At 54.6% G+C, this 57,671-nt stretch carries 57 protein-coding genes and 1 rRNA gene (1 of these 58 running past the window's edge); 40 read left to right on the forward strand and 18 right to left on the reverse strand.

All coding sequences use genetic code 11. From position 1 onward, the window contains the following. The 11 genes from ETC00_RS00005 to dnaA all read right to left on the reverse strand — a co-directional run. Positions 1 to 329 (reverse strand): 16S ribosomal RNA (locus ETC00_RS00005); the annotation flags it as partial. Positions 330 to 1,040: 711 nt separating this feature from the next. Continuing rightward, the gene (locus tag ETC00_RS00010; RefSeq protein WP_171563883.1) at positions 1,041 to 2,138 is read right to left on the reverse strand and encodes an HD-GYP domain-containing protein; all 1,098 of its coding nucleotides are present in this window, start codon (positions 2,136 to 2,138) and stop codon (positions 1,041 to 1,043) included. Between the two features lie 174 nt (positions 2,139 to 2,312). Then, positions 2,313 to 4,811: a DNA gyrase subunit A gene (gene gyrA, locus ETC00_RS00015; RefSeq protein WP_171563884.1), complete on the reverse strand. Its 2,499-nt coding sequence runs from the start codon at positions 4,809 to 4,811 to the stop codon at positions 2,313 to 2,315. Between the two features lie 105 nt (positions 4,812 to 4,916). Next, entirely contained in the window at positions 4,917 to 5,459 is a 543-nt protein-coding gene (locus ETC00_RS00020) for a YdbC family protein (RefSeq protein ID WP_171563885.1), read from the reverse strand. Between the two features lie 101 nt (positions 5,460 to 5,560). Next, positions 5,561 to 6,748, reverse strand: coding sequence for an MFS transporter (locus tag ETC00_RS00025; RefSeq protein ID WP_171563886.1), 1,188 nt, complete (start codon positions 6,746 to 6,748; stop codon positions 5,561 to 5,563). 215 nt (positions 6,749 to 6,963) lie between these two features. Next, positions 6,964 to 8,889: a DNA topoisomerase (ATP-hydrolyzing) subunit B gene (gene gyrB, locus ETC00_RS00030; RefSeq protein ID WP_171563887.1), complete on the reverse strand. Its 1,926-nt coding sequence runs from the start codon at positions 8,887 to 8,889 to the stop codon at positions 6,964 to 6,966. After that, on the reverse strand, positions 8,889 to 9,173 hold the full coding sequence (gene remB / locus ETC00_RS00035; protein WP_171563888.1) for an extracellular matrix regulator RemB: 285 nt from the start codon (positions 9,171 to 9,173) through the stop codon (positions 8,889 to 8,891). Before remB ends, gyrB begins: the two co-directional genes overlap by 1 nt. A 12-nt stretch (positions 9,174 to 9,185) precedes the next feature. Beyond that, the gene (gene recF, locus ETC00_RS00040) at positions 9,186 to 10,304 is read right to left on the reverse strand and encodes a DNA replication/repair protein RecF (protein ID WP_171563889.1); all 1,119 of its coding nucleotides are present in this window, start codon (positions 10,302 to 10,304) and stop codon (positions 9,186 to 9,188) included. 16 nt (positions 10,305 to 10,320) lie between these two features. Further along, a complete protein-coding gene (yaaA, locus tag ETC00_RS00045; RefSeq protein WP_029100576.1) occupies positions 10,321 to 10,536 on the reverse strand; it encodes a S4 domain-containing protein YaaA in 216 nt (71 codons plus the stop codon). A gap of 31 nt (positions 10,537 to 10,567) precedes the next feature. Beyond that, positions 10,568 to 11,707 (reverse strand): DNA polymerase III subunit beta, encoded by a 1,140-nt coding sequence (gene dnaN / locus ETC00_RS00050; protein ID WP_171563890.1) that lies wholly within the window; start codon positions 11,705 to 11,707, stop codon positions 10,568 to 10,570. A gap of 214 nt (positions 11,708 to 11,921) precedes the next feature. Then, positions 11,922 to 13,283 carry a chromosomal replication initiator protein DnaA gene (dnaA, locus tag ETC00_RS00055; protein ID WP_171563891.1) on the reverse strand — a complete coding sequence of 454 codons (1,362 nt, stop codon included), beginning with the start codon at positions 13,281 to 13,283 and terminating at the stop codon, positions 11,922 to 11,924. Between the two features lie 568 nt (positions 13,284 to 13,851). Here dnaA and rpmH point away from each other — a divergent pair. The 16 genes from rpmH (at position 13,852) to ETC00_RS00135 (ending at position 28,790) form a co-directional block, all read left to right on the forward strand. After that, positions 13,852 to 13,986 carry a 50S ribosomal protein L34 gene (gene rpmH, locus ETC00_RS00060; RefSeq protein ID WP_081656608.1) on the forward strand — a complete coding sequence of 45 codons (135 nt, stop codon included), beginning with the start codon at positions 13,852 to 13,854 and terminating at the stop codon, positions 13,984 to 13,986. 399 nt (positions 13,987 to 14,385) lie between these two features. After that, entirely contained in the window at positions 14,386 to 14,754 is a 369-nt protein-coding gene (gene rnpA / locus ETC00_RS00065; protein ID WP_171563892.1) for a ribonuclease P protein component, read from the forward strand. A 7-nt stretch (positions 14,755 to 14,761) separates the two neighbouring features. Then, positions 14,762 to 14,986, forward strand: a complete 225-nt coding sequence (gene yidD, locus ETC00_RS00070; protein ID WP_171563893.1) for a membrane protein insertion efficiency factor YidD — start codon at positions 14,762 to 14,764, stop codon at positions 14,984 to 14,986. 40 nt (positions 14,987 to 15,026) lie between these two features. Continuing rightward, complete coding sequence (gene yidC / locus ETC00_RS00075) at positions 15,027 to 15,794, forward strand: membrane protein insertase YidC (protein WP_171563894.1); 768 nt, start codon at positions 15,027 to 15,029, stop codon at positions 15,792 to 15,794. Next, the gene (jag, locus tag ETC00_RS00080; RefSeq protein ID WP_171563895.1) at positions 15,791 to 16,420 is read left to right on the forward strand and encodes an RNA-binding cell elongation regulator Jag/EloR; all 630 of its coding nucleotides are present in this window, start codon (positions 15,791 to 15,793) and stop codon (positions 16,418 to 16,420) included. Before yidC ends, jag begins: the two co-directional genes overlap by 4 nt. A 235-nt stretch (positions 16,421 to 16,655) precedes the next feature. Next, the gene (locus ETC00_RS00085) at positions 16,656 to 18,002 is read left to right on the forward strand and encodes a helix-turn-helix domain-containing protein (protein WP_171563896.1); all 1,347 of its coding nucleotides are present in this window, start codon (positions 16,656 to 16,658) and stop codon (positions 18,000 to 18,002) included. Between the two features lie 291 nt (positions 18,003 to 18,293). After that, positions 18,294 to 19,670, forward strand: coding sequence for a tRNA uridine-5-carboxymethylaminomethyl(34) synthesis GTPase MnmE (gene mnmE, locus ETC00_RS00090; RefSeq protein ID WP_171563897.1), 1,377 nt, complete (start codon positions 18,294 to 18,296; stop codon positions 19,668 to 19,670). Between the two features lie 45 nt (positions 19,671 to 19,715). Next, on the forward strand, positions 19,716 to 21,611 hold the full coding sequence (gene mnmG, locus ETC00_RS00095) for a tRNA uridine-5-carboxymethylaminomethyl(34) synthesis enzyme MnmG (RefSeq protein WP_171563898.1): 1,896 nt from the start codon (positions 19,716 to 19,718) through the stop codon (positions 21,609 to 21,611). A 12-nt stretch (positions 21,612 to 21,623) separates the two neighbouring features. Then, entirely contained in the window at positions 21,624 to 22,340 is a 717-nt protein-coding gene (gene rsmG / locus ETC00_RS00100; protein ID WP_171563899.1) for a 16S rRNA (guanine(527)-N(7))-methyltransferase RsmG, read from the forward strand. Between the two features lie 58 nt (positions 22,341 to 22,398). Further along, complete coding sequence (locus ETC00_RS00105) at positions 22,399 to 22,629, forward strand: hypothetical protein (protein ID WP_171563900.1); 231 nt, start codon at positions 22,399 to 22,401, stop codon at positions 22,627 to 22,629. 71 nt (positions 22,630 to 22,700) lie between these two features. Further along, a complete protein-coding gene (locus ETC00_RS00110; protein ID WP_230077580.1) occupies positions 22,701 to 23,246 on the forward strand; it encodes an MgtC/SapB family protein in 546 nt (181 codons plus the stop codon). Positions 23,247 to 23,838: 592 nt separating this feature from the next. Then, the gene (noc, locus tag ETC00_RS00115; RefSeq protein ID WP_171563901.1) at positions 23,839 to 24,690 is read left to right on the forward strand and encodes a nucleoid occlusion protein; all 852 of its coding nucleotides are present in this window, start codon (positions 23,839 to 23,841) and stop codon (positions 24,688 to 24,690) included. A 255-nt stretch (positions 24,691 to 24,945) separates the two neighbouring features. Further along, positions 24,946 to 25,704 carry a ParA family protein gene (locus ETC00_RS00120; protein ID WP_171563902.1) on the forward strand — a complete coding sequence of 253 codons (759 nt, stop codon included), beginning with the start codon at positions 24,946 to 24,948 and terminating at the stop codon, positions 25,702 to 25,704. Further along, positions 25,701 to 26,543 carry a ParB/RepB/Spo0J family partition protein gene (locus ETC00_RS00125; RefSeq protein ID WP_171563903.1) on the forward strand — a complete coding sequence of 281 codons (843 nt, stop codon included), beginning with the start codon at positions 25,701 to 25,703 and terminating at the stop codon, positions 26,541 to 26,543. Before ETC00_RS00120 ends, ETC00_RS00125 begins: the two co-directional genes overlap by 4 nt. A gap of 18 nt (positions 26,544 to 26,561) precedes the next feature. Next, positions 26,562 to 27,722, forward strand: coding sequence for an aminotransferase class V-fold PLP-dependent enzyme (locus ETC00_RS00130; protein ID WP_171563904.1), 1,161 nt, complete (start codon positions 26,562 to 26,564; stop codon positions 27,720 to 27,722). Positions 27,723 to 28,073: 351 nt separating this feature from the next. Beyond that, positions 28,074 to 28,790, forward strand: a complete 717-nt coding sequence (locus tag ETC00_RS00135; RefSeq protein WP_171563905.1) for a DUF554 domain-containing protein — start codon at positions 28,074 to 28,076, stop codon at positions 28,788 to 28,790. A 164-nt stretch (positions 28,791 to 28,954) separates the two neighbouring features. Here the strand turns inward: ETC00_RS00135 and ETC00_RS00140 are convergent, their stop codons facing one another. The 3 genes from ETC00_RS00140 to ETC00_RS00150 are packed head-to-tail and all read right to left on the reverse strand — an operon-like array spanning position 28,955 to position 31,391. Beyond that, entirely contained in the window at positions 28,955 to 29,818 is an 864-nt protein-coding gene (locus ETC00_RS00140; protein WP_171563906.1) for an arylamine N-acetyltransferase family protein, read from the reverse strand. After that, on the reverse strand, positions 29,815 to 30,381 hold the full coding sequence (locus tag ETC00_RS00145) for an NADPH-dependent FMN reductase (protein WP_171563907.1): 567 nt from the start codon (positions 30,379 to 30,381) through the stop codon (positions 29,815 to 29,817). The genes ETC00_RS00140 and ETC00_RS00145 overlap by 4 nt, the downstream gene beginning before the upstream one ends. A 2-nt stretch (positions 30,382 to 30,383) precedes the next feature. Further along, positions 30,384 to 31,391, reverse strand: coding sequence for a DMT family transporter (locus ETC00_RS00150; RefSeq protein WP_230077577.1), 1,008 nt, complete (start codon positions 31,389 to 31,391; stop codon positions 30,384 to 30,386). Between the two features lie 100 nt (positions 31,392 to 31,491). Here ETC00_RS00150 and ETC00_RS00155 point away from each other — a divergent pair, with 100 nt between their 5' ends. Together ETC00_RS00155 and ETC00_RS00160 are read left to right on the forward strand one after the other, a co-directional pair. Beyond that, positions 31,492 to 32,253, forward strand: coding sequence for an ArsR/SmtB family transcription factor (locus ETC00_RS00155; protein WP_171563908.1), 762 nt, complete (start codon positions 31,492 to 31,494; stop codon positions 32,251 to 32,253). Between the two features lie 132 nt (positions 32,254 to 32,385). After that, a complete protein-coding gene (locus ETC00_RS00160) occupies positions 32,386 to 33,285 on the forward strand; it encodes a diacylglycerol/lipid kinase family protein (protein ID WP_171563909.1) in 900 nt (299 codons plus the stop codon). Positions 33,286 to 33,352: 67 nt separating this feature from the next. On the opposite strand, the gene yyaC is transcribed toward ETC00_RS00160, so the two are convergent. Then, positions 33,353 to 33,964, reverse strand: a complete 612-nt coding sequence (gene yyaC / locus ETC00_RS00165) for a spore protease YyaC (RefSeq protein WP_171563910.1) — start codon at positions 33,962 to 33,964, stop codon at positions 33,353 to 33,355. Between the two features lie 294 nt (positions 33,965 to 34,258). Here yyaC and ETC00_RS20575 point away from each other — a divergent pair, with 294 nt between their 5' ends. The 3 genes from ETC00_RS20575 to ETC00_RS00180 are packed head-to-tail and all read left to right on the forward strand — an operon-like array spanning position 34,259 to position 35,664. Then, complete coding sequence (locus tag ETC00_RS20575) at positions 34,259 to 34,534, forward strand: putative Se/S carrier protein (protein WP_171563911.1); 276 nt, start codon at positions 34,259 to 34,261, stop codon at positions 34,532 to 34,534. A gap of 2 nt (positions 34,535 to 34,536) precedes the next feature. Beyond that, positions 34,537 to 35,424 (forward strand): mechanosensitive ion channel family protein, encoded by an 888-nt coding sequence (locus ETC00_RS00175; protein ID WP_171563912.1) that lies wholly within the window; start codon positions 34,537 to 34,539, stop codon positions 35,422 to 35,424. 30 nt (positions 35,425 to 35,454) lie between these two features. Further along, positions 35,455 to 35,664: a DUF951 domain-containing protein gene (locus ETC00_RS00180; RefSeq protein ID WP_171563913.1), complete on the forward strand. Its 210-nt coding sequence runs from the start codon at positions 35,455 to 35,457 to the stop codon at positions 35,662 to 35,664. Between the two features lie 290 nt (positions 35,665 to 35,954). Here the strand turns inward: ETC00_RS00180 and ETC00_RS20910 are convergent, their stop codons facing one another. After that, positions 35,955 to 36,044 (reverse strand): YjcZ family sporulation protein, encoded by a 90-nt coding sequence (locus tag ETC00_RS20910; RefSeq protein ID WP_171563914.1) that lies wholly within the window; start codon positions 36,042 to 36,044, stop codon positions 35,955 to 35,957. A 340-nt stretch (positions 36,045 to 36,384) separates the two neighbouring features. On the opposite strand from ETC00_RS20910, the gene pepF reads away from it, so the two are divergent. The 12 genes from pepF to ETC00_RS00245 all read left to right on the forward strand — a co-directional run bounded on the left by pepF (position 36,385) and on the right by ETC00_RS00245 (position 48,468). Next, positions 36,385 to 38,298, forward strand: a complete 1,914-nt coding sequence (pepF, locus tag ETC00_RS00190; RefSeq protein ID WP_171563915.1) for an oligoendopeptidase F — start codon at positions 36,385 to 36,387, stop codon at positions 38,296 to 38,298. 504 nt (positions 38,299 to 38,802) lie between these two features. After that, positions 38,803 to 38,997 carry a hypothetical protein gene (locus tag ETC00_RS00195; protein ID WP_171563916.1) on the forward strand — a complete coding sequence of 65 codons (195 nt, stop codon included), beginning with the start codon at positions 38,803 to 38,805 and terminating at the stop codon, positions 38,995 to 38,997. A 281-nt stretch (positions 38,998 to 39,278) separates the two neighbouring features. After that, positions 39,279 to 40,379 (forward strand): redox-regulated ATPase YchF, encoded by a 1,101-nt coding sequence (ychF, locus tag ETC00_RS00200; protein WP_171563917.1) that lies wholly within the window; start codon positions 39,279 to 39,281, stop codon positions 40,377 to 40,379. Between the two features lie 139 nt (positions 40,380 to 40,518). Next, positions 40,519 to 40,806, forward strand: coding sequence for a 30S ribosomal protein S6 (gene rpsF, locus ETC00_RS00205; protein ID WP_171563918.1), 288 nt, complete (start codon positions 40,519 to 40,521; stop codon positions 40,804 to 40,806). A gap of 29 nt (positions 40,807 to 40,835) precedes the next feature. Beyond that, positions 40,836 to 41,294: a single-stranded DNA-binding protein gene (locus ETC00_RS00210; protein WP_171563919.1), complete on the forward strand. Its 459-nt coding sequence runs from the start codon at positions 40,836 to 40,838 to the stop codon at positions 41,292 to 41,294. 57 nt (positions 41,295 to 41,351) lie between these two features. Further along, positions 41,352 to 41,582, forward strand: coding sequence for a 30S ribosomal protein S18 (gene rpsR / locus ETC00_RS00215; RefSeq protein WP_171563920.1), 231 nt, complete (start codon positions 41,352 to 41,354; stop codon positions 41,580 to 41,582). A gap of 88 nt (positions 41,583 to 41,670) precedes the next feature. Then, positions 41,671 to 42,579 (forward strand): DUF2232 domain-containing protein, encoded by a 909-nt coding sequence (locus ETC00_RS00220; RefSeq protein ID WP_171563921.1) that lies wholly within the window; start codon positions 41,671 to 41,673, stop codon positions 42,577 to 42,579. Positions 42,580 to 42,583: 4 nt separating this feature from the next. Continuing rightward, positions 42,584 to 44,521, forward strand: a complete 1,938-nt coding sequence (locus ETC00_RS00225; RefSeq protein WP_171563922.1) for a DHH family phosphoesterase — start codon at positions 42,584 to 42,586, stop codon at positions 44,519 to 44,521. Positions 44,522 to 44,588: 67 nt separating this feature from the next. Beyond that, on the forward strand, positions 44,589 to 45,032 hold the full coding sequence (gene rplI / locus ETC00_RS00230; RefSeq protein ID WP_171563923.1) for a 50S ribosomal protein L9: 444 nt from the start codon (positions 44,589 to 44,591) through the stop codon (positions 45,030 to 45,032). Positions 45,033 to 45,056: 24 nt separating this feature from the next. Next, positions 45,057 to 46,406, forward strand: a complete 1,350-nt coding sequence (gene dnaB / locus ETC00_RS00235; RefSeq protein WP_171563924.1) for a replicative DNA helicase — start codon at positions 45,057 to 45,059, stop codon at positions 46,404 to 46,406. A gap of 258 nt (positions 46,407 to 46,664) precedes the next feature. Beyond that, a complete protein-coding gene (locus tag ETC00_RS00240; RefSeq protein ID WP_171563925.1) occupies positions 46,665 to 47,951 on the forward strand; it encodes an adenylosuccinate synthase in 1,287 nt (428 codons plus the stop codon). A gap of 313 nt (positions 47,952 to 48,264) precedes the next feature. Further along, positions 48,265 to 48,468 carry a hypothetical protein gene (locus ETC00_RS00245; RefSeq protein ID WP_371808859.1) on the forward strand — a complete coding sequence of 68 codons (204 nt, stop codon included), beginning with the start codon at positions 48,265 to 48,267 and terminating at the stop codon, positions 48,466 to 48,468. A 71-nt stretch (positions 48,469 to 48,539) separates the two neighbouring features. On the opposite strand, the gene ETC00_RS00250 is transcribed toward ETC00_RS00245, so the two are convergent. Then, positions 48,540 to 48,911, reverse strand: a complete 372-nt coding sequence (locus tag ETC00_RS00250; protein WP_171563927.1) for a hypothetical protein — start codon at positions 48,909 to 48,911, stop codon at positions 48,540 to 48,542. 268 nt (positions 48,912 to 49,179) lie between these two features. Here ETC00_RS00250 and ETC00_RS00255 point away from each other — a divergent pair, with 268 nt between their 5' ends. The 6 genes from ETC00_RS00255 to ETC00_RS00280 all read left to right on the forward strand — a co-directional run bounded on the left by ETC00_RS00255 (position 49,180) and on the right by ETC00_RS00280 (position 56,354). Beyond that, positions 49,180 to 50,676, forward strand: a complete 1,497-nt coding sequence (locus tag ETC00_RS00255) for a peptidoglycan DD-metalloendopeptidase family protein (RefSeq protein ID WP_171563928.1) — start codon at positions 49,180 to 49,182, stop codon at positions 50,674 to 50,676. A 160-nt stretch (positions 50,677 to 50,836) separates the two neighbouring features. Then, positions 50,837 to 51,544 carry a response regulator YycF gene (gene yycF / locus ETC00_RS00260; protein ID WP_171563929.1) on the forward strand — a complete coding sequence of 236 codons (708 nt, stop codon included), beginning with the start codon at positions 50,837 to 50,839 and terminating at the stop codon, positions 51,542 to 51,544. Then, the gene (walK, locus tag ETC00_RS00265; RefSeq protein ID WP_171563930.1) at positions 51,541 to 53,370 is read left to right on the forward strand and encodes a cell wall metabolism sensor histidine kinase WalK; all 1,830 of its coding nucleotides are present in this window, start codon (positions 51,541 to 51,543) and stop codon (positions 53,368 to 53,370) included. Before yycF ends, walK begins: the two co-directional genes overlap by 4 nt. Next, positions 53,367 to 54,749: a YycH family regulatory protein gene (locus ETC00_RS00270; protein ID WP_171563931.1), complete on the forward strand. Its 1,383-nt coding sequence runs from the start codon at positions 53,367 to 53,369 to the stop codon at positions 54,747 to 54,749. Before walK ends, ETC00_RS00270 begins: the two co-directional genes overlap by 4 nt. Next, a complete protein-coding gene (locus tag ETC00_RS00275; protein ID WP_171563932.1) occupies positions 54,736 to 55,512 on the forward strand; it encodes a two-component system regulatory protein YycI in 777 nt (258 codons plus the stop codon). Before ETC00_RS00270 ends, ETC00_RS00275 begins: the two co-directional genes overlap by 14 nt. A 53-nt stretch (positions 55,513 to 55,565) precedes the next feature. Next, entirely contained in the window at positions 55,566 to 56,354 is a 789-nt protein-coding gene (locus tag ETC00_RS00280) for an MBL fold metallo-hydrolase (protein ID WP_171563933.1), read from the forward strand. 37 nt (positions 56,355 to 56,391) lie between these two features. Here the strand turns inward: ETC00_RS00280 and ETC00_RS00285 are convergent, their stop codons facing one another. After that, positions 56,392 to 56,604 (reverse strand): hypothetical protein, encoded by a 213-nt coding sequence (locus ETC00_RS00285; RefSeq protein WP_171563934.1) that lies wholly within the window; start codon positions 56,602 to 56,604, stop codon positions 56,392 to 56,394. Between the two features lie 231 nt (positions 56,605 to 56,835). Here ETC00_RS00285 and ETC00_RS00290 point away from each other — a divergent pair, with 231 nt between their 5' ends. Further along, a protein-coding gene (locus tag ETC00_RS00290; protein WP_171563935.1) for a S1C family serine protease crosses the window boundary here: on the forward strand, positions 56,836 to 57,671 show its 5' portion. Its footprint extends 385 nt past the window's final position; only the first 836 of its 1,221 coding nucleotides appear in the window; its start codon is at positions 56,836 to 56,838; the stop codon falls past the right edge of the window.

A 57,671-nucleotide genomic window follows, 5' to 3' on the forward strand; every position in this document is an offset into this window, starting at 1 on the left:
TCCCAGTGTGGCCGGTCACCCTCTCAGGTCGGCTACGCATCGTCGCCTTGGTAGGCCGTTACCCCACCAACTAGCTAATGCGCCGCAGGCCCATCCGCAAGTGGTAGCTTGCGCCACCTTTCCGCACTCTCTCATGCGAGAGAGTGCCCTATCCGGTATTAGCGTAAGTTTCCCTACGTTATCCCGGTCTTGCGGGCAGGTTGCCTACGTGTTACTCACCCGTCCGCCGCTAACCTGTCTGGAGCAAGCTCCAGACAGGCCCGCTCGACTTGCATGTATTAGGCACGCCGCCAGCGTTCGTCCTGAGCCAGGATCAAACTCTCCAATAAAGTTGAGTTGAATCGTTAGCATTCTTTAAAGAGAAAGGAATTGCTAGGCTCGTTCGACGCATTCGCTGTTCAGTTTTCAAGGAACATTTCCAGTTGGTCAGCCGCCCAATCATCAGCGGCGACAATTCAACATTGTATCAGTCATTCAACACGAAGTCAAGAGTTTTTTTATCAATCGATGTTCTTGCTTTCTTGCTGTTCGCCTCTCGTTTGAAGCGACAAGAAGTATACTAACACGTTTGCTGGATAAACGCAATAGAAAAATTTATAAATACATCACTTTTTTCGCCCTTAATAAAAACGTCTGTCATACACGCTATACAAAACAGAGGAACGGATCTCTCCGTTCCTCCTTGACTGAAGACAAACGGTTCATTGTATAAGTGTCCATAAGAAAATGATTTCCAGGCCGAAAGGCCTGCCCATTCATCATCCGAAGCGGAAGACAATGTGCATCGCATGGCGGGATGGGCCAAGCGAGCTCCTTTGACGACCGACTCAGCGGAAAAACGAAGACACGGGAATCAACAGGGGACACAAGTCTCACTTCATCGAAACACCCAGATGTTTGTCCCCTGCCCGCGTCTCGTTTTGGAGCGGACTTCATCCGCTTCTTTGCTGGGCGTCAAGCGAGCGAGCGGGCCCGATCTCCCATGCGCCGCGGACTTTGTCTACACGCTGAGAGGAACGGATCTCTCCGTTCCTCCGTGACTAACACTTGATTACCTTAACGATGGACAAGTGACGCGATTCTGCCAGGTTGATGATCCGCCCGCCCGTCTCCACCATGGGACGTGTCGGTTGGCTGCGGTCGGTAAAGACCACCTTGCCGATGCTGCCGTCGCTCAATTCCACAATCGTTCCAACAGCTAGACGGGTAATGCCGTTTACAAATGTAAGTACGATATACGGATCCAGTTTGCCGAAGCTTTCCCGCAGGAGTTGTTCCGTCACCAGATAGGAAGGGATCGCCCTTTGGTAAACGCGATCAGAACACATCGCATGATAAACATCGGCGACGGCCACAATTTTGCTGTACAGATGCAGCCTATTGCCCGTCAACCCCAGCGGATACCCCGAGCCGTCCTCCCGCTCGTGATGCTGCAGCGCTGCCAGGGCCACGCCTTCGTTCAAGCCTGGAGAGGCCTTGATAATCTGGTACCCATACACCGTATGCTTCTTCATCTCCTCAAACTCGTCCCGGGTCAGTTTGTCCGGTTTTTGCAAGATCCGGCGGTCAATCCTGGTTTTCCCCACGTCCAAAAGCGTTCCGGCCAGCGCGATTTGCATCCATTCCCTTTCTGGAATCTTCATCCATTTGGCAATCATGTACGAAATCAGACCGACCGCGATCGAATGTTCGTACGCATAGCTGTCAACACGGGACATGCTGTTCAGGGTAAACAGGATTTCCGGCTGATCCTGAACCTGCCGGAGCAGCGGCGCAATCACTTCCCGCACTTCCATGACGGGAATGTTCTGCCCCCCTTCCACCCCTACCAGCAAATTTTTCAAAGCGGCGACCGCCTTGTTGAACGACTGTCGAAACGATTGCTTCTCGCTGCTCGTCTCTTCGCTGACCGGCTGTGCTTCAGCCGGCTGATCATCTGACCATTGAATGCCCGCCGCATGGTCGTCCTCCACATGCACCTGCTCAATCATGAACGCTTCGAGAATCTCCCATTCTCTCTCGTACAAAACAGTCCCTTTGGGAAAAAGCAAGCCACCCAACGCCGTGGTTACATCCTCTGCCAGCTTTACGCCAACTGTTGCATTCTTGCCATGATTCTTCACATGAATGATGGGCAATGTTCCACCCTCCGCATCGGTTTATTGTTACTGTTATAGTACTCTTTTCCCATTTTCATGGCAATGAAAATTCATTTTATAGGAAAATGCGATCAAATTTCCACGAAATAAGAAAAAAGGAAGGCGTTCCAGCATAGTGGAACAACCTTCCCATCTATCCAATCTGCAAAACGATTATTCTTGCTCCTCAGGCTCGCCGGCAGACTGGTCTGCTTCCGGCTGCTGCCCTTCATGACTGCCGTCATCCTCGTCGTCGCTTGGCGGCACTTTGGCCACGGAGACGACCTGCTCGTTTTCAGCAAGGCGTATCAGTTTGACGCCCTGAGTGTAGCGGCCCATTACCGAAATGCCTTTGATCTCGGTGCGAATAATGATGCCGGACGTGGTAATGATCATCAGGTCTTCTTCCGGTTCGACCACTTTCAACCCGACAACGTGTCCGCTACGTTCCGTGACGTTGTGCGTCTTGATGCCTTTGCCGCCGCGGGACTGCAGGCGGTACTCGTCAATCGGGGTGCGCTTGCCGTAGCCGTTCGCCGTAACAATCAGCACTTCCGCCCCCGGCTTCACGACATCCATGTCGATCACGTCATCGTCCTCGTCCAGCGTAATGCCCTTGACACCGGTCGCGCTTCGGCCCATCGTCCGCACATCGCTTTCCTTGAAGCGAACAGACATGCCGTTGCGGGTCCCCATGATGATCTCCTGGTGGCCGTCGGTGAGGCGAACGCCGATCAGTTCGTCGTCTTCCCGCAGGTTGACGGCAAACAGGCCGCCTTTGCGAATATGCTCAAACGCCGACAGCTCGGTCCGTTTGATAATTCCCTTTTTCGTAGCGAAGAACAGGTAGGCGTCTCCGCCCAGTTCCTTGACGGGGATGACCGCGTTGACCCGCTCGCCTTTTTCGATCTGGATCAGGTTGATCACCGGAGTGCCCTTGGCTGTGCGGCTCAGGTCCGGAATCTCGTACCCCATCAGGCGGTATACCTTGCCCTTGTTGGTAAAGAACAAGATGTGGTCGTGCGAATTGGTGATGTACAGGTGTTCGACAAAGTCGTCGTCCTTGGTGCCGATGCCCTGTACACCACGGCCGCCCCGTTTCTGCGCACGATAGGTGGAGACGGGCAGGCGCTTGATGTAGCCGTCATGGGTCAGCGTGATGACCACGTCTTCTTCTGGAATCAGATCGGCATCCTCAATGTGCTCTTCGTCATATGTGATGACGGTCCTGCGCTCGTCGCCAAACTTCTCCTTGATCTCCAGAAGCTCTCCACGGACGATCGCGTAAATCTTGCCTTCATCGGCCAGAATGGAGCGCAGTTCGGCGATTTTCGCCAGCAATTCCTGGTACTCGTTTTCGATCTTTTCCCGCTCCAAACCGGTCAGGCGCTGCAGGCGCATGTCGAGAATCGCCTGAGCCTGTTCCAAGCTCAATCCGTAACGGGACATCAGTCCGTCGCGGGCCTCTTCTGCCGTTTGCGATCCACGGATCAGGCTGATGATCTCGTCGATGTGGTCCAGCGCAATTCGCAGCCCTTCCAAGATGTGAGCGCGGGCTTCCGCCTGCTTCAACTCGTACTCGGTCCGTCTGCGGACGATCTCCCGTTGATGCTGGAGGTAGTAGTACAACATGTCCCGCAGATTCAACACGCGTGGACGGTTGTCCACCAGCGCGAGCATGTTGACCCCGAAAGTGCTCTGCATCTGGGTATGCTTGAACAGGTTGTTCAAAACGACTTTGGGGACCACGTCCCGGCGCAGCTCGATGACGATCCGCATCCCTTTGCGGTCCGACTCGTCGCGCAGGTCGGTGATGCCGTCGATTTTCTTTTCCCGTACCAGCTCGGCAATTTTTTCGATCAGTTTGGCCTTGTTGACCTGGAAAGGTATTTCCGTCACGATGATGCGCGGTTTCCCTTTGTCTTCTTCGATCGTCGTTTTGGCTCGCATGATGATCGAGCCACGGCCCGTTTCGTACGCCCGGCGAATGCCGCTGTAGCCGAGGATTTCCCCGGCAGTCGGAAAATCGGGCCCCTTGATGATCTTCATCAGTTCCTGAACCGTTATGTTCGGATTGTCGATCATGGCCACGACGCCGTCAATCACTTCGCTCAGGTTGTGCGGAGGAATGTTGGTCGCCATGCCCACGGCAATCCCCGCCGAACCGTTTACCAGCAGATTGGGAAAACGGGACGGCAGTACGACCGGCTCCTCTTTTCGGCCGTCGTAGTTGGGTGTAAAGTTGACAGTCTCTTTATCGATATCGCGCAGCAGTTCGAGAGCAATCTTGGACAGGCGGGATTCGGTGTACCGCATCGCCGCTGCCGGGTCACCGTCCACGGAACCAAAGTTGCCCTGTCCCTCGACCAGCATGTAGCGCATGTTGAAGTCCTGCGCCATCCGAACCATCGTTTCGTAGATGGCAGAATCCCCGTGCGGATGGTAGTTGGCCATTACTTCACCAACGACGTTGGCCGACTTCCGGAACGCTTTGTCCGGCGTCAATCCCATGTCGTGCATGGCATACAAAATACGCCGGTGAACCGGCTTCAGCCCGTCGCGGACGTCTGGCAACGCCCGGCTGACAATTACGCTCATCGCATAGCTGATGAACGACTCTTTCATTTCCTGGCTAATATCAACTTTGGGAAACCGAGCTGTTTCTTCTGCCATAAAGGGTAAACCTCCAACTGGTTATCGCAATACGTAATTATACCATACAGAAAGAGGTCACGTCCAAAATCTCTCGCAAACGCATTGCGTCACCAGTCTCCTGTCTTACGGCAGCACCAGCCAGGCATCCTCCAACGGGGCGATGATCGCCCCGGATGTCCCCTCCCGGTCCGGTTGGGCAGCATCCCACACCGTCGCGATGAGAAAACGCCCCCCATCCTTCACGGCTTTTCCCGCCACACCGGCGGCAGCCCCCGGCCAACCCGCCAGGCAGTCCGCTTCTGGCAAAACAGGCCGCTGTTCCAGCCGCAGCCATTTCCCAACCGCCAACGCGTCGAGCACGTTTTCCATCGTCCCCGGCATGTCGAGAACGCGTTCATAGAGCTCCACGCGGATGCGCTCATACGTCTGCTGCTGCCTGGTTTTGGCAAAAATCGGGTCGTGGTGGTTCGCCATAAACGCCCGGTAAGCTGCTTCATCCCGCCAACAAGCGAGAATGACAGCCTCGGCCGGGTCGCTGACATTCCACCCGCCGGCCTGGCCGAGAAAGCCGTCAACCTCCCTGACGGCTCTCCACTGCTCCTGCCCCCGGGAAAAGAACTGCTGTTGGCCCTCCCTCACCTGACACGCAATCCATTTGATGAGCATGACACACCCCCCGCTTCTTTTGTGTCCTGTCACACAGGCCAATCACCTACAGACGGCCGTCTGTTCATAATACCGGTGCTTGCAAAAAAACCCGGACCATCTCAGGACGAACCGGGTTGCAGATGGGAATGTCGACGCCGCTCCTTGATCACGTACGCCAGATAGATGATCAGATAGAGTAAAATTACGATGACGGAGCAGCGATACATCAGGGCAAAACCGATTGCTTTGGCGACTGCGCCCAAAAGCATCGCCCCCGCTCCGATCCCCAGGTCAAACGCGGAAAAAAAGGTGCCATTTGCCGCCCCTCGCCGTTCAGGCGAAACGCGGTGGATGGTCCAGGCCTGCAGCGACGGCTGAACCGCGCCAAACCCGCTGCCAAACAGGATGGCCGCTGCAATCAGCCCAAAGGACGTCGTGCTGTACGACAAAATCAACAGACCCGCAGCCATCACAATACCGCCGGGCAGCAGCACCCAGAGGTGCCCTTTTCGGTCAAACAGTTTCCCGGCAACCGGCCGAATCAGCATCAGCGACAGCGCGTTGAACAGGAAGAACAGACCGACATTGCCGATCCCCGCTTCCTGGCGGAACAAGGTGATAAAACTGACAATGCCGCCGTACGTGACGCCCAGAAACAGCACCAGCAGCGACGGAAACAGCGCTTTTTGCTCCACCAGTCCACTTCGTTTTGTCTCAGGCTGCCGCCGACCGGCGCCGGCCGGTGCTGCCATTTTCACCGGTTTGGACAGGAGCATGGCCAATGCGGTCAAAACCGACGAGATCAAAAACAGCCAGCCAAATCCGAACGATTGCGCCAGCCACAGCCCCACCAACGGTCCAAGCGCCATCGCCAGGCTGCTGAACATCCCGAAATACCCCATTCCTTCTCCTCGCCGCGCAGCCGGAATCAGATCGGAAGCGATTGTGCCGAACGTGGTCGTGGCAATTCCCCAGCCTATGCCATGCACAAACCGAAGCCCCAACACGAGAGCGACCGTCGCCATCCAGTAATAACCGGCCACGCACAGCAGAAACAAGGCAAGCCCCACCAGCAAGACCGGCCGCCGTCCGACCGAATCCAGCGCTTTCCCGGCAAACGGACGAACGATCAGGGCGGACACCGTAAACAGGCTGACGACCAGACCTACAGCCAACTGGTCCCCGCCCCGTTCGGTCACAAACAGCGGAAGCGTCGGAATCAGCATCTGAAACCCGACGAAAAGAAAAAAATTGGAGAACGCCAACAGCACAAAATCTTTCGTCCAAAGCGGTTCCGTTTGGTTCATGGTTTCCCCTCCAGCGAGTAGGATATATCACTTACAATACATTATTATTTTGTAAGTTTAAAAATGTCAACGTACGAAGTGCAGCGTCATCGCTGTCGTCTCTGCCCAACAAAAAAAGCCTGCCCCATTTGGGACAAGCTTTTTCGGTTTGCTAAACATACGCATGCCGGCCTTACAAAACAGGTTCCATCTATCCGGCATGGTAAATCGTCTCCTTAAATGTCCAGATCCCGCACCGTGGCAGCATACTGCTCGATAAACTCGCGCCGCGGCTCCACATCGTCGCCCATCAGGGTTTCGAAGACCATGTCGGCTTCCATCGCATCTTCCAGACTGACCTGCAGCAGAGTGCGCACCTCGGGGTCCATTGTCGTCTCCCAGAGCTGGTCCGCATTCATCTCGCCCAATCCCTTGTAGCGCTGAATGCTTGGTTTGGGGGTGCTCTTCAACGTGGCCAGAATTTCGTCCCGCTGCTTGTCGTTGTACGCGTAGTAAATCTGCTTGCCCTGCTTGATGCTGTACAGCGGCGGTTGAGCGATGTAGATGTAGCCCGCCTCGATCAGCGGCCGCATATAGCGGTAAAACAGCGTCAAGAGCAGCGTCCGGATGTGCGAACCGTCGACGTCTGCGTCCGTCATGATCACGACTTTGTGGTAGCGGGCCTTGGAGATGTCAAAATCTTCGCCGACACCCGTGCCGAGCGCCGTGATGATCGCGCGAATCTCGTTGTTGGCGAGAATCTTGTCAAGACGGGATTTCTCCACGTTCAACACCTTGCCGCGCAGCGGCAGAATCGCCTGGAAGTGGCGATCCCGCCCCGCTTTGGCCGAACCGCCCGCGGAGTCCCCCTCCACGATAAACAATTCGGACTCGGACGCGTCCTTGGACGAACAATCGGCCAATTTGCCCGGCAACGCGCTTACCTCCAGTGCGCTTTTCCGCCTGGTCAGCTCGCGCGCCTTGCGCGCCGCTTCCCGCGCCCGCGCCGCCATCAGCGCTTTTTCCACAATCCGCTTGGCTACCGCCGGATTTTCCTCCATAAAGGTGGCAAAACGGTCGCCGAATACGGACTCGGTCACACTGCGCGCCTCGGAATTGCCCAGCTTCGTCTTGGTCTGCCCCTCAAACTGCGGCTCCGGGATCTTCACGGAAATGATCGCCGTAATCCCTTCGCGCACGTCATCACCAGACAGGTTGGGGTCCTTTTCCTTCAGGAAGTTGAACTTGCGGCAGTAGTCGTTGATGACGCGGGTAAGCGCCGTCTTGAAGCCGGACTCGTGCGTCCCGCCCTCGTGCGTGTTGATGTTGTTGGCAAAGGAGTAGATGTTGCTTATATAGCTGTCGTTGTACTGGATGGCTACTTCTACGTGCAGCCCGTCTTTTTCCCCTTCACAGTAAATGACTTCTTCGTGCAGCGGTTCGCGGTTCTTGTTCAAGTACTCGACAAACTGCACGATCCCGCCCTCGTAGTGGAACGACTCTTCCCGCTCCTGGCCGGGCCGCTCGTCTTTCAACGTGATGCGCAGCCCTTTGTTCAAAAAGGCCAGCTCGCGGATGCGCTTCTGCAGCACCTCGTAATCAAAAACGGTCGTTTCGGTAAAAATAGTCGGGTCAGGTTTGAAGGTGACCTTGGTACCGGTTTCTGTGGTTTCTCCGACAACCGCCAGATCTGCCTCCGGGACCCCGACGTTAAAGCGCATGAAGTGGACCTTGCCGTTCTGTTTCACTTCCACTTCCAACCACTCGGAGAGCGCGTTCACCACCGAGCTGCCCACGCCGTGCAGACCGCCTGACACCTTGTACCCGCCGCCGCCGAATTTCCCCCCGGCGTGCAGGACGGTCAAAACGGTCTCTACGGTCGATTTCCCGGTCTTTTCGTGGATGCCCGTAGGAATCCCCCGTCCGTTGTCCGTCACGGAGACAGAATTGTCCGGGTGAATCACCACTTCGATATTGTCGCAGTATCCGGCGAGCGCTTCGTCGATGGAATTGTCGACAATCTCCCACACCAGATGATGCAGACCGCGGCTGCTGGTTGACCCGATGTACATCCCGGGCCGCTTGCGCACCGCCTCCAAGCCCTCCAGCACCTGGATCTGACTGGCGTCGTAATTCGTATCCTTTGTCGTTACCTGGTCCACTACTCTGTCAACTCCTCCACTTCAGCTTGTACGGGAACCTGCTCCAAGCTGTCCACGAACTGAGCGCGTCGCTTTAGCGTCAGGGAAGATATGGGCGAACAGTAGACGGCATCCTTGGTGATGACATACGATTTCGTCTCCTCCACACCCTGGTCCACCACCATGTTGCGACGTGCCTGCAAAAACGCCTGGTTCACTTTTGACGATTTGACAGACTGGTGGTCGAGAATCGAAATTACGTCCTTGGTGCTCACCACAGTATCGCCACCAATGTGTATAAACATAACCTGTTCTCCCTACCTTTCCCCGGAGATTTTCCCTTCCCGCACGTAAAAACGCGAGGCTTGCTGGAGAACCTGATGTTTTAAGCCTTCCACACCCGTGGTGCTTACAAACGTCTGAACGCGATCTTGTATGGTTTCCAACAGCAGCGTCTGCCGATGTTCATCCAATTCAGACAGCACGTCATCCAACAGAAGAACGGGGTACTCGCCCACTTCTTCCTTGATCAGCTCGATTTCGGCCAGTTTGATCGACAGCGCGCTGGTCCGCTGCTGTCCCTGAGAACCGTACGTTTGTACGTCCATGCCGTTTACTTTCAGACTGAAATCGTCCCGGTGCGGCCCGATCAGCGTGCTGCCCCGGGCCATTTCCCGGTCAAACACCTCTTCGTAGGCGGCCAGCATCGCTTCAACCGCCTGCTCTACGGCCATCTCTTCCGTCACCGGCGAACTGTTCTCATAATGCAAAGAGAGCGTTTCCTTGCCGTCGGTAATGCCGGCGTGGATCGAGCGAGCCCACGTTTCCAGCTTCCGAATGAACGAAAAACGCTTCCGTAACAATTTTACCGCTAATTCTGCCAATTGGGTATTCCAAATTGCCAGCATTTCCAGCGAGTTACTTTTCTTCATCGCCAGGTCTTTCAGCAGTTGATTGCGCTGGGCCAGCACCTTGTTGTAATTGCTCAAATAGTACAGATACGTCGGAGACACCTGGCCGATTTCCATGTCGATAAACCGGCGCCGTTGGGCAGGCGCCCCCTTGACCACTCCCAGATCTTCGGGGGCGAACATGACCACGTTGAGTGCTCCGACGTATTCGCTTAATTTTTGCTGTTCCATCCCGTTGATTTTGGCCCGTTTTCCCTTGGCGGTCAACTGCAGCTCCAGCCGAACAGGTCCGGTGCGGCGCTCGACGTCGCTGCGGATGGCGGCAAAATCGGCATCCCAAGCGATCAGTTCCTTGTCCCGGGACGTCCGGTGGGATTTGGCCAGCGCAAGAACGTAGATGGACTCCAACACGTTGGTCTTGCCTTGCGCGTTGTTGCCGATAAACAGCTGAATGGGGCCGTCAAACGTGAGGGACAGCGCGTCGTAATTGCGAAAATGAGTTAGCGACAGGTTCTTGAGAAACAAGAATCAGGCTCTCCTCTCAGCGGCGCACTACTTTGAACCGGCCGTGCCCTTCGACCGTCACCTCATCGCCGGGATACAGCTTGCGGCCGCGCCGGTTTTCCTCTTCGCCGTTGACCAAGATCGGCACTTCGGCGAGAAACGCTTTGGCCATCCCGCCGGTGTCGATGATGTCGGCCAGCTTGAGGAACTGGCCCAGGGCGATGTACTCGGTTTGAATGGACACCTCTCGCATGGATGGGCTCCTTTCCTTTTCCAAATACTACCTAGTAGGTCCGGACCGGCAGGATCAGGTGAAGCATCCAGTCATGATCGGTCGGACAGATGACAAACGGGCTCATCGGGCCGGTAAAGCTGGCTTTGATCTCGCTGCTGTCGATGGAACGAAGCGCGTCAATCATGTACTTGGCGTTAAAGGAGATTTTCAGATCCTCGCCGTTGAGCGACTTAGGCGCGACAATCTCCGTCACCTTCCCGATCTCCGGCGCGTTGGAGGTGATCTCCACGCTGCCGTCCGGCAGTGTCATCAGGCGCACCACGTTGGATTTGCCCTCGCGGCTCAACAGGGATGCGCGCTCGATCGACTGCAGGAATTCCTTTGTGCTGACCGTGATTTCCGTCTTGCAGCCTTGCGGGATGATCCGGGACGTGTCCGGATACGTCCCTTCCAGCAGACGGGAGTAGAACAAAATGTGCTTCGACTTCACCAGGATCTGGTTGTCAGCCACGACGATGTCGACCGGATGTTGGTCATCATCCAATATTTTGACCAATTCGTTGCAGCTTTTACCCGGTACGACCACATTGTGGAAGGAAAGCTCTTCCGGGCACTCCACCATCGCCGTGCGGCTGGCCAGCCGGTGGCTGTCAGTCGCGACAAATTTCAATTGGCCGCGGTCCAGCGACCACATCAATCCGGTCAGAATCGGCCGCATTTCAGACGTGGACACGGCAAACACAGTCTGGCGAATCATCGCTTTCAACAAATCGCCCGGCACGCTGAACACCTTGTCCTCTTCCAGCTGCGGCAGCTGCGGAAATTCGTTTGCGTCCATCCCGTTGATCGTGAATTCCGCTTGGCCGGAACGGATTTGCGTCACCAGACGGTCATCCACCATGATGTGAATTTCATTGCTCGGCAGTTTTCGTACAATTTCGCTGAAAATGCGAGCAGTCAGCACAATGCTTCCCGGCTGGTGAACAGTTACCCCCCATTCGTCTCCTTCCTCCGTGGGGATGAGCACTTCAATGGAGACGTCGGAATCACTTGCGGTCAGCGTCAGTCCCTCTTCATCCGCTCTCATCTTGATCCCGGTCAGGATCGGAATCGTCGTCCGACTGGATACTGCCTTGCTGACGTGCGAAACGGCGTTCACCAGTCTGTCGCGTTGAACGGTAATGTGCATCACCGTAAACCTCCCTTTTTCCTGCCATCTCGTTTTGGGCCTGCTGTGCATAATGCCCGTGTCTCTTTCATATCTTATTAGGATCTATCTTTTTAACAGGAGTAGTACTAGGCCCTGTGGGTTTGTGGATATCCCCAATTCTGACGTAAAAGATAGCCTATACACATGTGGGTAAGTTGTGTATAGGCTTTTGGCGTTATTCACAATTCACAGGTTAGTGGTTGGCTTTCAGCTTTTCGATCAACGATTGGATCGTCGTCTGGAGCTGCGGATCGGTCGCAAGCGCTCTGGAAATCTTTTCGTGCGCGTGAATGACCGTCGTATGGTCGCGGCCGCCAAACTCGTCGCCGATTTTGGGCAGCGAGGCGTCCGTCAGCTCGCGGGACAGATACATCGCGATCTGTCGTGGAAACGCTACCGATTTGGTCCGCTTTTTCGCCTTGAAGTCTTCCAGCTTGAGGTTGAACGCTTCGCCGACTGCGCGCTGGATGTCCATGATCGTGATCACCCGCGGACGGGAAGACGGGATGATGTCTTTCAGCGCTTCCGCCGCCAGATGGGTGTCGATGTCGCGGTTGATCAGGGACGAGTACGCCACGACGCGAATCAGTGCGCCTTCCAGCTCGCGGATGTTGCTGTCGATCTGGTTGGCGATGTAAATCATGACTTCGTTGGGGATGTCCAGGTTTTCCGCTTTGGCCTTTTTTCGCAGGATGGCAATCCGCGTTTCCAAATCAGGAGGCTGGATGTCCGTGATCAGTCCCCATTCGAAGCGGGAGCGAAGGCGATCCTCCAGCGTGGGGATCTCTTTCGGCGGACGGTCGGAGGAGATGACAATCTGCTTGCTCTCCTCGTGCAGCGCGTTAAACGTATGGAAGAACTCTTCCTGCGTCTGCTCCTTGCCGGCCAAAAACTGAATGTCGTCGATCAACAGCACGTCGACGCTGCGGTATTTGTTGCGAAATTCAACAGTCTTGTTGTCCCGGATCGAGTTGATAAACTCATTGGTAAACTTTTCCGACGATAGATACACCACTTTGGCTGAGGGATTGTGCTGAATCACGTAATGGCCAATGGCGTGCATCAAGTGAGTCTTCCCCAATCCGACTCCTCCGTAGATGAACAGCGGGTTGTACGCCTTGGCCGGCGCTTCTGCCACGGCGAGCGATGCAGCGTGGGCAAACCGGTTTCCGGAACCGATGACGAACGTGTCAAACGTGTACTTGGGATTCAGGATGCTGGGAGGCTGGTCATCGGTGTTGGCTGGAGGAGCGGATACTTTCACTCGGGGGGCCGGCTGTTCTTCGGCAAAGGCGCCGTCCGTATTTTGCTGGACGACGAAAATCACTTTCATATTTACGCCGGTAACCTCATAGAGTGTATCGGTGATCAATTGAGAGTAGCGAGTTTCCAGCCAGTCCCTGGCGAAGTCGTTGGGCGCTATGACAATCAGCGCGTCCTCCTCCAGTGTGCTCGCTTTGGTCGCCTTGAGCCAGGTATCAAAACTTGGTTTGCTGAGCGATTTTTCTATTTTGGCGAGTACCTTTCGCCAGAGCTCGCTAATCGCTGCATCCAACCGGAATCCCTCCTTTCAGGCAAACGAATATGAAATGATGAATGAAAAGATTCAGAATGGCGGATGACCAATAGGATAAATGTTCAACACAAGTACAGCGTGTCGACTGTGGATAAAATATAGTCGAAAAATAGGGATTTCGCGCAGAGAAGCGAAAAAAAGTAGACGTTATTCGCATCATTGTGAATACAATCATTCACAACTGAGGAAAGCTGTCCACAAACTTATCCACATGCTGTGGAAAATCTGATTGTCCCAATGGAGTTATACACGTTCCAAAACAAAAACATAATAACAGATAAAAGGCACGGTATCAATGGTTTTTTCGCACTTATCCACAAACACAACCACTGGTATTGGGGACATATTCACACCCCTATATTTTGTGTACAAGCTGTAGATAACCTTGTCGAAATCTGCGAGTGTGGATAAAATGATATCCACAGGACGGGAAATAGTTTTGTGGGGATAATTTCCCTTTTGACGGCGCTGGCCGGTCTGCTTGACTTTTTAGGCAAATCTCTTTATAATGCGAAAGAATGCCTTTTGAGGACGGAGGTGTATAGGAATGAAACCAACGTTTAATCCAAATAATCGCAAACGCAAAAAGGACCACGGGTTCCGCAAGCGTATGAGCACGAAAAACGGCCGTAAGGTCTTGGCAGCCCGTCGTCGTAAAGGTAGAAAAGTGCTTTCCGCATAGGCCACAGCTACAGTGGCCTTTTTTGTATTGTGATGAGTATCAGTCGGGACATCACTTGACCGCAGGACCTGTGTCCGCAACTGGCGCCGATCGGTGCCGCTCCTTGAGAGGAACTGCCCGGAGAGAACGCGCTCGACCGGATCACCGCTGGTATGGCCGAGCGGGAGAGGGTTTTAGGGACGACCGGGAGGAGTACGGACATTGAAACGCGAGAGGGATGGGACCGGCTTTTTTCTTGGGCCTGTCTGGACGATGTATCTGCGCGGGGGCTGGACGCAAAACATCTGTGCGCGCGCGGGAGGATCGGCCGGACGGGGAAAAAAGTGGGCGAAACCAGGATATACTGGTAGATGCTGCATACGTTTTCTACTATAATTATGATGTTAGGGGATGTTTACCTTGCATCGTTCGCATCGGCTCAGAAAAAATGAGCACTTCCAGGCAGTGTTTCAAAAGGGAAACTCGGCGGCAAACAAACAGTTTGTCCTGTATTGTGCCAAACAGGAGGGACAAGCCGTGTTTCGTGCCGGGATTTCCGTCAGCAAAAAAATCGGCAACGCCGTGATCCGGAACCGGGTCAAGCGGTTGATCCGCGAAGCGGTGCGCCGATTGGAAGGCGTCATCCCGCCGGACGTGGATCTGGTCATCATCGCTCGACCCGGCGTGGAAGCGATGACACTGGACGCGATTGAACAATCGCTCCTGCACGTGATGAAACGAGCCAAGGTGATCAGACATACACCCGTACATAACCAAAAAAGAGGGTGAAACGGTAATGGCGCGCTTAATGATATGGCTGATCCGCGGATACCAACTGTTTCTGTCCCCGTTGAAACCGCCTACATGCCGGTTTGCGCCCACCTGCTCGCACTACGCGATCGAGGCCATTCGCCGCTTCGGGGCGTGGAAGGGGGGCTGGTTGGCTCTGCGCCGCCTGTTGAAGTGCCACCCGTTTCATCCGGGCGGATTTGATCCTGTGCCGGATCAACGCCATTCGTAACTACGTGAACAACCGAATCAGGGAAAAGGAGGACCATCCTTTGAGAAGACGCATCCTCAGCATATCCATGCTGGCCCTGCTGGTACTGATTCTGTCGGGCTGCAACCCTCAGGCCGCTGCGCCGATCGGTCCTGACGCCACCGGCATATGGGACAAGTATTTTGTTTGGCCGCTGTCCTGGCTCATCAAAGAGAGTGCAGTGGTACTGGGGGGCAGTTACGGTTTGGGGATTTTGGTGGCCACCATCATCATCCGCCTGCTCGTGCTGCCGCTGATGGTCAAACAGATCAAGAGTTCCAAGAAAATGCAGGAGCTTCAGCCGGAACTGCAAAAAATCCGCGAGAAGTACAAAAACGATCCGCAAAAGGCCCAGCAGGAAACGCTTGTGCTGTTCCAGAAGCACAACGTAAATCCGCTGGCCGGATGTCTGCCGCTGTTGGTGCAGATGCCGATTCTGATTGCGTTTTACCACGCGATTATCCGTACGGAAGAAATCAAGAACCACACCTTCCTGTGGATGTCGCTGGGGGAAAAGGACCCGTACTACATCCTGCCGATCGTGGCGGCGATTACCACGTATCTGCAGTCCAAGATGATGGGATCGGCGGTGCAGAACAATCCGCAGATGCAGCTGATGACCATCATGATGCCGCTGATGATTCTGGCGATCGCCGTGACGTTGCCGTCCGCGCTCTCCCTGTACTGGGTGTACGGCAACCTGTTTACGATTGTGCAGACGTATTTCCTGTATCGCGATACAAACAAAGCGCCCAAAGCGCCGCGTCCTAAGGAGGGAACCTCCAAGTGAAAAAGGTGGTAGCTGCGGCAAAAACCATTGACGATGCTGTGCGTAAGGCCTTGGAAGAACTGGGCGTCACACGCGACAAGGTGAGCGTGCGCGTCCTGGAGGAGCCGAGCAGGGGATTGTTTGGACTGTTCGGTTCGCGGGACGCCAAGGTGGAAGTGGAGGTCAATGTCGATCCGGTGGATCAGGGCCTCGCATTTCTGCAGGATGTGCTGGCCAACATGAACGTGGACGCTCGTGTGGAAACGCGTCCCGGGGAAGACGGCGTCCTGTTTGACATACAGGGGACCAACCTGGGAATCATTATCGGCCGCAGGGGACAGACCTTAGACTCTCTACAGTATCTCGTAAATGTCGTAGCAAACCGCCATGCGGACAAGCACGTCCGCATCATTCTCGATGCTGAAAACTACCGCACGCGCCGCAAGGAAACGCTGGAGCAGCTGGCCGAGCGGGTGGCCAGGAAGGCTGTCGCCACCAAGCGCTCCGTCCGGCTGGAACCGATGTCGGCTGCGGAACGGAAAGTGATTCACTCGTTTTTGCAAAAGCGAGCGGATGTGGTCACCTACAGCGAAGGGGACGAACCCAACCGCTGCATCGTGATCGCGCCTAAAGAAGCCTCCCGGTAGGCTTCTTTTTTTATGCCCGGCAAGTCGCCCGGGTGACAGACGGCATGGTAGCAGCATTGACTTACATTTGTTCGCCGTGACTCCCTTTTCACTTTTTTTGCGTAAAACATTAGAAGACGAAGGATGATAACCGATAAGGAAAGTAGAGAACGTTTCCCGCCAGTAAGTATGGGAGTACACGCTTGTAAGCAATGCATGGGAAAAATTCCTAACGTTTAACTAGGGGGCTTCTGCCATGGGGTTTGGAGACTTTGCAGATGTGCTTCTCAGATACAGGTATCAGGAAAATATCACGGTTGATGAACTGGCGGAACGGGCAGGCGTCAGCAGGAGCGTCCTGTCTCGGATTGAATCCGGGGAAACAAAACGGCCCAGCTTTGCCACCTGGAAAAAGATCGGGAACGCATTACATATTCCCTACGGATTGGTAATCAGTACGTATCTGGATGTAACAGAACGGGCGGAAACATTGAAGTTCCTGCTCCAAGAAGCCATCGCACACAATAACAAAACCGTCATCGAAAAGGCAGCCCAAAAATTGCTGGACACCCCCAAAATGCAAACATTTCTTGCTCTCGACCACCTTTTCCAAACGGCAAATGGTACGGACGATCCTGCCATAAAACTGGTATTGTACGATGTGCTCATTGAATATACCAGAAAGAATGGGATTCCCTATTACTTGGCGAAGGGGCTTTATGAGCGGTACTTACTTGAGCGGGACGAATTCGCTCGCTTGGAAGAAACGTATCAAAGAGGAAAAGAAATGCTGCATTACCTTGAATGGCTTCAGCCGGCAGAGCGGATTGCGGCGTATTTTCGACTGGGCGTACATGCCTACGTTTTGGACCATTATTACGATTGCATTGAATTGTGCAGCAAATGCATTCGGGAAGATCACGAAGACAGCAGGCAAAAAGCCTCCGCTTTGATCGCCATCGTCAATTCATATCTTGACCTGGGTGATCTCGTACTTGCCGAGGTGTACTTGAAAGAGTACGAAAACAGCAAATTTGCGGACTTCCGCAAAAAACATCTTCGGGCTCTGCTTTACGCAAAAAAAGGACAGCACGAAGAAGCGATTGCTCTTTATCAAGAGTGCCTGCAGGAAGCAGAACGCGACGGGCGCATCAACGTTGTCACCGATCTTCTGGACGTCTGCCTGGAGACCGGCAGAAACGACTTGATGAAAGAACTTATCGCTGCTGAAGATCAGTTTTTTCCTGCCGACATCACCTCTCACCCGCAACGGATCAAACAAACAGCCAAGTATCATTTGCAAAAAGGAAAATGTCAGATCTCGATCGGACAGATTACGGAAGGATTCGATACCCTGTTGAAAAGCATCAGCTATTATCGGCAATTAGGCTCCTTCGCGAAGGTGGCCGCCTGTATCGGTCTTTTTATTGAATATCATCGCATGAATGAAAGAAATTTATCATTTGAACATATGGAAATCATTGTGAAAGAGTTGAGTCCATATCGGGGAAGCCAAGCTGTTGAAGTGTTGCAGGCTCAAGCTGCGGAACAACTGTCGGCGGAACCGCACGAACGTACAGATGAAAAGCGGTGTCCAACGTAGAACTCGTATTGGCTGATGTATTACTCTATCCCCTTGCAATAAGAATGCAGATTCTTGTTGTGAGGGTCTTTTTTTTGTTTTCTCGATTTCATGAAGGATGATGCGCCTGTGGATAACGTGCCGGGCAGGAAATCTCGCGTGTAGTACAGAACAGGGGAACGGCATGTCCAGATGTGGATGATTCTTCGAAAAGGGTGAGCAAAGCGTTTCGTGCTTGGATTTTTGCAGGTGGTTCTGCTATGCTAAGAAGTTAGTACTGATTCGTCAGCGGAAAGCTTGAGGTGAAACAGCGTGGAATTTGACACCATCGCAGCGGTTGCGACCCCCATGGGGGAGGGCGGGATTGCGGTGATTCGCGTCAGTGGCCCGGACGCAATCGAAGTTGTGGATAAGATATACCGGGGCAAGCGGAAGTTGTCCACTGTGGACAGCCACACGATTCATTACGGACATCTGTACGATCCACAGACCGGCGAGCGAGTGGAAGAAGTGCTGGTCTCGGTGATGCGTGCACCGCGGACGTTTACGCGGGAGGACGTGGTGGAGGTGAACTGCCACGGCGGGATCGTGTCCGTGGAACGGGTACTGGAGCTGATACTGGACAACGGTGCTCGCCTGGCGGAGCCCGGGGAGTTTACGAAGAGAGCGTTTTTGAACGGACGCATCGATTTGTCCCAGGCCGAAGCGGTGATTGACCTGATCCGCGCCAAGACGGACAAGGCAATGAAAGTAGCGCTCAACCAGGTGGAGGGGAAACTGTCCCAGCTGATTCGCAAGCTGCGGCAAAACCTGATTGAGGCCATGGCCCACATCGAGGTGACACTGGACTACCCGGAGCACGATGTGGAAGAAGTAACGCAGAACTTTTTGCGCGAAAAATGCACAGAGGTCAAACAGGAGATCGGCCGACTGCTGCAGACGGCCCGACAAGGAAAGATCCTGCGCGAGGGGCTGTCCACGGCGATTATCGGCCGGCCCAATGTCGGCAAATCGTCGCTCTTGAACAGCCTGGTGCAGGAGGAAAAGGCGATCGTCACCGACGTGGCGGGCACGACCCGGGACGTCATCGAGGAATACGTGAATGTGCGCGGCGTGCCGCTGCGCTTGATTGATACAGCCGGCATTCGCGAGACGGAGGACATCGTGGAAAAGATCGGCGTGGAAAAGTCGCGGCAACTGCTGCAGCAAGCCGATCTCGTGCTGCTGGTGCTCAATTACAACGAGTCGCTCACGCCTGACGACTACGCCATTTTTGACGCGGCCAAAGGATTCCAGGTGATCGTCATCATCAACAAGGTGGACCTGCCGCAACGCATCGACCTGGATGAAGTGAGACGGCACTTCCCCAATCGGCCGCTCATCCTGACCTCGGCCAGGGAGGAGACAGGCATTGATCAGCTTGAGCAGGCGATTGCCGATCTCTTTTTTAGCGGCCGCGTACAGCAGGACGACCTGACCTACGTGAGCAACGCCCGTCATATTCAACTGCTGCGCCAGGCGGAACAGGCCATTGACGATGCGATCAGCGGCATCGACAACCTGATGCCGATCGATATGGTGCAGATCGACATCAAAAAGGCGTGGGAATTGCTCGGCGAAGTGATCGGAGAGAGTGTGGGCGAAGATTTGATCGACCAGATATTCTCCCAGTTTTGTCTGGGCAAGTGAAAAAACAAGAGAGTGCGCCCATACTGGAGAGTAAGGAGGAAAACCATGAACGCAACCTACGAAGCGGAATCGTATGACGTCATAGTAATTGGTGCGGGTCATGCCGGCTGCGAGGCAGCGTTGGCGGCGGCGCGCATGGGATGCAGCACGCTGCTGTTGACCATTAACCTGGATGCGGTTGCCTTTATGCCGTGCAACCCGTCTGTCGGCGGGCCGGCCAAGGGGCATGTCGTACGCGAAATCGACGCCTTGGGCGGAGAGATGGGCAAAAATACAGACAAAACGCACATTCAGATGCGGATGCTGAACACGGGCAAAGGTCCGGCTGTTCACGCCCTGCGCGCGCAGGCAGACAAATTTGCCTATCAGCATCAGATGAAACACACGATTGAGCAGACTCCCAACCTGGTCCTGCGTCAGGCGATGGTGGATGAGCTGATCGTCAACAACGGCGTCTGCGAAGGGGTGATTACGCAGACGGGAGCCCGCTATTCGGCGAAAGCGGTTGTCCTGACCACCGGAACGTATCTGCGCGGGAAAATCATTCTGGGCGATCTCCAGTACGAAAGCGGTCCAAACAACATGCGGCCGTCGATCCGTCTCGCCTATCATCTGCAGGAATTGGGCTTTGAGATGGTTCGCTTCAAGACCGGGACGCCGCCGCGTGTGCACAAGAGCAGCGTCGACTTCTCCAAGATGGAGATTCAGCCCGGCGACACCGTGCCGCGCGCGTTTTCGTACGAGACCACCGAGTTTATCATGGATCAACTGCCGTGCTGGCTGACCTATACCAATGAAGAAACACACCGGATGATCAACAACAACCTGCATCGCGCGCCGATGTACTCCGGCATCATCGAGGGAACGGGGCCGCGCTATTGTCCGTCCATCGAGGACAAGGTGGTGCGTTTCAGCGACAAGCCGCGGCACCAGGTGTTCCTGGAGCCGGAGGGACGTCACACCGAAGAGATGTACGTGCAGGGGATGTCCACCAGCTTGCCGGAAGACGTGCAGTTGGCCATGCTGCGTTCCATGGCCGGCCTGGAAAATGTAAAAATGATGCGGCCGGGGTACGCCATCGAGTACGACGCGATTGTGCCGACACAGCTGTGGCCGTCGTTGGAAACCAAACTGGTGGAAGGGCTGTTCACAGCCGGTCAGATCAACGGTACGTCCGGCTATGAAGAGGCAGCCGGCCAAGGCTTGATGGCCGGGATTAACGCAGCGCGAAAAGTACAGGGAAAACCGCCGATCATTTTGGGGCGGGAACAGGCGTACATCGGGGTGTTGATCGACGACCTGGTGACCAAAGGAACCAATGAACCGTACCGGCTGCTCACTTCCCGGGCAGAATACCGGCTGCTGCTGCGACACGACAACGCTGACCTGCGCCTGACCGACATCGGTTACGAGATCGGCCTGATCAGCGAAGAGCGCTATCGCAAGTTCTGCCGCAAACGGGAACTGATCGAGAAGGAAAAGGAACGAATCATGAACACCCGCGTCCGTCCGGATATGCCGCACGTGCAGGAAGTGCTGCGCGCGGCCGGTACACCGGAATTGACGGAAGTGACCGATCTGGCCCAACTGCTCCGCCGTCCGGAAATCACCTATCAGCACATCATCCAAATGGTGCCGACTTCGGAACCAGTGCCGGAAGATGTGGCAGAGCAGGTGGAAATCCAAATCAAGTACGACGGCTACATCCGCAAGTCGCTGCAGCAGGTGGAACGGATGAAAAAGATGGAGGAACGCCGTATTCCGGACGACATTGATTACCATCAAATCTCCGGCTTGTCCAAAGAAGCGCAGGAAAAAATGAGCAAAGTCCGTCCGCTGAATATCGGGCAGGCATCCCGCATATCCGGCGTAAACCCGGCAGACATCTCCGTATTGATGATATATCTGGAGCAGTACAATCGCGTGAGAACGGCCGAGTAAGGAGACGAAGGCATGAACAAGGAGCAATTTGCCGAGGCGCTGGCAGCAAAGGGCATCGTGCTGTCCGCCCGCCAGTTGGAGCAGTTTGACGCGTACTACCGCCTGCTGGTGGAGTGGAATGAAAAAATGAACCTGACTGCGATTACCGAAGAAGGACAGGTGTACGTGAAGCATTTTTACGACTCGATTACGCCTGCCTTCTACTTTTCCTTTGATCAGGTGGAGTCTGTGGCAGACATCGGCGGAGGGGCGGGATTTCCCAGCATCCCGTTGAAAATCTGCTTTCCTCATCTCAAGATGACCATCATTGACTCGCTGAACAAACGGATGACCTTTTTGAATCACGTTGCCGCCGAACTTGGTCTGGAAGACGTATATCCGGTCCACGGCCGGGCGGAGGAGCGCGGACAGGAAGCGGCGTATCGGGAGTCGTTTGATCTCGTGGTGGCCCGCGCGGTCGCTCGTCTGAACGTGCTGGCCGAGTATTGCCTGCCGTTCGCCCGCGTCGGCGGTCATTTCATCGCGTTGAAGGGAGCCGATATCTCGCCGGAACTGAACGAGGCGAAAAAGGCAATCAAGACCCTGGGCGGCAAGACGAAAAAAGTAGAGACGTTTCAACTGGTGGAGGAAGCGGGGGAGCGCAACATCGTCATCATTGAAAAACTGGGCGCCACCCCGAAAGGTTATCCGCGCAAGCCGGGCACCCCTGCCAAAAAACCGCTGCTGTAGAAGCAGGCGGCAGCGGGGCGGCTGCGGGATCACCGACGTTATTGGAGACCAGAGGGCTATGGCACAACGCTGTGGCCCTTTTTTGGCAGAGGGGAATGATTGCAAGCTGCCCAAGCGGCAAACGCATGGTGAAGAATCAGCCGAATCGAATCTGTCTGCTGGCAGGCTTGGGAACACCGTTGGGGACACCGGAATCGCCTCCGCCTGTACTGAAAAAAACATGTTTGGCCCAGTGAGCCGCCAGTGCTTTTTTAAAGCGGACAGCCGTTCATTGATAAAAGCCGATTAGTCCGCATACTTTCAAAGAAAGCAGTCTTTTTTCGCAAGAGACGATAGCATGAACGGGAGGTTGAGAGGGAAATGGATACGCTTCATGCAACTTTTTTCCCGCCGGAACTGCCTACGATTTTGCTTCGACTGTTTTTGGCGTTTGTGACCGGAGCCATTATGGGATTGGAACGAGAGCGTTTCATCAGAGGAGCCAATCGGCAGCGGGGAGCAGGATTCCGCACGTACAGTCTCGTCTGCTTCGGTTCATGCCTGTTTGGACTTGCTTCCATCTACGGCTTTTCGAGCAGTGGTGTAAACAACGATCCAGGCCGCGTAGCCGCCCAGGTGGTTACCGGCATGGGCTTTTTGGGCGCAGGGGCGATTATCAAGTTTAACGGTACGGTTAAAGGGCTGACGACGGCGGCGGGCATGTGGGTGGCTTCGGCCATCGGTTTGATGTTCAGTGCCGGCATGTACATCACGGCAATCATTGCGGCATTTTTTGCTTATCTGACGCTTGATTTCCACCGCTTGTTCCCCCATTTGTTCAACTTCCGGAGCCGGCAGGAGCCAGGAGATGACGATTATGAATACGAACATCAGGAACAGGAAGGTAACAAGCAAGACAGTAATTGATGTTTCACGTGAAACACGTTTCCGCAGCAGGAATTAAACGGACCGTGCAGAATAATTAGGAAAGAAGAAGACTGTAAGACAGATACGCATGTGCCACGGCGTCAACGATTTGGTAAAAAATCCGCAGGAAAAGCACTCGACTGCATCACAGAGACGACGTCGACTGTTTTGCTGTTTCAGAAAAAAGATAAACACACGTCACGATGATTTGCCTGGAGCAGTAGATATACGCTTGGCTGATGAAGCATGATCATTCTTGGAAGGACTACTCCAGCAGGTGTTCTTCCTGTTTCAACACGCAAATGCTTCAGTGATGCGCAGCCTGAAACAGCAGGATGAACCATTCACAATAGAAGGATCGACAGCTTTAAAAAGCGACGATCAGACGATCAAAAGTTTTTCTTTCGACCGTATCACCCAACCCAGCAACGTGTGAGCTCGCCAGACCGATACGGGAAGAAAATGTTCCGAAATCCAATAATGATGACGGCTGCGTCGAACGGCTCAGGCGGAAGTTTTGTCAACCAGGGAATCGTCACGTCTTGTTTAGCACAGCGGCTGATGGAACGGTTGGAAGTGGGGGATGCAAACCATGGCAGTTAAAGATTCATTTTCTCGCATTTTCGGGTTGACGGACAAAACAGACAATGAAGAAATACGACAAATACCCGTTGATGAAATCGTACCCAATCCATATCAGCCTCGGACGGTATTTGATGACGAAAAAATCGATGAACTGTGCCAAACCATCCGCACGCATGGATTGATTCAACCGATTGTCGTTCGCTTGCGAAACAACCGATACGAGTTGATCGCTGGGGAGCGGCGTTGGCGTGCGACGAAAAAGCTGGGGATGGAGCGTATTCCGGCAATTATCAAGGATTTTAACGATACCCAGACAGCTTCGATCGCCTTGATTGAAAACCTGCAGCGCGAAGGCTTGACGGCCATTGAAGAAGCCATCGCGTATCAGAAGCTGATTGACCTGCACAACCTGACGCAGGAAAGCCTGGCGCAGCGTTTGGGCAAAGGGCAGTCCACCATCGCCAACAAGCTGCGGCTGCTCCATTTGCCGCAGGAGATTCAGGATGCCCTGCTCACCCGAAAAGTGACGGAGAGACACGCGCGCGCTTTGATTCCGTTGAAGAATGCCGATTTGCAGCGCAAAGTCCTGCAGGAAATTCTGGAGCGGGAATGGAACGTCAAGCAGACGGAGACGCGGGTAAAGCAGCTCCTGGAGGCAGCAGAACAACCCAAACAGGAAAAAGAGGCAAAGCCCAAGTGGAAAGCTTTTTCCCGGGATGCGCGCATCGCTATCAACACGGTGCGTCAGTCCATTGACATGGTGCTGCAGACCGGTCTGGCAGTCGAGACGAATGAAGAGGACCACGAGGAATACTATCAATTTACTATTCGCATTCCCAAACGGATGGAAGGGAAATAGACCTAATAGAGGTACACACGGATTTCCAATGGGGAAAGGACACGATGATCGAATCGTTCCGTAAAGCAGGAACACGGTGGCGGACAACAGCCGCCTTTCTTTTTGGCTCTCGTCCCATTTTGATGATTTGGGAGGACGAAGAGGCACTTCGGGCCCTTGGGTGGAAAAATGTTTCAATTCTAAATTCCAGCGTACGACTCTGGATTAAATCTGGTAACATGGTTAGTAGAATGGTGTAAAAATGAGGTGGAGAAGTTGGGTAAAATCATTGCGGTAGCAAACCAGAAAGGTGGCGTAGGAAAGACGACCACGTCCGTCAACCTCAGCGCTTGTTTGGCTACGTTGGGAAAGAAAGTGCTGCTGGTGGACATTGATCCGCAGGGGAACGCAACCAGCGGGATTGGTGTGAACAAAGCGGATGTGCGCTACTGTATCTACGACGTGCTCATCAATGATGTCAGCCCCGTAGATGCCACGTTGCCCACTGACATCAATGGTCTGATGATCATCCCTGCTACCATTCAATTGGCCGGTGCGGAAATTGAGCTCGTCCCAACCATCTCGCGTGAGGTTCGGTTAAAAAAGGCACTGGAAGTCGTCAAAGACAAATACGATTACGTCATTATCGATTGTCCGCCTTCGCTCGGAATCCTGACGGTGAATTCCCTGACGGCGGCGGATTCGGTGCTGATTCCGATCCAGTGTGAGTACTATGCGCTGGAAGGATTGAGCCAACTGCTGAACACGATCCGCCTGGTTCAGAAACATTTGAACTCTCAGCTGACGATCGAAGGCGTCGTTCTGACCATGCTGGATGCGCGTACCAACCTGGGACTGCAGGTAATTGAAGAAGTGAAGAAGTACTTTCAGGAAAAGGTGTACAAGACGATTATTCCCCGCAATGTGCGCTTGAGTGAAGCGCCGTCGCACGGACAGGCGATTATCACGTATGATCCGCGCTCTCGCGGAGCGGAAGTGTATACCGACTTGGCGAAGGAAGTGGTAGGGGTATGAGCAGGGGCTTAGGGAAAGGTTTGAACGCGTTGATCACGTCCAATCTCATTGAAGAGGGTGAGAGCGTAACGGAGATCGCCGTCGGAGATATTCGTCCCAACCCGTATCAACCACGGAAAGAGTTTGAACCGACAGCGATCGAAGAACTGGCTCAGTCGATCAAGGAACACGGTATCATTCAGCCGCTGATTGTGCGAAAAAGCATCAAAGGCTATGAATTGGTGGCGGGAGAACGGCGATTGCGGGCAGCCAAATCGGTCGGATTGAAAAAAGTGCCCGCCGTGGTCAAGGCGTACTCCGACCAACAGTTGATGGAGATTGCCCTGATCGAAAACCTTCAGCGGGAAGACCTGAATCCGCTCGAAGAAGCGGAAGCGTACGAAAAGCTGATCGCTCATCATTCGTATACGCAGGAACAGTTGGCCCAAAAGATCGGCAAGAGCAGACCGCACGTGGCCAATATGCTGCGCCTGCTGCAGCTGCCCAAAAAGATTCGCGAAATGGTGTCAGCGTCAGAGCTGTCGATGGGACATGCCCGTGCATTGTTGTCCGTGGAAAAGGAAACGGTACAACTCCAGCTTGCCAATGATGTCGTCAAAAAGGGATTGAGTGTGCGGCAGTTGGAGGAAATGGTGAAACAACTGAATGTTTCACGTGAAACACCGAAGAAGAAAAAGCCCAAAAAGGAACCCCAGCTCATGGAACTGGAGGAACGTTTGCGCAGCCGTCTTGGCACATCGGTGAAGATTAAAAAGGGAACCAAACGGGGGAAAATCGAGATCGACTTCTACTCGCAGGAAGACTTGCAGCGCATATTGGACATTTTGTATGTGGAGTAACCCCATAAGGAGGAAGCAATGCGGATCATTTACCTGGACAATGCTGCTTCTACCTGGCCCAAACCGCCCGGGGTAAAGGAAATGATGGCTGAGGTGCTTGATGAGTTTGCGGCCAATCCGGGCAGAGGCGGGCACGCGTTGGCGATGAAGGCGAGCAAGACCGTGTTTCGGACGCGGGTGCAATTGGCTCGGTTGTTTGGGATTCAAAACCCGAATAACCTCTTTTTTTATCTCAATGCGACCCAGGCGCTGAATCAAGCGATCAAAGGGTTTTTGAAAGAAGGGGACCATGTCGTCACATCGTCGATTGAGCACAACTCCGTGCGCCGTCCGCTGGAGTACATGCGTCGGACCAAACAGGTGGAAATAACCTATGTGGAACCGAGAGACGACCAACGGTTTCACGCGGAAGATTTTGATCGGGCGATCACGCCTAAAACGAAACTATTGGTGGTCAGCCACGCTTCCAATTTGACCGGGGTGATTCTGCCGGTCGCCGAATTGGGGGAAGTGGCGAAGCGGCACGGTGTCGTATTGCTTGTGGACGCGTCCCAATCGGCAGGGGTCTTGCCGATCGACGTGGAGCAAATGAACATCGGCATGCTGGCATTCCCCGGACACAAGGGACTTTACGGGCCCCAGGGGACCGGCGGCCTGTACGTTCACGAGTCAATAGATCTGGAGCCGCTGATCCACGGAGGGACAGGCAGTCAATCAGAAGCAATCGAACAGCCGACGACCAGGCCGGACCGCTATGAGAGCGGAACAGTCAACACGACGGGATTGGCTGGTCTGTTGGCCGGAGTGACGTTTGTCATGGAAAAAGGCGTGGAAGCCATTCGTGCACATGAGTGGGAACTGACGAAGCGGACGATATCGGGACTGCAGGAGATTCCGGGAGTGGAATGGTACGGACCGGGCATTGAAACGGAAAGAGTCGGCGTCGTTTCCTTTAACATCGCAGGCGTTGATGCTGCGGAGGCGTCTTTTATCCTGGATCAGCAGTACGGGATTGCGACGCGGGCCGGCTACCACTGCTCGCCGCTGGGACACCAGACCGCAGGAACGGAACAGCGAGGAGCCGTGCGGGTCAGCTTTGGCGTCTTTAATACGGAGGAAGACGTAGACGCGCTGCTGGAAGCGGTCCGCGAGATTGCGTCCGCGTTCAACCCGGCGTAGGCGGAAGAGGCCACGTTGCCTGCTCAGGTGATGACCGGCAGAGTCCCTGGTGAGACAGAGATTCTGACATGATTGCACCGGCAACAACCAGATGGAAATTCCGCGAACGGCATGAAACAGCAAGGAGAGAACGCTTGAGGAGGAACATAAGAAGGCGGCTGTGCCTTCGCGGCAGCGCTTTGCAGGGAAAGGCGAAAGAGGGAATAACGGCAGAGTGAAAACAGCTTTGTACATATGTGCAGAAGAGGCTGTTTCGAATGCCCTGTGTAAAAGCCCCCGGTAAAAGCACCGCGTACAGAAATGGCAAAACGGAGTTCTTCCAAAAGCTGCGATCACAGAGGAGTGGAGAACGTGTTTTTGTTGGGGACACTGGTAAATACGCTTGCCATTGCGGCGGGAGCATTGCTGGGGCGCTTGTTGTCCGGCATCCCGGAATCAATCCGGCAGACGGTGATGCAGGGGATTGCTCTTGCCGTTATCGTGCTGGGAGTGAAAATGAGCCTGGATACGAACAACATTTTGATCATGATTGTCAGCATCGTGCTGGGCTCGATCATCGGAGAACTGATGGGCATCGATAAAAACCTGAATCGCTTGGGCCAATGGCTGGAGAAAAAGATGGGGGGAAACCGACAGGGGACAATCGCTACCGGGTTTGTAACGGCAACGCTGGTGTACTGCATCGGTGCCATGGGCGTGTTGGGTTCGTTGGACAGCGGTTTGCGCAACAACCACGACATTTTGTACACGAAATCTATGCTGGATGGCTTGTCGGCGATCATCTTTTCATCGACATTGGGCATAGGCGTCATCTTCTCCGCGATTCCCGTCTTTCTCTATCAGGGAACGATTGCCCTGTTGGCCACACAAATCAACAGTCTGGTCAGCCCGGCGATGCTGGAGGCCATCCTGGCGGAGGTAACGGCGGTAGGGGGATTGATGATTATCGCGATCGGCATCAACATTTTGGAATTGCGGAAAATCAATGTCGCCAATATGCTGCCTGCACTGGTAATTGCGGCAGTGAGTGTTCCGCTTGTGGAGTGGTTGGACACCTTCTTCAAATAACGTGGACGAATTATTCCTTTGGCCGCAAATAAATGCAGAGTCAATATGTGTGTAGAAAACCGTGCGGGCAATTGCATGGCAACCATGACCACAAATAGAGGACCGTCAGGGAACGAAACATATCCCTGACGGTTTTTTTGCAACGAAACTGGATTGGTCCCCGTTTATTTTTGATTCGCTTTTTTCCATTCCTCATGGTAGTTCCATACCCGATTCCATAGATCGTCACGCTCCAGCTTGCTATAATTGACCAAATGCTCCTGAAACACATCTCCCAGCACTTCCAGCCATTGCGATTTTGTACGGAGTTCGATTTTCTCAATCCCATCGATTCCCCGCTTGTTCCATATACAGCCTCTCAATTCATTACTGCCCGTGGCGTGTCTGTGCCGAACAAGAAACAGCTTATACCAGGGTGACTCCGGCGACGTGCTGTAAAATTCGTGTTTGGGTTTGAACTCTTCCAGGTCCTCCAAGTCATCAGGAGCAAAATCTACACCGACAAACGATGCGTTCGGGTCATGAACAAGCCGCCAACCGCCTTGAACGACGCCGGAGCTCTCAACCTGGTAGCGCAGCGGCCCTTGTTCGTAAGTGCCGATCTGCAGCGGGATTGGTTCATAGGGCATATCGCCCAATCCCACATCGACGATGTATCGCTGTTCTTGTTGCTCTTCATTCGGCAGGCTGACGGTTAACCCGAGGTGAAAGGAATTGATCCGAGGTTCCTGCCCCAGAGGCTGGACGCCGGCTCTATGCCAAAAAACCCGGAAGCCAAGCGAACGAAGAAGCACACTGAATGCGCCGTTCAAGTGAAAGCAATAACCGCTGCGGTTACTCAGCATGAGCCGGACGCACTCATCCAGATCGATCGGAGCCGGTCTGCCGGCGACGATATCAATGGTTTGCCAGGAGATGGATGCCACATGCGCTCTGTGAAGCTGCGTGAGGTAAGACAAGGTTGGCGGCTGTATGTCCTCAATGCCGATTCTTTTCAAGTATGTTTTGATTTCAGCGGGGGTCATCATGATTCCATCATCACTTTCCTAGGTTGTGTGTCGTTTCCCAACTTCCTCACGAGTTCGATAAATTGTTCAACGGCTTGATCAATGCGCTGTAATATCTCCGGATCTCGAGGAGCCCCATCCCGATCAAAGAGGGGGTGACCGTCCCCGATCGAGATCCATTCCGGACTTAGAATACCGTGAAGATTCCGGATGATGCTTTGCAAATGGACAAGTGAACTCACACCGAGACGCCCGCCTGCCGAGCTTACGGTCAATACCGGCTTGCCCGCTACGTGGCTGTTATCCAAATAATCCAGCGCATTCTTCAACGAACCGGAGATGGAACCATGGTATTCGGGAGTTGCCAGGATGAGGCCGTCAGCTTGTTTGACTGATCTGATCATAAAATCTGCTTCCGGGTGAACATCTTCCGCATCGGGGGAAAAGAGCGGCAGCCGCACAACCGCCAGATCGATAAAGGAGACCTGGATGTTTCGGGCTTTCAGAATGGTTTCGATATAACGAAGCACACTTGTACTTGTCGCGTTTTGCCGGTTGCTCCCGGCGATCATGGCAATGTGCATCATTATGACCTCGCTTTGCTTGTTTTTTTCAGCTGCTTTGCTGATGTGCTAGAAACATTCCACGGCATATTCACTCCAATGACCCCTGAGATAATCAGGACAGCGCCGCATAGATGACTCCAAGTAACGCTCTCCTCCAAGATCAACGCACCCGCTCCGATGGCGATAATCGTGGACAAGTGGGAGAATACGCTCATCTTGGCGGCTTCCATCCGGGATAAGACAAAATTGGCCATATAGGCAGTTGCCACTTGAATCAAGCCAAGACAGCTGATCAAGGCGATAAAGACACCGCTGGAAAGAGGAGCGACAAAGGTATCAATCGTTCCTGCCGCAGCATGGATGCCAAGGGATGCAGTCAAAAATGAGACGAATGCGATCCCCACCATAAAAAAACTGATTTCCATAGCACTGAAATGTCTGGTGACCAATCGGGCCAGCACGTTGTACCCGGCTAATGTGACACATGCGAGAACGAGCAAGGCGATGCCGGTGGTCCGCGACCAGTCGCTTGCGCCATTCATGGTATAAATGAACACAATGCCGCTCGCAGACAGAAGAAGAGAGAGCTTCTGCATCAAGGTGGTCGTTTCTTTTAAAAAGACGGAAGCAAATATCATCGTGACGGCTGGCGTCATGGCGCTGATGATGCCGCCTTCCGCAGACGCAGCATGCTGGAGCCCATATGTTTGCAGCACGAAGTAAGCGATTGGGTATAAGGAGGCCAGCAGCAGCAAGGAAAACAGCGGTTTGCCGCGGTAGCCCAGTTTGAAGAATCCAAAGATCGCCGGGACAATCATGACCGCAAAAGCGACGGCGAAACGGTAGGTCAACGTATCGAGAGGAGTAGCGAAGGTCAACGTCAGTTTGACAAGCAGAAACGTTACGCCAATCACCGCCGCATTCAGAATGGCAACGAAATAAGCAAGTTTCAGCTGCCAAATCACCCCCAGGAGTTGCAACGTGATGGTTGCCGGCAGAACATCCCGTGCGTCATAATATGTGACCAAATGGTCACTTTTAATATATGTTACTATATGGTAACATGTCAATGGTTATTGATATGTTTTACCATTGCCTAGTTCGTGGACATCATGGAGGCATTTCCATATGGACGATATATTTAAAGCACTGGCCGATCCCAGCAGGCGAACACTGTTGGACCTGTTGTATGAAAAGGATGGCCGAACATTACATGATCTCTGCACTCATCTGCAGATGTCCCGATTCGGCGTTATGAAGCATCTTCGCATTCTGGAGGAAGCGGGCCTGCTTACTACGTGTAAGGTAGGGCGGGAGAAGTACCACTACTTGAACCCTGTAGCCATTCGCCAAATCTACGACAGGTGGGTAAGCAAGTACGCCGAACCGTGGGTGTCGGGATTAAGCCTGCTAAAAAAAGAGATGGAGAGTGGACCCGCCATGGAACAAAAGCCCAGGCATATTAACCGCATTGCGATCAAAACAAATCCGGAACAGGTCTGGAACGCGCTGACCAATCCTTCGCTGACTTCTCAATATTGGTATAATGGAATGATTAAAGGTGAATTCAAAGCAGGCTGTCCGTATGAGATATGGAATCCCCAAGGGCAGCTGCAGGCAAAAGGGGAGTTTCTTGTCGTGGAGCCGCCCCGTCGGCTGGTGATGACATGGCAACTGCTTGTGCAAGCCGACACCGCGGAGGAGAAGCCATCACGTTTGACTTGGGAGATCGAGCCGCATGCTGAGTTTGCCGGAGTGACATTGGTGACTGTCGTGCACGACGAGTTTGAGGAAGCACCAAATACATCCCGTGTATTGGAAGAGGGATTGCCGATCGTTCTGTCCGGTATGAAAACATTGATCGAGACAGGCAGGTCATTAACTTCCTAATCCAGCTAAAGCCGAGCGGTGTCAGGGTGAATCCCTGATAACATGCTCGGTTTTTGTTTTATGATGATGATGAACGGGATCATATGATAATACAGTCATAAACTCAAGTAACTTCGCGGGGGAGAGGGCAGAATGCTTGGATTCATTGTGAATCCCGTTTCGGGGAACGGCAGGGGAGCAATGGTATGGAAGCAGCTGGAGGAGGAATTGAGGCAGAGGAACGTCGCGTACTTGGTGCGTAAGACGTCCATGGCGGGCGAAGCGAAGCAGCTTGCCGTGGACGTGCTGCAAAACGGAAGCGTAACCGGAATTGTGGCAGTGGGCGGTGACGGAACGGTCAATGAAGTGGTAAACGGAATTCACGAATCGCAGGTTGCCTGTGCGTTTGGCCATATTCCGGCGGGATCGGGGAACGACTTTGCCCGCGGACACAATTTGCCGCGCGATCCGCTCCAGGCGTTGGAGAAGATTTTGCAAGGAAATGTAACCAAAACGATTGATGTGCTCCAGCTCAACGGAATGGTGGCGATAAATTCCGTTGGCGCCGGATTGGACGGTCAGGTGGCAGTAACGGCAAACCGGGCGCGCTATAAACGGTGGCTGAACAAGATCAAGCTGGGAGTCCTGGCTTATTTCCTTGCAGTTGTGCGCGTTCTGCTCACATACAAGCCCTGCTCGGTGACGGTTGTGATCGACGACCGTCAGGAGACGCTGGAAAACGTCTGGCTGATCGCTGTTGCAAACATATCCAGTTACGGTGGAGGGATGCAGATTTGTCCAGATGCGGTTCCGGACGACGGCCGAGCAGACATCTGTGTGGTCAGCCACGCCAGCCGCTGGAGCCTGCTTCGGGCCTTTCCGCTGATTTATACGGGCAAACATGTACATCATCCGGCGGCTCGCTTTTTTCGCGGCGCTACCATCACCATTCAATCGGAACGACCAATGGTGGTGCATGCCGACGGCGAAATGGCGGGCGTTACGCCGATCACCGTGAATGTGGCCAGGCGGCGATTGACCATCTTGTCATAACAGCAAAAAGACTTGTATTCCCCGTAAGGAAACAAGTCTTTTTTTATCAGAATGGTTGAAGCGTTTCTTACTCTTGCAGCGCCGTGCCCAGTTTGTTTTGATCCCCGGAAACAATCAGCGCGGCCTGAAACAGGGCATTGGCGATAATCTCCGCCATGCGCATGACCACGTAGAGCCGGGTGTTTTGCAGGACGAAATACTCCATGAAACCACCGACGTTGACGATGCCGGTAATGTGAAAGGTACCGACCGAGGGCAGGTCCTTTTTTACGCCGGCGCCTGGCTTCAGGGGCCCGTCCGCCACGTTGATATTGCCCACATTGCTAAACTGGCCGAGACAGGCGTCGATGGCGATGAGCAGTGCCTGTGGATGGGTCCGGTTAATTTCATCCAGTTTTTCGCGGAGATTCATGGCGTGCACGGGTTCTTCCAGGGTTCCGTATACGTGCAACAGGTGGTGCGTGCGGGCTTTCAATTTGCTGCCGACCAACGGCCCAAGCGCGTCGCCGGTAGAACGGTCGGTTCCGATGCAGAGGATGACGATGTCGTCGCGTTGCGTTTTCAGGAGGATGCGCTGCGCCAGGTGTTGAGCCAACTGATCTGCGGCGGTTTCATTTCGATACTCGACGGTAAACGGTGGCAAGGAGCTGTCCTTGCGCTGGCTATCAAACAGGTTCATGACTACCCCCAAGTCTCGCGTCGTTCAAGGCCGATAACACCGAATGCGGTTCACACCAAAAGTATTCACAGTATAGTACCGGACGGGTTTTTTTATACCAGCTAATACAAAGGTTGCGGCTGTTTTGAACGCTCTGGATAGTGAAACAACGACAGGCAAAGCGTGATGGGCCTGTTTCATTTCTATGCCTTGACGCATTACCCGCAGAAGCAATTCTTTACAACCGGGGAAACTGGCGCGGTTGTATCCGAACAGGTACAATGGGAACAGAAAAAGTGGAGGGAGGGGCTCGATGTGGAAGGCGAGACTGTACTGATCGCGTTCGATTCCACCCAGCAGGCACTGCGGGCGGAGATGCTGCTGGAGTATGCCGATATCGACATTGACACTCGTCCGACCCCGAAAGAAATCACGGCCGGCTGCGCCTTGTCCATTGAGTTCCCGCTGGCTGATTACCGGCAGGCCAGAGAAATCATCGAAGGGCAGCATGTAGAAATTCGCGGCTACTTTCGCTTGTTTTCCGACTGCTACCACGAAATCGACGAACACGGAAACAGGAAGGAGCAGTAAACGTGACAGAGGAAATTGCCAAACAGGAGCGATGGTTTGAGACGTTGTATGCGCAAGCGAGCGCTTACCTGACCAATCCCGACACATGGATCACAATCGGAGCGATCGTCCTGAAAATCCTGCTGATTATCATCTTGTCCCGCATCGTGGTGGCGCTCGTCCAGGCGGCGGTAAACCGGGTGTTTCAACATCGGCGGGGGAGCAAGCTGCAGATCGAGCAGCGGCGGGTCGACACGCTGCGGGTGCTGGTGAACAACGTCGCTCGTTACTCGATCTATTTTTTGGCCATCTTGCTGACACTGCAGCAGTTGGGCGTCGACCTGCGTCCCGTGCTGGTCAGCGCAGGGGTGCTGGGGCTGGCAGTCGGGTTTGGCGCGCAAAGCCTGGTGCGCGACGTGATCACCGGCTTCTTCATCATTTTTGAAGATCAGTTCGCCGTGGGCGATGTGGTCACGATCAACAACATGACGGGTACGGTGCAGGAGATCGGCCTGCGGATCACCCGGATTCGCAGTTGGACGGGGGAGGTTCACATTTTCCCCAACGGGAGCATCACGCAGGTGACCAACTATTCGCTGCAAAACACGTTGGCGGTCGTGGACGTATCGGTTGCCTATGAAGAGGATCTGGACAACGTCGAACGCGTCCTGAAAGAGATCATCAAAAAGGCGCAGGACGAAGTGCCGGATATCGTCGCGGAACCGCAATTGCTTGGCGTTCACGCCTTCGGTCCGATGGAAGTGATCATGCGCGTGACGGCGGAATGCAAACCGAACACCCATCACGGTGTGAGCCGCAAGCTGCGGGCGATGATCAAGCGGGAGTTCGACGCCCGCGGCATCGAGATTCCGTATCCGCGGTTGGTGTTCCAGCCAAAAGGACAAGCCTGACAAGAGGGAAGAGGAAAAGGAGGGAGAAGCATGGAACGTAAGCAGTTTGCCCTGGGGGACATCGTGCAGATGAAAAAGCCCCATCCATGTGGGACAAACGCCTGGAAAGTAATCCGCATGGGCATGGACATCCGCATCAAATGCACCGGGTGCGAACACAGCGTGATGATCCCGCGTCTGGAATTTGAGCGGAAAATGAAAAAAGTGCTGGTTCGGGCAGAGGAACAGCCGGAATCGTAACCGTTCACGACTGGAATGCCGGGTCGGCGAAAACGATGGCAAGCACAGCAAAATCGAACAAGCGAGCACAAGGAAAGAGGATGCGACGCGTCACAGGTTGCATCCTCTTTCGTTTGGTCAATGATGGCAAAAGGCAAGGGACCCGGTCGGTTGCCGTCTGGCCTTGCGCAACACCTCGTGTGGTTACCCTCTCGATATTCAGGCAAAGCCGCTGTCGAAGCGATGCCGGGGATGGATATGCTCGCTTCAAACGGTTGTACACCTTATATAGCTTGGATAGCGCGGGAACGTTACTCGCAGTCACAACCAACGATAACAAGCAGGATGAAGAGAACCAGCACAAGCGCGAAACCGTCGAAGCGGCCGTTGAAGATACCCACTAGCTAACACCTCCTACCCTGGATTCATTACCTATGCTATGTCAGAGGAGAGGAGGCGGTATGGGCGTTTGTCACGCTGCGCGGAAATTAAGTTATACACAACACTATCCACAAAAATGTGGACAACCAGGTCGTTTTTCCGGGAATTTGCCGCTAAAACTGTGGATAACCATACGATTCGCCAAATATTATACACAGTTTTATTCACAAACAATGCAAATCTTTGGATAAATAGTATTAAATATTTTAAATATTTTTATTAGTAAGAAGGAATTTAGGGGGAGGGATATAATTACAGTATTTAGCAAAGATATAACATAAAGAAAAGGGGCGATTCTGTGTGAAAAAGCATGCGTTGGCATCTTTGACGGCGCTGGCAATCGCGTTGACGACCGTATCTTCCCCGTTTATCCCGTACAGCACGGCGGCGGTGGCGGCTGCGGCTGAAGCGCCCGTTTACAAATCCCGCGCCGAAATTCCCGACAAGTACAAATGGAAGTTGGATCATATCTACCCGACCGTTCAGGACTGGGAGAAGGACGTCGCCAAGGTGGAAGCGCTGGCAAATGCGTTTACCAAGCATCAGGGCAAACTGGGCCAATCGGTGCAATCGCTGCTGCAGGCATTGGACGACTACAGTGCGCTGATGCGCTTGAACGACAAGGCGTACGTCTACGCCAACATGGCCCTGGACGTCAACTCGGCAAATCCCGAACTGCAAAAGCTGGCCGACCGGGCGGAAAAAATGAACACGCTGGTCTCCGAAAAGACCTCGTGGATGCAGCCGGAGATCGTCGCCATTCCGGACAGCAAGATGAAGAGCTTCCTGGAAGCCAAGGAATTGGCGCCGTACAAAATGATGCTGGAGGACATGATCCGCACCAAACCGTACTCGCTGCCCAAAGAGATGGAGGAATTGCTGGCCAAATCGTCGCCGCTGGGCAACTCGCCGACCAACATCTACAGCATGCTCTCCAAGGACGTGAAATTTCCAAAAATCAAGGACGAAAAGGGGAATGAAGTGCAGTTGACGCGGGCCAACTTCGTCTCCTATCTGGAGAGCAAGGACCCGCGGGTGCGGAAAGATGCGTTCAAGGCATACTATCAGGCGCTGACAGACTTCCAGGACACTTTTGCCCAGACGCTGGCAGCCAAAGTAAAAGCGGACAACTTTTACGCCCAGGCGCGCAATTACGGCTCTGCGCTGGAGGCCAGCCTGACGCCCAACAACATCCCTACGAAAGTGTACGACGAACTGATCGAAACCGTGAACAAAAACCTGCCGCTGTTGCACCGCTACATCGCGCTCAAGAAGAAAATGCTCGGCGTCAAGGAATTGCACATGTACGACATTTACGTGCCGATCGTGCCGTCTGACGACAAGTACATTCCGTACGAGGAAGGCAAGAAGATGGTCATCGACGGACTGCAGGCGCTGGGGGACGACTACGTGAAGGTGCTGGCCGAGGGCCTGGAAGGCGGCTGGGTGGACGTCTACTCCACCGACGACAAGCGCAGCGGGGCGTACCAGTGGGGAGCGTATGACACGCACCCGTACGTGCTGCTCAACTACCAGGGCACGCTGGACGACGTGTTTACGATTGCCCACGAAATGGGCCACGCGATGCAGTCGTACTACACCAACAAGACGCAGCCGTACATCACGTCGAACTATCCGATCTTTACGGCGGAAGTGGCGTCCACGATGAACGAAACGCTGCTGTTCAAGAGCATGTACGAAAAGGCCAAGACCAAGGAAGAGAAAATGTACCTGCTCAATCACTACCTGGAGAACTTCCGCTCCACGCTTTTCAGACAGACCCAGTTTGCCGAGTTTGAGCGGTTGATTCACGAGAAGGAACAGGCGGGTGAATCGCTCAACGCCGAAGCGCTCAAGCAGATTTATCTGGACCTCAACAAGAAGTACTACGGCAAGGACATGGTCTCGGACGAGGAAATCGCCATGGAATGGGCGCGTGTACCGCATTTCTTCAACTACCGCTACTACGTCTACCAATACTCCACCAGCTTCGCCGCTTCCCAGGCTCTGGCCAAACAGGTGCTGGACGAAGGCAAACCGGCAGTCGACCGCATTCGCAAAAACTTCCTCGAAGCAGGAAACTCCGCGCCGCCGATCGAGGTGTTGAAAGCGGCAGGCGTGGACATGTCCACTTCCAAGCCGATCGAACAGGCGATGGAGATCTTCGAGGAGACGCTCAACGAGCTGGAAAAGCTGGTCAACGAAAAGAATTAGTGCAGGAGAAACTCCCTTCGGCAGTGAAGGGAGTTTCCGTGTGTAGACAAAGTTGGTGGCGCATGGGTGATCGGGCCCGCTGGCTCTCTTGACGCCCAGCAAAGAAGTAGATGATGTCCGCTTCAAAACGCGACGCGGGCAGGGGGCAAACATCTGGGTGTTTCGACGAAAGGAAACTTGTGCCCCCTGTTTTTCCCTGCGTCTAGCGTTTTTCCGCTGAGCAGGTCGTCAAAGGAGCTCGCTTGGCCCATCACTCCATGCCATGTACTTTGTCTTCAGCTTCGGTTGATGAATATGCAGGCCTTTCAGCCTGGAAACGATGAAAGATCGTTTCCTTGTGGACACTCAATAAATAAACAGTTTGTCTTTAGTCTGACTCCCTTCGGCAGTGAAGGGAGTTTGTTGTATAAAATATTACAGAATTGATATATTATTCAATAAAGCTTCGTAGTTAAGCAGCCGACAGGATTGCAAAAGCAGTGAAAAAGTAAAAGGGTGAAACAAATGAGTGTAATCCCGTTGTTGTTTACCTTCGTTATCGCATCAGGATTACTGTGGTTGATTTATAAGTCGATTAAAAAAAACAAGCTGCCAAGCAGGACAGATTATACCCCTTTTGACGATATGATGTCCGGTCGAGTTGGCAAAGATCCATTGAGTTCTTTTATGCAGCAAAAGGATGAAAATGAAAAACAGTAAATGATGACGTAACGTGCGCCCTCGTATTCAGCGGAGGCGTTTCATTTTTGTGTTGTGTTCGGGACTAGTTTTATCAAACAGGACAAGTATAAATAGCCCCTGTCCCGCAAGAAAGGGAGCTTTTTTTGTCCCAGCACAGGATGCTAACGTAAGTAGCGTAAAAGACGCTCACAGACGCAACCGCATGCAGGGATATGCTGCCACAAGGAGACAATTGTATTCTTTCAGCCAAATCTATATACTGAAAAGGATATGAGGATGAAAACAAGGAGTGTATATAGATGGGTGCATCTTGTGGCATTGTAGGCCTTCCCAACGTAGGCAAGTCGACTTTGTTCAACGCGATCACGCAGGCGGGCGCCGAATCGGCCAACTATCCGTTCTGTACCATCGACCCCAACGTGGGTATTGTCGAGGTGCCGGACCCGCGCCTGACCAAGCTGACGGAGATCGTGGTGCCGAACAAGGTGGTTCCGACGGCATTTGAGTTTGTGGACATTGCCGGTCTGGTCAAAGGGGCCAGCAAGGGCGAAGGATTGGGAAACCAATTCCTGGGACACATTCGCGAGGTGGATGCGATCGCTCACGTGGTGCGCTGTTTTGAGGACGAAAACATCACGCACGTGGCTGGGCGCGTCGATCCGCTGAGCGACATGGAGACGATCAACCTGGAGCTGATCTTTGCCGACCTGGAGTCGGTCGAACGGCGCATCGACCGGATCGGCCGCAAGGTAAAAGCGGGCGACAAAGAGGCGAAGCAGGAGCTGGACGTGCTGGAACGCCTGAAGGCGGCATTTGAAGAAGGCAAGCCGGCGCGCAGCGTGGAGCTGGACGAGGATGAACGCAAACTGATCCGCGATCTGCATCTGTTGACCATCAAGCCGGTGCTGTACGTGTGCAACGTGGCGGAGGACGGCATTCTTGACGCCGACAACAATCCGCACGTGCAGGCGGTGCGCAAGCAGGCAGCAGAGGAAGGGGCGCAGGTGGTCGTGATCAGCGCCAAGGTGGAGGCGGAGATCGCCGAGCTGGAAGGCGAAGACAAGCAGATGTTCCTCGAAGAGCTGGGGCTGAAGGAGTCCGGTCTCGACCGTCTGATTCGCGCCGCCTACGACCTGCTGGGACTGATCACCTACTTCACTGCCGGCGTGCAGGAAGTGCGTGCGTGGACCATCCGCAAGGGCACCAAGGCCCCGCAGGCAGCGGGAGTGATCCACAGCGACTTTGAACGGGGCTTTATCCGCGCCGAGGTGATCTCCTACGACGACCTGGTGGAAGCCGGTTCCGTGGCGGCCGCCCGGGAAAAGGGCAAGTACCGTCTGGAAGGGAAAGAGTACGTCGTCCAGGACGGCGATGTCATGCATTTCCGGTTCAACGTATAGAACTCAACCTTGCCTCTCAGAAGGCGCTTTGCTATAATACAAAAATGCGAGTATTTATGGAGTGCATGTCCCATGCTTATCTATCTGCACTCGCTCCTTGCCCGTACAGGGCCGCTAAGTCCATAAGGAGGTGAAAGGTATGCGTCAATACGAAGTAATGTACGTATTGCGTCCAGACCTTGAAGAGGAGAAAGTAAAAGCCAACGTTGCTCGTTACCAGGAAGTTGTCACCAACTTCGGCGGCGAAGTGACCAATCTTCAAGAGATGGGCAAGCGTCGTCTTGCGTATGAGATCAAAAAGTTCCGTGAGGGTTACTACGTTTTGATGAACTTCAAGGCGAATCCCGATGCTGTTGCGGAAGCAGAGCGTCTCATGAAAATTAACGACGACGTGATTCGCTACTTGTTTGTTCGTGAAGAGAAGTAATCGTCGTCGCGGGCAGAGGGGGACCCAAGATGAATAAAGTCATTCTCATCGGAAACCTGACGAAAGATCCGGAGTTGCGCTATACGCCAAACGGTGTCGCTGTTGCCACCTTTACCCTCGCGGTGAACCGTCCGCGCCCCAATCAGGCGGGCGAGCGGGAAGCCGACTTCATTAACATTGTCGCCTGGCAGAAGCTGGCCGATTTGTGCGCCACGTATCTGCGCAAAGGCAGACAAGCGGCTGTCGAAGGGCGCATTCAGACGCGTTCCTACGACAACAAGGAAGGCAAACGGGTGTACGTGACGGAAGTTGTGGCGGAAAACGTCCAGTTTTTGGGCGGGCGTGGCAGTGAAGGCGCAGGTTACGATCCCGGCTTTGGCGGCGGGAAACCGACCGGCGGCCAACGTGACGACTTTGATCCATTTGGAGATCCCTTTGCCAATGCTGGCAAGCCGATCAACATTTCGGATGATGACTTGCCGTTCTGATTTGAGGTTGCGTTCAATCGTAGAACTTCACATTTCCTGCAAAAGGAGGGACTTTTCATGGCGCGCAAAGGACGTCCGAACAAGCGTCGCAAAGTGTGCTACTTCAAGGTTAACAAAATCAAGCACATCGACTACAAAGACACCGATCTGCTGAAGAAGTTTATCAGCGAGCGCGGCAAAATCCTGCCTCGTCGCGTAACCGGCACTTCTGCGAAGTATCAGCGCATGCTGACCGTAGCCATCAAACGTGCACGTCAAGTGGCACTGCTGCAGTACACGGCTGAATAATTGACACAATGCAAAAGGGGGACACAATTGTGTGGCCCTCTTTTTTCCATATTTGTTGTCATTGCCAGATTTTCAGTGAGGTGTCGCCATGCCTTCAAAAACCAAACAACTGGCGGAGAACGCCGTGCTGTTGGCCATCGCGCTGGTGCTGCTGTTTGTCAGCCTCTACACGGTGCTCGGCGTCGTAACCAGCTTATTGCTTCCGCTGCCGTTCGTGCTGTTGGGCATGAGACGAACGGTCCCGAACATGATTTGGATCGTGACAGGCTTTGCCTTGTTGAGCGGAGTGCTGATCGGGCCGACGACCGGCTTTATCGCGCTTTTGTCCGGGCTGTGGGGCGGCGTCATGGGCGTGATGTACGCCAAGCGCGGGACGGCGCTGTCTGCGATTACGGCGGGAGCCGGCGTGGTGTTTCTCGGATTCGTTTCCTTTTTGGCTCTCGCAACGTTTGTCCTGCATGTCGACTTCCAGGCGGTCATGCGGGAGGCGGCAGCCTTCAAGCCGTCGTTTATGACCAAAGAGCAGTTTGAACAGTCCCTTGCGCTTGGCAAAATGGTATTGCCGGCGTTTCTGGTCATGTTCAGCTACCTGCAGAGCGGCATCACACACGGGCTGGCGCGCTTGATTGGCAAGCGGCTGGGGTACCCCGTGCCCGCCCTGAAGCCGGTGCGCGAGTGGAGCTTTCCCCGCTCCCTGCTGTACTACTATTTTGCTGCCCTGATCGGTCTGTTCGTGGTAGGACAGGAGATGGAGGAAACGTTCTGGTCAAGCGCCGTTCTCAACGTAAAGGTGATGCTGGACGGCGTCTTTGTCCTGCAGGGATTGGCTTTCGTTCTGTTTGCCTGTCATCTGTACGGATGGAAGCGATTGGCCCCGGCGCTTGTTGTCTCTCTATTTATTTTTCCGTTCCTAACTACTATACTTAGCTTATTAGGCATTTTAGATCTGGGGCTGCAATTGCGCAAAAAACTGGAAACAAGAGTGAAGAGGGGCTGAGGAAATGCCCAAATTCCTGTTAAAGCGTTGGTACGGGCTGCATATGGTCCTGGCTCTCAGCTTTAGCTTGTTGCTGTTGGGGATTTTGACGCTGCATCACTGGATGTACGGGGCGATCGGGATTATCTGTCTGATTGGCCTGGTTCTTTATGCCCTGCAAGCGGAAAAAGGCTTTCAACGGGATCTGCGCCTATACCTGGCTACGGTGACGCACCGGGTGAAAAAAGCGGGAGAAGGCGTCATCCAGGAACTGCCGATCGGCATATTGTTGTACAACGAAGATAAGGTAATCGAGTGGGTAAACCCGTTCATGACGAACATGTCGGGAGACGAAATGATGATCGGGAAAAGTCTCCAGGACGTTTTTCCGCATCTGAGCTGGAAACCGGAGCAGAAGCGGCTGGAGTTTACCTACAACGAACGTACCTATGAAGTGCTGATCCGGCCCGATGAGCGGCTGCTCTACTTCACGGACATTACCGACATGAAAGAGCTGTCGCTTCGCTACCATCGCGAAAAGGCCGTGCTCGCCATCATTCACCTCGACAATCTGGACGAAGTGGGGCAGGTCATGGACGAACAAAGCCGCACCCTGTTATCCACCAGCGTGTCCGGGGTCATTACGGAGTGGGCCAACAAGCACGGCATCTACCTGCGTCGACTCACGGCCGACAAGTTTTTGGGACTAATGGAGCGAGAGACGCTGGACAAATTGGAAGAAAGCCGTTTCGACATTTTGGACGTCGTGCGGGAGATGACGGCCGACAACAAGATACCGCTGACACTCAGTATCGGGGTGGGAGCGGCAGCCGACACGTACATCGAACTGGGACAAATGGCCCAATCCAGCCTGGATATCGCGTTGGGTCGAGGCGGCGACCAGGCCGCGGTCAAAGTGGGCAACAAATTGACGTTTTACGGCGGCAAATCCAACGCCGTGGAGAAGCGCACGCGCGTCCGTGCCCGCGTGATCGCGCACGCGCTGCGCGACCTGATCCACGAAGCAGAGCACGTCATTGTCATGGGACACAAGCAGCCGGACATGGACTCGATCGGCGCGTCGCTCGGGGTGTTAAAGGCGGTGCAGGTCCACAACAAAGAGGCCTACATCGTCATGGACGAAGGCAACTCGTCCGTGGAGCGGCTGATGAAGGAGATCTACGCCCATCCGGAGCTGGCCGACTCGTTCATTACGCCGGAGCAGGCGATTCGTCTTGTCACCGGCAGGACGCTGCTCGTCGTCGTCGATACACACCGGCCGTCGCTGGTCATCGAACCGCAGCTATTGCAGGAAACCAGCCGGATCGTGGTGATCGACCACCATCGCCGCTCCGAAGAGTTCATCGAGCCGGTGCTTTTGTACCTGGAACCGTACGCCTCCTCCACGTCGGAGCTGGTGACGGAACTGTTGCAGTACCAGAGCGAACGGTTAAACATCGACAACCTGATCGCGACGGCCCTGTTGGCCGGGATCGTGGTGGATACCAAGAGTTTTGCATTCCGCACCGGTTCGCGCACCTTTGAAGCGGCGTCGTTTTTGCGCCGGAACGGGGCAGACACGGCGGCGGTTCAGCGCTTGCTGAAAGAAGACTTGCAGCAGTACGTAAAGCGGGCGCGCGTCATCATGAACACGGAGACGTACCGCGACAACATGGCGATTGCCGTGGGCGATCCGAGCGAGGACTTTACACAGGTACAGGTGGCCCAGGCGGCGGAGCAACTGCTGTCGCTGTCCGGGATTGCCGCGTCGTTTGTCGTCGCCAGACGCGCCGATGACACCGTGCTGATCAGCGCCCGATCCCTGGGGGACATCAACGTCCAATCCATCATGGAGCGATTGGGCGGCGGCGGCCACTTGAACGGCGCGGCCACCCAGATCGAGGGCATTTCCCTGCGAGAGGCGGTCAAACGCTTGAAAGAAGCAATCGATGAGGTCGTCTAGGCGCGCGTAAGGCACTGTTGTTACGCTCTGCCCTCGACCAGTATTCGATGAAAAGGGGGAAACGACGATGAAAGTCATTTTTCTGCAAGATGTGAAAGGACAAGGCAAAAAAGGCGAAGTGAAAGACCTGTCGGAAGGCTATGTGCGCAACTTCCTGCTGCCGCGCGGACTGGTCAAGGAAGCGACAGAGGCCAACCTGAAGACGCTGGAAGCGCAGAAGCGCAGCGAGGCAAAACGCAAGGAGCAGGAGAAGCTGGAAGCTCAGGAACTGGCAAAACGGCTGAACGAACTGACCGTGAAAGTAGCGGGAAAAGCGGGAGAGGGCGGCCGCCTGTTCGGCGCCATTTCGAGCAAACAGGTGGCGCAAGCCTTGGAAGAGCAGTTCAACATCAAGGTAGACAAGCGCAAACTGGAGATGGAAGCGATTCGTTCGCTGGGTGTGACGCAAATCAAGGTTAAGCTGCACAACGAAGTGACGGCAACGCTCAAAGTGCACGTGGTGGAAGAATAATCGAGGCAAGCGAGGGGGTGTGACGTGAGCGACCTGTTTTTGGACCGTGTGCCGCCGCAAAACAACGAGGCCGAGCAGTCTGTTCTGGGGGCAGTGTTCTTATCCAAGGAAGCTCTCATCACGGCCATCGAGATTCTTCGACCGGAAGATTTCTACAAGACGGCGCATCAGCGGATTTTTAAAACGATGCAGGACCTCTACGAAAGAGGGGAACCGGTCGACCTCGTCACGGTGACGGCGGAACTGCAGGACCACAAGCTGCTGGACGAAGTGGGCGGCGTCACCTATCTGACGGAAATCGCCAGATCCGTGCCGACGGCGGCCAACATCGAATACTACGCCCGCATCGTCGAGGAAAAGTCGCTGCTGCGCAGGTTGATTCTCACGGCGACCAAAATTGCCAATGACGGTTATTCGCGCGAAGACGACGTCACGCAGATTCTCGCGGATGCCGAGAGATACATCCTGGAAATTGCCCAGAATCGCAACAGCGGGGGCTTTGTCCCGATTCGCGACGTGCTGTTGGAAACCTACGAACGGATTGAATTTCTCAGCCAGAGACGGGGGGACGTGACCGGCATTCCGTCCGGTTACCCGGACCTGGACAAAATGACCTCCGGCTTTCAGCGCAGCGACCTGATCATCCTGGCCGCCCGTCCGTCCGTGGGGAAAACTGCGTTTGCGCTGAACGTGGCGCAAAACGTGGCGGCCCGCGCGGGAGAGACCGTGGCGATCTTTTCGCTGGAGATGGCGGCATCGCAGCTCGTACAGCGGATGATCTGCGCGGAAGGCAACCTGGATGCATCCCGGATGCGGACGGGTTGGCTGGAAGAGGACGATTGGCAGAAGCTGACGATGGCGATCGGAACGCTGGCCAAGGCCCCCATCTACATCGACGATACGCCGGGGATTACCGTGCAGGACATACGGGCCAAATGCCGGCGGCTGCAGGCGGAAAAAGGATTGGGGCTGATCGTGATCGACTATCTGCAGCTCATTCAGGGACGCGGGCGCGGAGAAAACCGGCAGCAAGAGGTATCGGAAATCTCCCGTACGCTGAAAGGGATCGCCCGCGAGCTGAACGTGCCGATCATCGCGCTCTCCCAGCTGAGCCGTTCCGTGGAGCAGCGCCAGGACAAGCGGCCAATGATGTCCGACATCCGCGAATCCGGCTCCATCGAGCAGGACGCGGATATCGTGGCGTTTTTGTACCGGGACGACTACTACGACAAGGAAACCGAGAACAAAAACGTGATCGAAGTCATTATCGCCAAGCAGCGGAACGGCCCGACCGGAACCGTGGAGCTGGCGTTTTTAAAGGAATACAACAAGTTTGTCAGCCTGGACAACCGCTTTCGCGACATGGCGGGTTGAGCAGCGCACCGCGGTCAGCGAAGGCGGCACAGGCAGGTGCAAGGCCGGACAGCTGTCCGGCTTTTTTGCTGTGTCCGCATGATAGCGGCAAAAGAGGGATCAGCGGCTGTTTTTCTGAATAAGATAAAAATACCGAACGTATAAACTAACCAAACTCCTAACGTTCGTATTTTCATTGACAAGGTATGAATTGGTTTAGTACACTTAGGGTGTTTCAGGCCCAATCAAGGATATGACGAATGCAGGAGGTGTTTTTCGATGTCAACGGTCGTTGTCGTCGGAACCCAGTGGGGCGATGAAGGTAAAGGAAAGATTACAGACTATCTGGCAGAAAGCGCAGAGGTCGTGGCCCGTTACCAAGGGGGTAACAATGCGGGGCACACGATTATTTTTGATGGAAACAAGTATAAGCTGCATTTGATTCCTTCCGGGATTTTCTATAAAGATAAAATTTGCGTGATCGGCAACGGGATGGTGATCGATCCGAAGGCGCTGGTGGCGGAGCTGGATTACCTGCACGGTTTCGGGTTCTCCACGAAAAACCTGAAAATCAGCGACCGCGCGCACGTCATCATGCCGTACCACATCAAGCTGGACAGCGTGGAAGAAGAGAGCCGCGGCCAAAACAAGATTGGCACCACGCGCAAGGGAATCGGTCCGGCGTACATGGACAAGGCGGCGAGAATCGGCATTCGCATCGCCGATCTCCTGGACAAGGATGAGTTTGCGCGCAAACTGGAGCGCAATTTGGCCGAGAAGAACCGCCTGCTGGAGAAAATGTACAATACCAGCGGCTTTGACCTGAACGAAATACTGGAAGAGTACCTGGGGTATGCGGAGATCATCCGTCCGTACGTCACCGATACCTCCGTGGTGCTGAACGACGCGATCGACCGCGGCAACCGCGTATTGTTTGAAGGCGCGCAAGGGGTACTTCTGGACATCGATCAGGGCACCTATCCGTACGTCACCTCCTCCAACCCGATTGCCGGCGGGGTCACGATCGGTTCCGGCGTCGGTCCGACCAAGATCAACCAGGTGATTGGTGTCGCCAAAGCCTATACCACCCGCGTAGGTGACGGCCCGTTCCTGACCGAGCTGACCGACGCAACCGGCGACTATATTCGCGAAGCGGGATTCGAGTACGGCACAACCACCGGACGTCCGCGCCGCGTCGGCTGGTTTGACAGCGTGGTAGTCCGCCATGCCCGCCGCGTCAGCGGGATCACCGGACTGGCCGTGACCAAGCTGGATACGCTCACCGGCATCGACACCCTGCGCATCTGCACGGCGTACGAGTACAACGGGCAAATTATCGAGTCGTTCCCGGCAAGTCTGAATATGCTGGCCAAATGCAAACCGATCTACGAAGAGCTGCCGGGGTGGAAGGAAGACATTACCGGAGTGCGCAGTCTCAACGATCTGCCGGAAAATGCCCGCCACTACGTGGAGCGCATCACCCAGCTCACCGGCATTCCGCTCTCCATTTTCTCCGTGGGTCCTGACCGCGAACAGACCGTGGTTGTCCGCGGCATCTACGGATAATCAATTTTGTATCAGGCAAATTGCATACGAAAAAGCTGCCGTTTCGGGCAGCTTTTTTATTTTCATTTGTCACCTGATATTTCTGTGACCGGTTTCGCAGTGCGGAGGAAGGGATTTTGCCCCCGTTTGACCAAAACGTCCTGGTCTGTTTGTCCCATTCAGGTCGGAAAGAAGGAGCACTCTTGTCCTGTCGTCTTCGTTTGTGCCCAGGAGGATAAGCAGGGGAAAATTTTTTTGTGGCGGACAGACACAAACCGACTTTGTCTGGGCATATGGTATGGCATACCAAGGGAAAAATGAGGTGGTCGCGATGATGGGATTTGATCAAAAGGCAATGAAACTCCTGGGCAAGAACGTCCAGGTGAAAATGTTCAACGGCTGCGTCATCAAAGGAACCATGACTCATTTTGACAACGGGTATCTCTGCTTCATCACCACATACAAACAGCGGGATGAAGGGAAAACGACGATTCGCCGCCTGGCGCTGAAGGACATCACGTCGATGGTCGAGGTGTGACGTCCCGATGCGTATAAACATACAGCCACCTGCCCAATGAGAGGGAAGGTGGCTTCATTTGCGTTATACGGCTAGACCATGCCGCCGCAGGCGCGGATGATGTCGGTCGCTTCGTCGCCCCGTTCTTCCGGCACGACAGCAGTGAGCAGGATGCTGGCTTCCAGATCGTCGTCGCCGCGGTCGGCCATACCGCTCGCATCCGGGTTGGCCGCTGCCAGAATGCTGGCGTCACGGCCGCTGGGAAAATCGCCTGCCATGGTCATCTTTGCCAGACTGGGGATTTCTCCGGTAATCGGATTGAGAACGTTTTCCACGCCATCGCCGGGAAACTGACCGATCCTGTCGATCTGAACGATGTCGAAACCAGCCTGACGAAGTTTGTCGCGTGCCTGAACAGCCGCTTCCTCGGTCTTGAAACCGGCCAAAATGTTGCGTTCCTTCACGTGTGCTGCTCCTCTCAACGTTTTCTAAGTGAGCACTGCCGCTCTGGTATCCATATGATTCCTGTTAGTCGGTGCGTTTATTCGACAATATTTTACACTTGATGTTGTCGTTATTTTTGTGGTAAAGTCGACATAGTTGGTTTCTTTAGGCAATTTGACAGGCAACTGGAAACATGAGGATAGGCTTTTTGACCTGGTCGGTATTTTTCAAATATTCGGCAAGTACCGGTGCTTGGAAAAGCTGCACTGTTTTCAGGAGGGACAAGGTATGCAATGGGCCGAATGGAAGGCCAAGCTGCTGAAGCGGATGAGCGGCCTCATCCAGAACGGCAGTAAACTGGCAAAGAGCGCGGCGACACGCACAAACGCGTATCTCCGCACCCATAAAAAGCAAACCCTGTCCATCGCGGCAGGATTGCTCCTTACAACTACAATTGGATTATCAGCCTACGGTTACTATACGAGCAACGTCATCACGCTCTATCACGTGAGTGTAGACGGACAGGAAATCGGCGTGGTGAACAGTCCGGACGTGGTGAACAACTGGCTCAAGGCCAAGCTGGCGGAAGAAGAGGACAAGCATGGCCTGAACCTAAAACTTTCCAATTACATAACGTTTACGGAAGAAAAGGTATTCAAAGGCACATACGACAATGCCGCGGCGATTGAGAAACTGGCCGATGTTGCCGGCGTCCAGGTGGAAGCGGTCAAGCTGGTCGTTGACGGCAAAGTGGTCGGCTACGCCGCTGATCGCGAATCGGCGGAGGAAGCGCTGGCCAAGGTGAAGGAAAAGTTCTCCGGCATTCCCGCCTTGAGAGGAAAGCAAGCGATGGTTGCGGCCGCGTCCATGCCGTTGGCGGCGCCTGAAAAGGTCAAGGAAGTGACGTTCAAGGAAGACGTGAAGCTGGAAAGCGACTCGGTGGCGGCGGCGCAGGTGCTTCCGGTGGACGAGCTGGAAGTACTGCTCTCCAAAGGCACGTTGAAAACCGTCACCCATACCGTTGTGCCGGGTGATTGCATCGGCTGCATCGCGCAGAAGTACGGCATCACTTCCAAGGACATTTACGCCAACAACCCGGGGATTACGGAAGACACCGTGCTCCAGTTGGGGCAAAAGATCAACGTGACAGCACTCCGTCCCCTGGTCACCGTACAGGTAAAGGAGGAAGTCTCGCAAAAAGAGGCGATCCCCTTCACTACGCAGATCAAAAACAACGACAAGCTGCCCAAAGGGGAAACCAGAGTGGTCCAGGCAGGACGCGACGGCAGCAAGCTGGTCAGCTACGAAGTGATCAAGGAGAACGGACAGGTGGTTAACCGCAGGGTGCTCAACCAGCAGGTGCTGGTCCAGCCCGTGGCCAAAATTGTGGAACGGGGCACCAAGGTGATACCGTCACGTGGGACAGGCCGTTTTACCTGGCCGGCCAGAGGCCGTATCAGCAGCGGCTTTGGCATGCGCTGGGGCAAACTGCACAAAGGTATCGACATCGCAGGTTCCGGTACGATCCGGGCGGCCGACAACGGCCGAGTCGTATTTGCCGGATGGGATGGCGATTACGGCAAATGCATTCTGATCGACCACGGAAACGGGATGAAGACCCGCTACGGCCACTTGAGCTCCATCAGTGTAAAGGTGGGCCAAGTGGTAGAACAGGGCAAAGCGATCGGCGTTATGGGCTCTACCGGAGATTCCACCGGGGTACACCTCCATTTCGAGGTGATAAAAGGTGGACAAGTTCAAAACCCGTTGCGTTTCCTGAATTAGCACATCCATTGCAAAAAAGGGCGTTCCTCCGAAAATGGAGGAGCCCTTTTCTTGTTGTGAAGGGGCATCCGTAAACAGCGGGTGACAACGATTACCAGGCGCTTGTGGAGGAAAAACGCGAGATCGAGTGGAATCCAATAGAAAGAAGGGGGGAGCGGAAATGGCAAAACTCCTGGTTGTGGACGATGAAAAACCGATTGCCGATATATTGAAGTTTACGTTTGAAAAAGAAGGTTATCAGGTGGTCTGCGCCTATGACGGCGAAGAAGCGCTGTTGCAGGTGGAAAACGAAAAGCCGGACCTGATCCTTTTGGATGTGATGCTCCCCGGCCGGGACGGGATGGACGTCTGCAGGGTGGTGCGGCAAACCTGCGACGTGCCAATTATCATGCTCACGGCCAAAGATTCAGAGCTGGACAAGGTGCTGGGATTGGAGCTGGGGGCGGACGATTACGTGACCAAGCCGTTCAGCGCGCGGGAACTGGTCGCCCGCGTCAAGGCCCACCTCCGCCGGCAGAAACCAAAAAACGAGGAGCAGGAAATCCGCCAGATCCGCGTGCACGAGCTGGAGATCGACCTGTATTCGTACACGGTGGAGAAGGCAGGAGAGCCGCTGGACCTGACGCATCGCGAGTTCGAACTGCTCGCATACCTGGCGCGCCATCAGGGACAGGTCTTGACGAGGGAGCACCTGCTGCAGTCGGTATGGGGATTTGACTACTTTGGCGATGTGCGCACCGTCGACGTGACGATTCGCCGGCTGCGCGAAAAAATTGAGGACGATCCCAGCCAACCGAAGTACATCATTACGCGGCGCGGTCTGGGGTACACCATGCGCAATCCGGGTCTGGGAGGAACGGCCGGATGAGACCGCTCCGGCTGTTTACCACGGTCCAGTGGAAAGTGGTCGTCATCTACATGCTGTTGATCTTGATGGCCATGCAGTTTATCGGCGCCTATTTTGCGCGGCAAGTGGAGAGCTACTACCTCAACAACTTCTCGGAGACGGTAAATGCCCAGGCCAGTTTGCTGGCCACCCATCTGGAGGGCTACCTGCGCCCGCGCGACGCCAAGGAACAAAGCGCCGAAGAAGTCAGGCAGGGCATCGACAATTTGATCAACAACCTGGTGAAACTGAACGGAACCAACGTCCAGGTCATCGACTCCAGCGGCACGGTGATCAGCACGACGGAAGACAAGCGCATCCTCGGTCGGCGCACGTCCCAGCCGGAAGTGACGATCGCGCTGTTGGGCACGCGCAGCGAGTCGATGCGGATCGACCCGCGGACCGGAGACCGGGTAAAGATGCTGGTGCTTCCGGTCAAGGGAGACAACATCGTGTACGGGGCCGTGTACATGGTCGCTTCCATGGAAGGCACGTACATGACGATTCGCAAGATGAACGGGATTCTCGCCTCGGGGACGATGATCGCGCTGCTTTTGACGGCCGGATTGGGCGTGGTACTGGCTCGGACGATAACGACGCCGGTCAAGGAGATGACTCGCCAGGCGCGAGCCGTCGCGGACGGTGATTTTAACAGAAACGTACGCGTGTACAGTGAAGATGAAATCGGTCAGCTGGGCATGGCCTTTAACCACATGACCCGGCGGCTGAAGGAGGCCATCCTGCAGCAGGAAGAAGAGCGCGAGAAGCTGGCCAGCATTCTCACCAACATGTCAGACGGTGTGATCGCGGCCAACAGGGATGGGCAGATCATTCTGCTAAACCGATCGGCCGAAGAAATGCTGCAGGTGACGATGAACGAGTGCGTGCAAAAAGGGACGACCCTGCACAACCTTCTGCGGCTGCCGCCGGAGGAAGAGATGCCGCTGTACGCTCAAAACGAACCGCTGTTTATTGAGATGGTGCTGCCCAACAAGGATGTGCTGATTCTGCGCGTGACGTTTACCCCGCTGCAGCATGACAGCGGCAAAAAGGGCGGGATTATCGCCGTGCTGCAGGACGTGACCGAACAGCAGCGGTTGGAGCAGCAGCGCCGGGAATTTGTGGCCAACGTGTCGCACGAACTGCGCACGCCGTTGACCACGATCAAAAGCTACGTGGAAGCGCTCTTGGACGGAGCGGTCGAGGAGCCGGAGCTGTCCAACCGCTTTTTGCGGGTCACGATGTCGGAGACGGAACGGATGATCCGGCTCGTCAACGATTTGCTTCAGCTTTCCCGCTTTGATTCGCAGGGCGTCCGTCTGCACTGCAAGGATGTGGATGCCAACCAACTGCTGCGCTACGCGGTGGACCGTATTTCCCTGTTTGGCGAGCAGCAGGGTGTGCAGCTCAGCCTGGACATCCAGGAAACGCTGCCCGAGGTATACATCGACAAGGACGCGATCAATCAGGTGCTGGACAACCTGCTGTCCAATGCGATCAAGTACACGCCCGCAGGCGGCTCGGTGGTGCTGCGGGCATACGCCAACCGGCATCAAAAACGGGTGTACATCTCAATCGCTGACACCGGCATCGGCATTCCCAGCCGGGATTTGAAGCGCATTTTTGAGCGGTTTTACCGCGTCGACAAGGCGCGTTCGCGCGGACAGGGCGGAACCGGGCTCGGCCTTGCGATCGCCCGCGAACTGGTGCAGGCGCACGGAGCTGAGATTGAGATAACGAGCGAGTTGAATCAAGGAACCACGGTGACGTTCTGGGTGCCATATGCCAAAGGGGGGAAGGCGGGATGAAAAAGTGGAAGGAACCCGCCAAAACCGTGCTGCTCAACCTCCTGGTGCTGACCAGCTTTTGTTTGACCGCGCTGTTGTGGAGCAATCAGCCCAAGTTACAATTTATCGAGCCGGCCCAGTACAAGGAGTCAAAGCCGGTCCGGGAAAAACAATTGGAAGAGCTGGTGACGCCGGAGTCAGTCATTTTCCACTACGGGCAGAACCGGCACACAAAGGCGAACGCGACGGACGGGCAGTATCGCATCATCGTTCAAATGGAAATGCCCAAGTGGATCTTCCTCGACTTCGCTTCGTATCCACTCACGGCAGACAAATGGAGCACAATTGCCCGGGAAAAGCAGGGCGTGGAGATTCGCTTTCGAAGCAGCGTTCCCATGTCCGTCGTAGGCCGTTTGGTGACGATCCGCGATGAGAACGAAACCAGGCTGAAAAGCATCGACCGTTTGTGGCTGTATTACGAGGAACTGGAAGATGTCGTGTACGCCCTGTTCATTTCCACGGAAGAAGAGCGGGTGATGCGGGCGCGCACGTCAATCAGTCCCAAGGATTTGCGCCAGTCTTACCTGCCGACCGGCAACGCGATGCCGGAACAGATCATGAAAATGGTCGGGCCGCCGCGCAACTTGCCTGCGGTGGAGCAGCAATATGCTCTCGGTGACATGTACTATCTGCCCAAAAACCGGACGAGGATGCAGGCGTTTCGCTACAGCTACCATACGTTGACCAACGACCAGCTGATTGACGCCTACTTCCTCGACCGGACGCTGGTCCGCCAAATCATGGAGCGGGACAAAACACTGATTTTTACCGACGGCAGCCGCTCGATCCAGCTGCGTTCCGAACAGCAGGCAATCACCTTTACCGACCCTGTCTTTCAACCGAGCGATCAGGAACTGTCGGATGAGGAAAAGGTCAAAGGGGCGGTTTCATTTATCAACAAACACGTGGGCTGGACAGGCGACTTTCACTTCGAGACAATCAAAAGGAGCTACAACGAAAAAGACGTGATCACGTTCCGGCAGTACGTCGGCGCCTATCCGCTGGTCAGTCAGGACGGTTATCCAATCGACGTGATCCGCATCACCTCGGAGGCGGGGCAGGTGGTGACGCTGGATCGTTCGCTGCTCGGCCTGGAGCGCTACATCGACAACCACGAGTGGATTGTGATGTCCGGACCGGAGATGTTTCAGTATATCCGCGACAAACAGCTGGCGGATACCGAACAGATTACCAACGCGTACCTGGCGTACGAGACCCGAACGACTCCCGATTACGTCGAATTGACGCCAGTCTGGGTCGTGGAGATCGCCAATCGGGCCAATCTGTACATTCCCGCCCGGGTGCAGCGGGGAGGAGGACAGGTACATGGATTGGAGTAGAGCCAAAACCATTTTGATTTGGGCCTTTCTTCTCCTCGATCTGTTTCTCGGCTACCAGGTGTACCAGACCCGGTTCAGCCATTGGCAGAGCCCGTTGGCGGTGCAGGCGGACAGATGGGACATCGAGATGTATCTGAATCAGCAAAATATCTCGCTGGAAGCGGACGTGCCGCAGGAGACGCCGGCGATGACATATCTTAACGCAGAGTACGCTGGCATCAATGCAATCGGTTTGCAGGAAATACCTGGGATACAGGTGACGATGGAAAAAATGGCGCTGGCTGCTCGTCTGGACCCGCCGCTGCAGATCCGCGGACAGTTCACGCCGGGCGAGTTGCTGCGTCAGCTCGGCCCGCGCATGCTGTACGCCGACCAATACACGGCCGATCTGTATCAATCAAGCCAGGGACGGCTGTTGTACTGGCAGACCTACAAGAAGCTGCCGCTCTTTGTGGCTCCGTTGGAAATCTACCTGGAGGACGGCGCGGTCCTCGGGTACCGGCAAACTTACTTAAACCTGCGCAGCCAGGGGGCGTCCCGGCAGGTCATATCGCCGTACACAGCCATCCGCTCACTGGTGGACAAGCGGATCATTACCCCGGGTGAGCGGATCGAGAGCGTCCGTCTTGGATACTACGGTTCGTACGATGCGGACGTCCAGGTGCTCGCCCCGGTGTGGCGCATCATCCACGACGGCAAGCAGCATTTTGTCAATGCGTTTACCGGCGCGCTGGAACGGCCGCTGGTGACGTCCAAATCGTGAGTGACAGCTTTTGCATTTTTGCAACGTGACGTGTGAAGGAAGAGGGATATGCAGTGAGATTCAGTGTTTTGGCAAGCGGCAGCACGGGCAACGCCATCTACGTGGCGACCGACCGTGTTTCCGTGTTGATTGATGTGGGCATTACCGGAAAACAGACAGAGGCGGCCTTGCGGGAGATCGGGGTCAATCCGGGTGAGCTGGATGCCATTCTGGTTACCCACGAGCATGTGGACCATATCAAAGGCATTGGCGTGATGGCCCGCCGCTACAATCTGCCCATTTATGCCAACCAAAAGACGTGGGCCGAACTGGACAAACAGATCGGCACCATCCGGGAAGACCAAAGGTGCTACTTTGAAGTAGGGGAAAAGAAGGAACTGGAGGATTTGGGGATCGAGTCGTTCGGCATTTCCCACGACGCCGCCGAACCGATGGGGTTTTGCTTTTACCACGGCGGAAAAAAACTGAGTATCGCCACTGACCTGGGCTATGTCAGTGATCGGATCAAGCAGACGATTCGCGACGCGGACGCTTACATCTTTGAAGCGAACCACGATGTGGAGATGCTGCGCATGTCGCAGTATCCGTGGAGCATCAAACAGCGGATTTTAAGCGACGTGGGGCATCTCTCCAACGAGGCGGCCGGCGAGGCGCTGGGAGACTTTTTGAGCGGCCGTGCGGAGCGAGTCTACCTCGCCCACCTGAGCAAGGAAAACAACATGATCGATCTGGCGCGGCTCACGGTGAAAAGCGTCCTGGAGGAGCGGGGACTGAAAGTGGGCGACGACGTCCATCTGCGGGAGACCTACCCCGACCGGCCGACCCGATTGGAAGTGCTGTAGACACGCATAGTAACGAATGAGCCGATATTGGCGTGACTCACGGTTCTTGAGGAGCGGGGGAGAGCCGGACGATTTGTTGGATGCGGTGGTGCAGTTTGGCGTCCAACTCGTGCATGCTGCCGATCAGCTCGTCCTTGTTCAGCAGACCCTTGGACTCCAGCAGGTCCACCAACGCGTGCAGCAATAGCGCGTTCTGGTATCCTACATCCTGCAGGTCAGCCAGTTTGGCGATGACGTTTACGTCTTTCATGCCTATCAATCCTTTCTCGCAGCTCTGGGATTTCTCTGTGGAAAGTGTTACCTCCAGCATATCCGCGCCGCTTGCGATTTATGCCGGTTTTACGGTGTCGTTCCACAATCTTTCCATAATTCTCACGCGACTTTGCCGAAAACAGATCGTATACTGAAAGTGTCGCAATCGTATGTATACGTAGGCAAAAAAGCCGCTAAGCTAGTAAGTAGAGAAAGGAGAGCGAGAACCATGGGTTTTTATGATGATATAGCGCATGTGGAGCGTAAAAAGCGGAAGCCGGCGGGGCTCGGGCGGCTGATCATGACGTCGATCACCTCGGCTGTGATCGGCGGGATGGTCGTCCTCTTGATGCTCCCGACCCTCTCCAAATCGGGATACCTCTCCACAGTGGAGAAAGGCACGGCCAATGCCATGACCAATTCAGCGGCCAATCTGTTTACGCAGCCAATTTCCGTCGAGGTCAACACGGCGACGGTGCAGGCCGTGGAAAAAGTGGAAGATGCGGTCGTCGGCGTGATCAACGTCCGCCGGGTGGTCAACTGGTTCAACCAGGAGTCGCTGAAGCGCGATGAAGGATCTGGCGTTGTTTTTGAGAAAAAAGACGGCAAAGCGCACATCATTACCAACAACCACGTGATTGCCAATGCAGAAAGAGTGGAGGTCGTCCTCCCGTCCGGGGACAAGGTGGACGCAAAAGTATTGGGAGCCGACGCGTTTACAGACTTAGCCGTGCTGGAAATCGACGGCTCCAAGGTGACGAAGGTGGCGGAACTGGGCAACTCCAGCACGCTGAAAGTGGGCGAACCGGCGATCGCCATCGGCAACCCGCTTGGCATGGAGTTCTCCCGCACCGTTACACAGGGCATTATCAGTTCGCTGCAGCGCTCCATGCCGATTGACGTGGACAAGGACGGGCAGGATGACTGGGAGCTGGACGTCCTGCAGACGGACGCGGCGATCAACCCGGGGAACAGCGGCGGTGCGCTGGTCAACATCTACGGACAGGTAATCGGAATCAATACGCTGAAGATTTCCCAGGAAGGTATTGAGGGTCTGGGCTTTGC

Source organism: Brevibacillus sp. MCWH, assembly GCF_013096935.1.
Taxonomy (GTDB): Bacteria; Bacillota; Bacilli; order Brevibacillales; family Brevibacillaceae; genus Brevibacillus; species Brevibacillus aydinogluensis.

Coding starts and splice junctions, on each gene's coding strand:
- gyrA (WP_171563884.1), bottom strand. CDS start 4,811: ATGGCAGAAGAAACAGCTCGGTTTCCCAAAGTTGATATTAGCCAGGAA.
- ETC00_RS00020 (WP_171563885.1), bottom strand. CDS start 5,459: ATGCTCATCAAATGGATTGCGTGTCAGGTGAGGGAGGGCCAACAGCAG.
- ETC00_RS00025 (WP_171563886.1), bottom strand. CDS start 6,748: ATGAACCAAACGGAACCGCTTTGGACGAAAGATTTTGTGCTGTTGGCG.
- remB (WP_171563888.1), bottom strand. CDS start 9,173: ATGTTTATACACATTGGTGGCGATACTGTGGTGAGCACCAAGGACGTA.
- yaaA (WP_029100576.1), bottom strand. CDS start 10,536: ATGCGAGAGGTGTCCATTCAAACCGAGTACATCGCCCTGGGCCAGTTC.
- dnaN (WP_171563890.1), bottom strand. CDS start 11,707: ATGCACATTACCGTTCAACGCGACAGACTGGTGAACGCCGTTTCGCAC.
- rpmH (WP_081656608.1), top strand. CDS start 13,852: ATGAAACCAACGTTTAATCCAAATAATCGCAAACGCAAAAAGGACCAC.
- yidD (WP_171563893.1), top strand. CDS start 14,762: ATGGCGCGCTTAATGATATGGCTGATCCGCGGATACCAACTGTTTCTG.
- ETC00_RS00085 (WP_171563896.1), top strand. CDS start 16,656: ATGGGGTTTGGAGACTTTGCAGATGTGCTTCTCAGATACAGGTATCAG.
- mnmG (WP_171563898.1), top strand. CDS start 19,716: ATGAACGCAACCTACGAAGCGGAATCGTATGACGTCATAGTAATTGGT.
- rsmG (WP_171563899.1), top strand. CDS start 21,624: ATGAACAAGGAGCAATTTGCCGAGGCGCTGGCAGCAAAGGGCATCGTG.
- ETC00_RS00105 (WP_171563900.1), top strand. CDS start 22,399: ATGGCACAACGCTGTGGCCCTTTTTTGGCAGAGGGGAATGATTGCAAG.
- ETC00_RS00110 (WP_230077580.1), top strand. CDS start 22,701: ATGGATACGCTTCATGCAACTTTTTTCCCGCCGGAACTGCCTACGATT.
- noc (WP_171563901.1), top strand. CDS start 23,839: ATGGCAGTTAAAGATTCATTTTCTCGCATTTTCGGGTTGACGGACAAA.
- ETC00_RS00125 (WP_171563903.1), top strand. CDS start 25,701: ATGAGCAGGGGCTTAGGGAAAGGTTTGAACGCGTTGATCACGTCCAAT.
- ETC00_RS00130 (WP_171563904.1), top strand. CDS start 26,562: ATGCGGATCATTTACCTGGACAATGCTGCTTCTACCTGGCCCAAACCG.
- ETC00_RS00140 (WP_171563906.1), bottom strand. CDS start 29,818: ATGATGACCCCCGCTGAAATCAAAACATACTTGAAAAGAATCGGCATT.
- ETC00_RS00145 (WP_171563907.1), bottom strand. CDS start 30,381: ATGCACATTGCCATGATCGCCGGGAGCAACCGGCAAAACGCGACAAGT.
- ETC00_RS00155 (WP_171563908.1), top strand. CDS start 31,492: ATGGACGATATATTTAAAGCACTGGCCGATCCCAGCAGGCGAACACTG.
- ETC00_RS00160 (WP_171563909.1), top strand. CDS start 32,386: ATGCTTGGATTCATTGTGAATCCCGTTTCGGGGAACGGCAGGGGAGCA.
- yyaC (WP_171563910.1), bottom strand. CDS start 33,964: ATGAACCTGTTTGATAGCCAGCGCAAGGACAGCTCCTTGCCACCGTTT.
- ETC00_RS00180 (WP_171563913.1), top strand. CDS start 35,455: ATGGAACGTAAGCAGTTTGCCCTGGGGGACATCGTGCAGATGAAAAAG.
- ETC00_RS00195 (WP_171563916.1), top strand. CDS start 38,803: ATGAGTGTAATCCCGTTGTTGTTTACCTTCGTTATCGCATCAGGATTA.
- ychF (WP_171563917.1), top strand. CDS start 39,279: ATGGGTGCATCTTGTGGCATTGTAGGCCTTCCCAACGTAGGCAAGTCG.
- rpsF (WP_171563918.1), top strand. CDS start 40,519: ATGCGTCAATACGAAGTAATGTACGTATTGCGTCCAGACCTTGAAGAG.
- ETC00_RS00210 (WP_171563919.1), top strand. CDS start 40,836: ATGAATAAAGTCATTCTCATCGGAAACCTGACGAAAGATCCGGAGTTG.
- rpsR (WP_171563920.1), top strand. CDS start 41,352: ATGGCGCGCAAAGGACGTCCGAACAAGCGTCGCAAAGTGTGCTACTTC.
- ETC00_RS00220 (WP_171563921.1), top strand. CDS start 41,671: ATGCCTTCAAAAACCAAACAACTGGCGGAGAACGCCGTGCTGTTGGCC.
- ETC00_RS00225 (WP_171563922.1), top strand. CDS start 42,584: ATGCCCAAATTCCTGTTAAAGCGTTGGTACGGGCTGCATATGGTCCTG.
- rplI (WP_171563923.1), top strand. CDS start 44,589: ATGAAAGTCATTTTTCTGCAAGATGTGAAAGGACAAGGCAAAAAAGGC.
- ETC00_RS00240 (WP_171563925.1), top strand. CDS start 46,665: ATGTCAACGGTCGTTGTCGTCGGAACCCAGTGGGGCGATGAAGGTAAA.
- ETC00_RS00245 (WP_371808859.1), top strand. CDS start 48,265: ATGGGATTTGATCAAAAGGCAATGAAACTCCTGGGCAAGAACGTCCAG.
- ETC00_RS00255 (WP_171563928.1), top strand. CDS start 49,180: ATGCAATGGGCCGAATGGAAGGCCAAGCTGCTGAAGCGGATGAGCGGC.
- yycF (WP_171563929.1), top strand. CDS start 50,837: ATGGCAAAACTCCTGGTTGTGGACGATGAAAAACCGATTGCCGATATA.
- walK (WP_171563930.1), top strand. CDS start 51,541: ATGAGACCGCTCCGGCTGTTTACCACGGTCCAGTGGAAAGTGGTCGTC.
- ETC00_RS00270 (WP_171563931.1), top strand. CDS start 53,367: ATGAAAAAGTGGAAGGAACCCGCCAAAACCGTGCTGCTCAACCTCCTG.
- ETC00_RS00275 (WP_171563932.1), top strand. CDS start 54,736: ATGGATTGGAGTAGAGCCAAAACCATTTTGATTTGGGCCTTTCTTCTC.
- ETC00_RS00285 (WP_171563934.1), bottom strand. CDS start 56,604: ATGAAAGACGTAAACGTCATCGCCAAACTGGCTGACCTGCAGGATGTA.